At 40.4% G+C, this 57,671-nt stretch carries 46 protein-coding genes and 2 tRNA genes (2 of these 48 only partly in view); 34 read left to right on the top strand and 14 right to left on the bottom strand.

What is annotated here, in order from left to right:
* The 3 genes from D0T20_RS04110 to D0T20_RS04100 form a co-directional block, all read right to left on the bottom strand.
* Positions 1-630: the 5' portion of a DUF58 domain-containing protein gene (locus D0T20_RS04110; protein ID WP_116438463.1), read on the bottom strand. It extends 387 nt beyond the left edge of the window; 630 of the gene's 1,017 nt are visible here — the first part of the coding sequence; its start codon is at positions 628-630; its stop codon lies beyond the left edge, outside the window.
* Entirely contained in the window at positions 627-1,763 is a 1,137-nt protein-coding gene (locus tag D0T20_RS04105; RefSeq protein ID WP_016791921.1) for an AAA family ATPase, read from the bottom strand. Before D0T20_RS04105 ends, D0T20_RS04110 begins: the two co-directional genes overlap by 4 nt.
* Before the next feature lie 76 nt (positions 1,764-1,839).
* The gene (locus D0T20_RS04100) at positions 1,840-2,541 is read right to left on the bottom strand and encodes a uracil-DNA glycosylase (RefSeq protein ID WP_116438462.1); all 702 of its coding nucleotides are present in this window, start codon (positions 2,539-2,541) and stop codon (positions 1,840-1,842) included.
* A gap of 133 nt (positions 2,542-2,674) precedes the next feature.
* Here D0T20_RS04100 and D0T20_RS04095 point away from each other — a divergent pair, with 133 nt between their 5' ends.
* Entirely contained in the window at positions 2,675-3,355 is a 681-nt protein-coding gene (locus D0T20_RS04095) for a LytR C-terminal domain-containing protein (RefSeq protein ID WP_162862678.1), read from the top strand.
* A gap of 272 nt (positions 3,356-3,627) precedes the next feature.
* Positions 3,628-5,253, top strand: coding sequence for a chaperonin GroEL (gene groL, locus D0T20_RS04090; RefSeq protein WP_016791925.1), 1,626 nt, complete (start codon positions 3,628-3,630; stop codon positions 5,251-5,253).
* Between the two features lie 115 nt (positions 5,254-5,368).
* Here the strand turns inward: groL and D0T20_RS04085 are convergent, their stop codons facing one another.
* Positions 5,369-5,662 carry a WXG100 family type VII secretion target gene (locus tag D0T20_RS04085; protein ID WP_016791927.1) on the bottom strand — a complete coding sequence of 98 codons (294 nt, stop codon included), beginning with the start codon at positions 5,660-5,662 and terminating at the stop codon, positions 5,369-5,371.
* 140 nt (positions 5,663-5,802) lie between these two features.
* Between D0T20_RS04085 and D0T20_RS04080 the strand changes: the two genes are divergently transcribed.
* The 6 genes from D0T20_RS04080 to D0T20_RS04055 all read left to right on the top strand — a co-directional run bounded on the left by D0T20_RS04080 (position 5,803) and on the right by D0T20_RS04055 (position 13,806).
* The gene (locus D0T20_RS04080; protein WP_162862723.1) at positions 5,803-6,537 is read left to right on the top strand and encodes a TPM domain-containing protein; all 735 of its coding nucleotides are present in this window, start codon (positions 5,803-5,805) and stop codon (positions 6,535-6,537) included.
* A 60-nt stretch (positions 6,538-6,597) separates the two neighbouring features.
* Entirely contained in the window at positions 6,598-7,338 is a 741-nt protein-coding gene (locus D0T20_RS04075) for a response regulator transcription factor (protein WP_032812835.1), read from the top strand.
* A gap of 2 nt (positions 7,339-7,340) precedes the next feature.
* Positions 7,341-9,353, top strand: coding sequence for a sensor histidine kinase (locus tag D0T20_RS04070; RefSeq protein WP_116438460.1), 2,013 nt, complete (start codon positions 7,341-7,343; stop codon positions 9,351-9,353).
* A gap of 154 nt (positions 9,354-9,507) precedes the next feature.
* Entirely contained in the window at positions 9,508-9,897 is a 390-nt protein-coding gene (locus D0T20_RS04065) for a cold-shock protein (protein ID WP_016635790.1), read from the top strand.
* 18 nt (positions 9,898-9,915) lie between these two features.
* Positions 9,916-11,127 carry a DUF3027 domain-containing protein gene (locus D0T20_RS04060; RefSeq protein ID WP_016840213.1) on the top strand — a complete coding sequence of 404 codons (1,212 nt, stop codon included), beginning with the start codon at positions 9,916-9,918 and terminating at the stop codon, positions 11,125-11,127.
* A gap of 81 nt (positions 11,128-11,208) precedes the next feature.
* Positions 11,209-13,806: an ATP-dependent Clp protease ATP-binding subunit gene (locus tag D0T20_RS04055; protein ID WP_116438459.1), complete on the top strand. Its 2,598-nt coding sequence runs from the start codon at positions 11,209-11,211 to the stop codon at positions 13,804-13,806.
* A gap of 74 nt (positions 13,807-13,880) precedes the next feature.
* Here D0T20_RS04055 and D0T20_RS04050 read toward each other — a convergent pair whose 3' ends face one another.
* Entirely contained in the window at positions 13,881-16,637 is a 2,757-nt protein-coding gene (locus D0T20_RS04050) for a bifunctional lysylphosphatidylglycerol flippase/synthetase MprF (RefSeq protein ID WP_116438458.1), read from the bottom strand.
* A gap of 2 nt (positions 16,638-16,639) precedes the next feature.
* Positions 16,640-18,019: an alpha/beta hydrolase-fold protein gene (locus D0T20_RS04045; protein ID WP_116438457.1), complete on the bottom strand. Its 1,380-nt coding sequence runs from the start codon at positions 18,017-18,019 to the stop codon at positions 16,640-16,642.
* Between the two features lie 285 nt (positions 18,020-18,304).
* Between D0T20_RS04045 and D0T20_RS04040 the strand changes: the two genes are divergently transcribed.
* Complete coding sequence (locus D0T20_RS04040; protein ID WP_116438725.1) at positions 18,305-20,362, top strand: LTA synthase family protein; 2,058 nt, start codon at positions 18,305-18,307, stop codon at positions 20,360-20,362.
* On the opposite strand, the gene purD is transcribed toward D0T20_RS04040, so the two are convergent.
* The 6 genes from purD to purT all read right to left on the bottom strand — a co-directional run bounded on the left by purD (position 20,359) and on the right by purT (position 30,556).
* Positions 20,359-21,636: a phosphoribosylamine--glycine ligase gene (purD, locus tag D0T20_RS04035; protein WP_116438456.1), complete on the bottom strand. Its 1,278-nt coding sequence runs from the start codon at positions 21,634-21,636 to the stop codon at positions 20,359-20,361. The two genes, D0T20_RS04040 and purD, sit on opposite strands and share 4 nt — an antisense overlap.
* A 33-nt stretch (positions 21,637-21,669) precedes the next feature.
* Positions 21,670-22,704, bottom strand: coding sequence for a phosphoribosylformylglycinamidine cyclo-ligase (purM, locus tag D0T20_RS04030; RefSeq protein WP_116438455.1), 1,035 nt, complete (start codon positions 22,702-22,704; stop codon positions 21,670-21,672).
* Positions 22,705-22,766: 62 nt separating this feature from the next.
* Entirely contained in the window at positions 22,767-24,260 is a 1,494-nt protein-coding gene (gene purF / locus D0T20_RS04025; RefSeq protein WP_116438454.1) for an amidophosphoribosyltransferase, read from the bottom strand.
* Between the two features lie 69 nt (positions 24,261-24,329).
* Positions 24,330-28,103 carry a phosphoribosylformylglycinamidine synthase gene (locus tag D0T20_RS04020; RefSeq protein ID WP_116438453.1) on the bottom strand — a complete coding sequence of 1,258 codons (3,774 nt, stop codon included), beginning with the start codon at positions 28,101-28,103 and terminating at the stop codon, positions 24,330-24,332.
* 126 nt (positions 28,104-28,229) lie between these two features.
* Positions 28,230-29,012, bottom strand: coding sequence for a phosphoribosylaminoimidazolesuccinocarboxamide synthase (purC, locus tag D0T20_RS04015; RefSeq protein ID WP_016791951.1), 783 nt, complete (start codon positions 29,010-29,012; stop codon positions 28,230-28,232).
* Positions 29,013-29,182: 170 nt separating this feature from the next.
* The gene (gene purT, locus D0T20_RS04010; RefSeq protein ID WP_116438452.1) at positions 29,183-30,556 is read right to left on the bottom strand and encodes a formate-dependent phosphoribosylglycinamide formyltransferase; all 1,374 of its coding nucleotides are present in this window, start codon (positions 30,554-30,556) and stop codon (positions 29,183-29,185) included.
* Between the two features lie 132 nt (positions 30,557-30,688).
* Here purT and D0T20_RS04005 point away from each other — a divergent pair.
* The 7 genes from D0T20_RS04005 (at position 30,689) to D0T20_RS03975 (ending at position 37,533) form a co-directional block, all read left to right on the top strand.
* Positions 30,689-30,764 (top strand) — tRNA-His (locus D0T20_RS04005).
* A 255-nt stretch (positions 30,765-31,019) separates the two neighbouring features.
* Complete coding sequence (locus D0T20_RS04000) at positions 31,020-33,719, top strand: DNA translocase FtsK (protein ID WP_116438451.1); 2,700 nt, start codon at positions 31,020-31,022, stop codon at positions 33,717-33,719.
* Positions 33,720-33,819: 100 nt separating this feature from the next.
* A complete protein-coding gene (pgsA, locus tag D0T20_RS03995) occupies positions 33,820-34,434 on the top strand; it encodes a CDP-diacylglycerol--glycerol-3-phosphate 3-phosphatidyltransferase (RefSeq protein WP_032815680.1) in 615 nt (204 codons plus the stop codon).
* A gap of 4 nt (positions 34,435-34,438) precedes the next feature.
* Positions 34,439-35,179 carry a CinA family protein gene (locus D0T20_RS03990; RefSeq protein ID WP_116438450.1) on the top strand — a complete coding sequence of 247 codons (741 nt, stop codon included), beginning with the start codon at positions 34,439-34,441 and terminating at the stop codon, positions 35,177-35,179.
* Complete coding sequence (locus D0T20_RS03985; protein WP_004130765.1) at positions 35,166-35,399, top strand: DUF3046 domain-containing protein; 234 nt, start codon at positions 35,166-35,168, stop codon at positions 35,397-35,399. The genes D0T20_RS03990 and D0T20_RS03985 overlap by 14 nt, the downstream gene beginning before the upstream one ends.
* A 243-nt stretch (positions 35,400-35,642) precedes the next feature.
* Positions 35,643-36,800, top strand: a complete 1,158-nt coding sequence (gene recA, locus D0T20_RS03980; protein WP_116438449.1) for a recombinase RecA — start codon at positions 35,643-35,645, stop codon at positions 36,798-36,800.
* Between the two features lie 22 nt (positions 36,801-36,822).
* Positions 36,823-37,533: a regulatory protein RecX gene (locus D0T20_RS03975; protein WP_116438448.1), complete on the top strand. Its 711-nt coding sequence runs from the start codon at positions 36,823-36,825 to the stop codon at positions 37,531-37,533.
* Positions 37,534-37,544: 11 nt separating this feature from the next.
* Here the strand turns inward: D0T20_RS03975 and thrC are convergent, their stop codons facing one another.
* Entirely contained in the window at positions 37,545-39,062 is a 1,518-nt protein-coding gene (gene thrC / locus D0T20_RS03970; RefSeq protein ID WP_116438447.1) for a threonine synthase, read from the bottom strand.
* Positions 39,063-39,134: 72 nt separating this feature from the next.
* On the opposite strand from thrC, the gene D0T20_RS03965 reads away from it, so the two are divergent.
* From D0T20_RS03965 to D0T20_RS03895, 15 genes are all read left to right on the top strand, one after another.
* Positions 39,135-40,493 carry a glutamate-5-semialdehyde dehydrogenase gene (locus tag D0T20_RS03965; protein ID WP_116438446.1) on the top strand — a complete coding sequence of 453 codons (1,359 nt, stop codon included), beginning with the start codon at positions 39,135-39,137 and terminating at the stop codon, positions 40,491-40,493.
* 16 nt (positions 40,494-40,509) lie between these two features.
* The gene (locus D0T20_RS03960) at positions 40,510-41,106 is read left to right on the top strand and encodes a phosphoribosylglycinamide synthetase (protein WP_116438445.1); all 597 of its coding nucleotides are present in this window, start codon (positions 40,510-40,512) and stop codon (positions 41,104-41,106) included.
* 54 nt (positions 41,107-41,160) lie between these two features.
* Positions 41,161-41,940 (top strand): nicotinate-nucleotide adenylyltransferase, encoded by a 780-nt coding sequence (gene nadD / locus D0T20_RS03955; protein WP_018639219.1) that lies wholly within the window; start codon positions 41,161-41,163, stop codon positions 41,938-41,940.
* A gap of 147 nt (positions 41,941-42,087) precedes the next feature.
* Positions 42,088-43,110: a ribose-phosphate diphosphokinase gene (locus D0T20_RS03950; RefSeq protein ID WP_016635287.1), complete on the top strand. Its 1,023-nt coding sequence runs from the start codon at positions 42,088-42,090 to the stop codon at positions 43,108-43,110.
* A gap of 85 nt (positions 43,111-43,195) precedes the next feature.
* Positions 43,196-43,266 (top strand) — tRNA-Gln (locus D0T20_RS03945).
* Positions 43,267-43,400: 134 nt separating this feature from the next.
* Positions 43,401-44,051: a CDP-alcohol phosphatidyltransferase family protein gene (locus D0T20_RS03940; RefSeq protein WP_116438444.1), complete on the top strand. Its 651-nt coding sequence runs from the start codon at positions 43,401-43,403 to the stop codon at positions 44,049-44,051.
* 76 nt (positions 44,052-44,127) lie between these two features.
* The gene (locus tag D0T20_RS03935) at positions 44,128-44,886 is read left to right on the top strand and encodes a YebC/PmpR family DNA-binding transcriptional regulator (RefSeq protein WP_004113651.1); all 759 of its coding nucleotides are present in this window, start codon (positions 44,128-44,130) and stop codon (positions 44,884-44,886) included.
* A 6-nt stretch (positions 44,887-44,892) separates the two neighbouring features.
* A complete protein-coding gene (ruvC, locus tag D0T20_RS03930) occupies positions 44,893-45,474 on the top strand; it encodes a crossover junction endodeoxyribonuclease RuvC (RefSeq protein ID WP_004133171.1) in 582 nt (193 codons plus the stop codon).
* A gap of 60 nt (positions 45,475-45,534) precedes the next feature.
* Positions 45,535-46,173, top strand: a complete 639-nt coding sequence (ruvA, locus tag D0T20_RS03925; RefSeq protein ID WP_016635289.1) for a Holliday junction branch migration protein RuvA — start codon at positions 45,535-45,537, stop codon at positions 46,171-46,173.
* Positions 46,174-46,178: 5 nt separating this feature from the next.
* Positions 46,179-47,258, top strand: coding sequence for a Holliday junction branch migration DNA helicase RuvB (gene ruvB, locus D0T20_RS03920; RefSeq protein WP_016791976.1), 1,080 nt, complete (start codon positions 46,179-46,181; stop codon positions 47,256-47,258).
* A 68-nt stretch (positions 47,259-47,326) separates the two neighbouring features.
* Positions 47,327-47,752, top strand: a complete 426-nt coding sequence (yajC, locus tag D0T20_RS03915) for a preprotein translocase subunit YajC (RefSeq protein ID WP_116438443.1) — start codon at positions 47,327-47,329, stop codon at positions 47,750-47,752.
* A 17-nt stretch (positions 47,753-47,769) separates the two neighbouring features.
* Positions 47,770-48,351, top strand: a complete 582-nt coding sequence (locus D0T20_RS03910) for an adenine phosphoribosyltransferase (RefSeq protein WP_004130797.1) — start codon at positions 47,770-47,772, stop codon at positions 48,349-48,351.
* Positions 48,352-48,446: 95 nt separating this feature from the next.
* A complete protein-coding gene (locus tag D0T20_RS03905; RefSeq protein ID WP_116438442.1) occupies positions 48,447-49,775 on the top strand; it encodes a cell division protein PerM in 1,329 nt (442 codons plus the stop codon).
* A 71-nt stretch (positions 49,776-49,846) separates the two neighbouring features.
* Positions 49,847-51,487: a bifunctional phosphoribosylaminoimidazolecarboxamide formyltransferase/IMP cyclohydrolase gene (purH, locus tag D0T20_RS03900; protein ID WP_162862721.1), complete on the top strand. Its 1,641-nt coding sequence runs from the start codon at positions 49,847-49,849 to the stop codon at positions 51,485-51,487.
* A gap of 140 nt (positions 51,488-51,627) precedes the next feature.
* Positions 51,628-52,005, top strand: a complete 378-nt coding sequence (locus D0T20_RS03895; protein ID WP_116438440.1) for a DUF3017 domain-containing protein — start codon at positions 51,628-51,630, stop codon at positions 52,003-52,005.
* A gap of 15 nt (positions 52,006-52,020) precedes the next feature.
* On the opposite strand, the gene D0T20_RS03890 is transcribed toward D0T20_RS03895, so the two are convergent.
* Positions 52,021-52,968: an MIP/aquaporin family protein gene (locus D0T20_RS03890; protein ID WP_115757515.1), complete on the bottom strand. Its 948-nt coding sequence runs from the start codon at positions 52,966-52,968 to the stop codon at positions 52,021-52,023.
* Positions 52,969-53,206: 238 nt separating this feature from the next.
* On the opposite strand from D0T20_RS03890, the gene D0T20_RS03885 reads away from it, so the two are divergent.
* The 3 genes from D0T20_RS03885 to D0T20_RS03875 form a co-directional block, all read left to right on the top strand.
* Positions 53,207-53,980: a pseudouridine synthase gene (locus D0T20_RS03885; RefSeq protein ID WP_004133164.1), complete on the top strand. Its 774-nt coding sequence runs from the start codon at positions 53,207-53,209 to the stop codon at positions 53,978-53,980.
* The gene (gene der, locus D0T20_RS03880) at positions 53,977-56,184 is read left to right on the top strand and encodes a bifunctional cytidylate kinase/GTPase Der (protein ID WP_116438439.1); all 2,208 of its coding nucleotides are present in this window, start codon (positions 53,977-53,979) and stop codon (positions 56,182-56,184) included. Before D0T20_RS03885 ends, der begins: the two co-directional genes overlap by 4 nt.
* Before the next feature lie 95 nt (positions 56,185-56,279).
* Positions 56,280-57,671, top strand: the 5' portion of a protein-coding gene (locus D0T20_RS03875; protein WP_116438438.1) for a DEAD/DEAH box helicase. It continues 1,137 nt past the right edge of the window; the window shows 1,392 of its 2,529 coding nt (coding positions 1-1,392); it begins with the start codon at positions 56,280-56,282; the stop codon falls past the right edge of the window.

Here is a 57,671-nt window from a genome sequence, read left to right as displayed (position 1 = left end):
CAAACTATGTTTTTGTGTAATCGAATTAGCAAAATCAATAATTGAATTTGTGTTTCTAGTATTTTTGCGTGCTTTGCATAATGATATATCTAAGCTACGTTCAAAATCAGGAAGATTTCTACAAGACGGAATCCTTAAAATATTATCTCCATCAAACAAAGTGCAATCAAGCGAGTCATTGCGTTTTAAGCTTAAAGACGCAAAAAAGCATGCTGTGTTAGAAGCAATCTCATATAAGTACTCATTGCTTTTAGATGCGCAAGAAGCATTCATATTTACGCTAGAATCCACAAGAATCCAAGTTTTAGAAGAAGATTCGCGCTGCCTGGAAGAAACCATCGGCTCGCCAACTCTTGCGCTGGCTTTCCAATTAATCATTCTGGCTTCGTCTCCAGGCTGCCACGCGTGAACGTCTACTAAGTCGCCATTGCCAAATTTTTGACTAGAAGGATGTTCTCCTTCGAAAATGCTTAAAGATTTTTTTGCAAGTGGCAAATTTAGGCGATTGTCTAATATTTCGATTTTTCTTCTAACTTTTTTAGACGAATCGGAGCATAGCAAACTTCTTTTAGCATTATTAGTAAAAAAAGTTGGATGAGAATAAGCGTTAAGCAGTTTTGCAAAAATCATGGTGCAGGGACCGTCTTCACTATTGCATCAATAACTTGATCGCTAGTAATCGAATCCGCTAAAGCTTCAAAAGTCAAAAGAATCCTGTGTCTAAGAACTTCGTGAGCAAACTTTTTAACATCTTCTGGAATAACGTAATCTCTTCCAGAAAGCAAAGCTTGAGCTTGACCAATGCGAATCAAAGCAATAGAAGCTCTAGGGCTTGCTCCCATTCTAACTAGCGAAGAAATAGTTTTAAGAGGATGACTTCCTTGGCCTCTAGAAGTTGCAACAATATCTACAGCATACTTCATAACAGCTTCCGAAACATGCACTCGTTTAGCAGCTGCGCGCAAAAAAGTAACGTCTTGCAAACTTATTTTTTGACTATTAAGCGTTTGAGGATTAAAAACGTCGCTTCCTCTGTTTGTTAGAAGCTCCAACATGCTTACTTCTTCGCTAGGCGAAGGATAAGTCATAACTGCCTTCAGCATAAAACGATCCATTTGAGCTTCTGGAAGATTAAAAGTGCCTTCTTCTTCAATAGGATTTTGCGTAGCAATAACCATAAAAGGCTGAGGCAGATTAATGCGTTCTCCGCCGATTGTTGTTGCGCCTTCGGCCATTGCTTCTAGCATAGCGGATTGTGTTTTTGCGTTAGAACGATTGATTTCGTCTAGAAGAATCACGTTTGCGTGAATAGGGCCGATTTGTGTGGTAAATCTTTGAGAAGCAAAGTCAAAAACTTGTGTTCCAACTAAGTCTGCTGGCATTAAATCAGGAGTGCATTGAATTCGCTTAAAACTTCCAGACATGGCTGTTGCAAGAGTCTGCGCAGCAGTTGTTTTTGCAAGTCCTGGAACTGATTCAATAAGAATGTGGCCCCCAGCAATAAGCGTCAAAATAAGTGATTCTCTAAGTGAATCTTGGCCTACAAGCGTTTGCGTGAATCTGGAGCGAAGAATGGCAGCTATTTGCTGTGCTTTTTTAATGCTTTCGTTAGACACGCCTACAGATATTGGCTGATTTACTTCGTCTATTGTGCTAGAAGCAACGCCATTGGAAACGGGCGTGCGAGGTTGAGGTGGAAGAGTGAAAACACCAGTATTCGCGCTATTATTTTGACTATTTGGTTGTGGAGGGAATAATGCCATGCGTTTTATTTTAACCGATATGCGCTACCTTAGATTCTTTTAGTTTCTATTTTTGGCAAGTCTTTACTCGTTTTTTCTATAAACTCCAGTCAATTGGTGTTGCACCTAGAGATATTAATGCTTGATTTGCTCTAGAAAATGGCTTTGACCCAAAAAATCCTCTTGACGCAGAAAGTGGGCTTGGGTGAGGGGATTGAATAATTATTGCATTTGTAAGAAGTGGTGCTAGGCTTTGAGCGTTTCTGCCCCAAAGAATAGCCACAAGTGGAAGTGGTTTGCCATTAGCATCTTTACGATTATTTAATGCTGTTATTGCAGCATCTGTGATTTGTTCCCAGCCTTTTCCTTGATGACTATTAGCTTTTCCAGCTTCTACGCTAAGGCATCTGTTCAAAAGCATTACGCCTTGCTTGGTCCAAGGTGTTAAATCGCCATTTTTAGGCATTGGAACGTTTAAGTCACTAACTAATTCTTTGTAAATATTAGTCAGACTTTTAGGCAACGGTTTAACACGAGCATCTACACAAAAACTAAGACCAACGGGGTGGCCTGGAGTAGGGTATGGGTCTTGGCCAACAATAAGAACTTTTATTTGATTAAATGGAATAGTAAAAGCTCTAAGAATATTATGACTTTCTGGCAAAAATCGCCTTCCGCACGCCATCTCTTCGCGCAAGAAGTCTCCCATTTTGTGAATTTGCGGCTCAACTGGCTCAAGAGCATTTGCCCAATCAGGATCTATTAGCTCGTGCAAAGATTTTCTATGCTTAATATTCATGATTATCAACTCTAAAACAAGGGTGATAAATCCAAAATCAAATATAAAAATAAATAAATTTTTTACGCTTTGTGCGCGGCATTCGCTAATATGGATTCATATTGTTTAGATAGTTTTTAGAAGGGATGCAATTATGGCGCATAAGCAGAACGTGTCGTTTACGCCAGATGCTTTTGATAATCCACCAGAAGGCCCTGTTGGTGTTCATCGCGGAAATCGCGCTTGGTATGCTGTATTGCTCCCATATGTAGTAGTCATAGCTGTAGCTGTTATTTTAGGCGTTTTTGCGTGGGCCATTATGTCTGGAGAAATCAACAATATTCGTTTGCCTTGGAGTGCAAATCAGTCAACAATTGCTAAGTCTTCTAACGTTAAGAGCGGTAAGATTGATGAGCGAAAGAGCAAGTCTGACGATGCTGATGACGATTCAGACGAAGATAGAGATCCAGTAAAAGAAGATAAGTCAAACAAAACAGATAAAAATGGTAATAGCTCTAAGGATTCTAAAGACAATAATGCAAGCGACTCAAAAGCTTCTGAACAACCTATTAACAAGACTGTTCCAGTAAGAGTTGTTAACGCAACAAAGATTCAGGGTCATGCGGCTCAAGAAGCAGCAAAGCTTAAGCAAGCAGGCTATTCAAGTGTAGAAGCTGCAAATCCTTCTGGAAATGTTCCTGCTGATTCCGTTGTTTGGTATAAGGGAGACGAGAATCGATCTGCTGCTGAAGATATTGCTAAGACGCTTGGAATTAGCAATGTTGAGCCTGCAAATCAAATAGCAACTACTATTGTTGTTGTTTTGTGCAAGTAGAATTACGATTTTCTTATTTCGTAATAATTTTAACTAATAAATAATTGCTTAAGTAGCTAAGTAGAAAGTCACAATAAATGGCTTTTTACTTGGCTATTTTTGATTTTAGACTATAGATTTTTTCTATAGATTTTTGATTATAGTTGGCACTCGGGCACGTAGAGTGCTAATCTTCATTTAGCACTCAGTTTAACGGTTTAGTCAACAGCTGACGGTTGATTAGCTAAAAGAAGCATGAGTGAGTGTCCATAGTTAAGTTATGTGGAGGAATAATGGCAAAGATTATTGCCTATGAAGAGGATGCCCGCCAGGGTATGCTTGCTGGTCTTGATAAGCTTGCAAATACAGTAAAGGTCACTCTTGGACCAAAGGGTCGTAACGTAGTTCTAGATAAGTCTTACGGCGCTCCAACAATCACCAATGATGGCGTTTCAATCGCTAAAGAGATTGATCTTGAAGATCCATACGAGCGCATTGGTGCCGAATTAGTTAAGGAAGTTGCTAAGAAGACTGATGACGTTGCAGGCGACGGCACTACAACCGCTACCGTTTTGGCTCAGTCTTTGGTGCACGAAGGCTTAAAGAATGTTGTTGCAGGAAGCAATCCAATTGCTCTTCGCCGCGGCATTGAAAAAGCTTCCGAAGCAATTGTTAAGGAATTGCTTGCGTCTGCTAAAGACGTTGAAACAAAGGATCAAATCGCTGCTACTGCTACGATTTCTGCTGCCGACCCAGAAGTTGGCGAAAAGATTGCAGAAGCTCTAGATAAGGTTGGCCAGGACGGCGTTGTTACTGTTGAAGACAACAACAAGTTTGGTCTTGATTTGGACTTTACAGAAGGCATGCGCTTCGATAAGGGTTACATTTCCCCTTACTTTGTAACTAACGCAGAAGATCAGACTGCTGTTTTGGAAGACCCATACATCTTGCTCACTTCTGGCAAGGTTTCTAGCCAGCAAGACATTGTTCATGTTGCAGAACTTGTTATGAAGTCTGGTAAGCCATTGCTTATTATTGCGGAAGACGTTGATGGCGAAGCTTTGCCAACTCTTGTTCTTAACAAGATTCGTGGCACTTTCAACACTGTAGCTGTTAAGGCTCCAGGCTTTGGTGATCGTCGTAAGGCAATGTTGCAAGATATGGCAATTTTGACTGGCGCTCAGGTTGTTTCTGACGACCTTGGCTTAAAGCTTGATTCTATCGATGCATCTGTGTTTGGTCACGCATCTAAGGTGATTGTTTCTAAGGATGAAACAACTATCGTTTCTGGTGCTGGCTCTAAGGAAGATGTTGAGGCTCGTGTTGCTCAAATTCGCGGCGAAATTGAGAACACTGATTCCGATTACGATCGCGAAAAGCTTCAGGAGCGTCTTGCAAAGCTTGCTGGCGGCGTTGCTGTTATTAAGGTTGGTGCTGCTACAGAAGTAGAAGCCAAGGAGCGCAAGCATCGCATTGAAGACGCAGTGCGTAATGCTAAGGCTGCAATCGAAGAGGGCTTGCTTCCAGGTGGTGGCGTTGCTCTTGTTCAAGCTGCTGCAAAGGTTGAGAAGTCTCAAGAAATCGCAAATCTTAAGGGCGAAGAAGCTACGGGCGCTGCAATCGTGTTCCGCGCTGTAGAAGCTCCAATCAAGCAGATTGCTCAAAATAGCGGTGTTTCTGGAGATGTTGTTCTTAACAAGGTTCGCGAACTTCCAGAAGGCCAGGGCTTTAATGCTGCAACCAACGCTTACGAAGATTTGATGGCTGCTGGAGTTACCGACCCAGTTAAGGTAACTCGTTCTGCTCTACAGAATGCTGCTTCTATTGCTGGTTTGTTCTTAACAACCGAAGCTGTTGTTGCTAACAAGCCAGAAAAGCCAGCTGCAGCTCCAGCTGGCGGCGCAGAAATGGGCTACTAAATTAAATTAAGTTAACTCTTTGATTGAGTCTGTTTAGTTATTAAGCATGAGCGGTAAAGTTTTGGCTTTGCCGCTCATGTTTTTTGTAATTTGTTTTTGTTTTTGTGACTTTTGTTTAGTTCATTGCAAACAAGGAAGTTGCTTGTGTTTCTGTATCCATGTAAATGTTAGAAACATTTTGCATTGCTAATTGAATTGCCTCTAGAGATTGCTCCATTTGTTGGTGTGCTGCACGCCATTGCCCAGCGGTTGTTGCAAACTGAGTTGCAGCAGGGCCAGTCCACACGCTTTGTAATTGCTGTAGATTTGCGTACATTCCATTTGTTGCGTCTCTAATCGCGTTAATCGAAGATCCGACTGCTGCAGCAGATTGCTGAATTTGCTCTGAGTCTACTCTAAATTGTGCCATTTTTACTCCTTAATGTTTGTAAATGTTTTTATTTCCGTGTTCTCTAATGCTTGTATAGAATGTGCTTGTACAGAATGATGCGTCTAAAACTTAATTTTGCTCTTGTTTCTCGTAATCTAAAAACACGGTATTATGAATATATGCCATTAAGCGATTATGACAAAGATTTTTTTACTAATGTGGTTAAAGGCTTATGCACACTTATAATGCTTGCGTTTTTGAGCCAAATTGTTCTATTTTCAAGCACTGCTTTTGCTGAAGATGAATCTAAAAATGGTGATTTAGCAAATAAAAGTTCTAATAATTATGGCATTGTTGCTACTGATTCAATCACAGATACGGAAAATCTTCTAGGGGATTCCGTTGCAAAAGTTTCCGATATGATTGCTAGTATAAAAAAGCAAACTGGAGTGTCTGTACGTCTTCTTTATTTAGCGAATTTTAGTGGTAGTAAAGACCCGTCAAAGTGGGCTAGCGATTTATTAACAAGCACGAATCCACCTGCAAACACAGTTCTTCTAGCAGTTGCTACTCATGATGGGAAGCTTGTTGTTGCAGTTTCCCCTAATTCCGACGAATGGCTTAAAAGAAAAACAACAGTTGACTTATTGTCGGATGCAGCTTATAGACCATTAGTTAACGAGCAGGGTGCTGACTGGGCTAAGTCTGCGATTTTGCTTATGAAGCAGATTTCTAGAGCTAAAAAGACGTCGGTTACGCCTTCAACAAGTATTATTGCAACTATTGTTATGATTGTTGTGATTGCTGCATTGTTTGTAATTGTTGCGATTGTGCTTTATAGAAGAAATTATGTGCTAAAGCAAGTTAAACTGGGCTTTAGGAAAGCTAAGCGTAGGCACGCATCTAATAAATAAAATTATTTTTTCCAGGAAACACTCAGGAAACATTCAGCTTTATAAGTGATGCTAAACAGTATGGGTAAGAATGTAGAAGCATCTATTGTTGTGGTCGATGATGAACCTTCAATTCGTGAACTTTTGGTTGCATCGTTGCATTTTGCTGGATTTGACGTAGAAACCGCTGCTTCGGGATCGGAAGCAATCGAGGTTATAGAGCGCGTTCATCCAGATCTTATTGTTATGGACGTTATGTTGCCAGATATAGACGGTTTTACCGTTACAAGGCGAATACGCCAAAATGGTGTAGTAGTGCCGGTTCTGTTTCTTACAGCTAGAGATGATACTCAAGATAAGATTATGGGCTTAACAGTTGGCGGAGACGACTACGTTACAAAGCCTTTTAGCCTAGAAGAAGTAGTTGCTAGAATACGAGCGATTTTGCGCAGAACTCAAGAGCCAGAAGAAGACACCCCTGTTGTGCGCGTTGCAGATTTAGAGATTAATGAGGACTCGCACGATGTTTCTAGAGCTGGAGTTCCAATCGAGCTAAGTCCTACGGAATACAAGCTTTTGCATTACTTAATGGATAACGAAGGCAGAGTGTTGTCTAAAAGCCAGATTCTTAATCACGTTTGGCAATACGATTGGGGTGGAGACGCAGCAATCGTTGAATCCTATATTTCTTATCTTAGAAAGAAAATCGACGGTATTGAGATTAAGCATGACGACGGCTCTATAGAGAAAGTCGTTCCACTTATTGAAACTAAGCGCGGAATTGGTTACATGATTCGCGTACCAAAGGCAGGTCAAGCCTGATTATGAATAGTGGCAAGTCTGCGGAAGTCGCTATTTATAATCCCGAAGTCGCTAATGCAAATGCGGATTATAAAAGCAAAAACAATAATCCTAATAAAAAGCATAAAGCAGCAAAATGGATACGTAAACATCTAGATGCAATACCGTTAAGCACTCGATTAGTGGCATGTACGCTTGTAGTTTTAACTATTGCAGCATTTTGCATATCTTTGTCGATTAGGCAGCTAGTTGGAAGCTATTTGCTAGATAAAACCGATGCTCAGTTGGCAGATCAGGCTCAGCTTATTTACGACAATATTGATTTGCTTAGAAAAAAGGATTCAAAAGAGCCAACTGTTGGTCCAAACGATTACTTCTTGCAAATTCGAGATACTAATAACAAAATTATTACAACGCCTTTGGTTCCTCCGCTTAAAGGAGACGTTGTTTCTATGCCAACGCTGCCAGAAGATGGCGAAATTAACAGCGTTGTTATAAAAAGAAAGCCGTTTACATCTCCAGCTGTAGTTCATGGCGACCTTAAAAGCGTTGATGAAGCAACTGCAAAGGTTGCTCAGTCGCCGTGGCGCGTGTTAGTTCTTACATGGGGTAATCGCAGCGGCTACAGCTCCGAAATGCACGTTAGGGGTTACGTCTATATAGCGCTTTCTCTAAGCGATCAAATGGATACTCTAAACACTCTTACGCGCTATTGTTTAATGGTTAGTATAACTGTTATTTTGCTTGGTGCAGTTTTGTCTGCTTTGATTATTCAATCAACTCTTGTTCCGCTAAAAAGAATAGAAAAAACAGCTTCTAAAATTGCTTCTGGAGATTTAAGCAGACGAGTTCCTTCTGCTCCAGAAAACACGGAAGTTGGGTCTTTGGCAGCAAGCTTAAATTCAATGCTTTCTAGAATTGAGCAAGGCTTTAACGATCAAGAAGCAATGACAGAAAAAATGAAACGTTTTGTTTCAGATGCAAGTCACGAGCTTAGAACGCCTTTAGCTGCGATTCACGGTTATGCAGAATTGTATTACATGTGGAGAGGTGTTGCTGGTCAGCAAGATAAGGCAGATGATTCCATTGCTCACATTAAGGCTTCTAGCGAAAGAATGACAGAGCTTGTTGAAGATTTGCTTTCGCTAGCGCGATTTGATGAGGGGCGAGGAATAAATGTTTCTCAAACTGTTAACGTAACTCCTATTCTTAAGGATGCTGCTAATGACTTGCGCGCGCTTGATCAAGTTAGAGTTGTTCAGCAAGGAACATTGTATTTAGCAGACGACTTAAAGTTAATGGATTGCTCTAAGCCTACAAATTGCAATCTTGATAGAAAGTTTATTTTTACTCCAGGCTCGCTTCCTAACGTTACTATAAAGGGCGATGGAGCAAGGTTGCGTCAAGTTCTTACTAATATTGTTGGCAACATTCATCGTTATACTCCAAGTGATTCTCCTGTAGAAATCGGAATGGGAATTTTTAAAGCTTCGATTACTCCAGAAGCTTTGCAAAAAATGAGCTCTGTTTCTAAGTCTCTTAAGGATTTTTTGGAAGCTGCAGAAGTTAGCCAATCAACAGGTGCTGGCAGCTCTTACGTTGTTATAAGGGTTGTTGATCACGGTCCTGGAGTTCCAGAAGAATCGTTGCCTCATATTTTTGAGCGTTTCTATATTGCTGATCCTTCTAGAGCCAGGGAGAAGGGCGGTACAGGCTTAGGCATGTCTATTGCGCAATCTGTTGTTAAAGCTCATCGCGGTTTGATTTGCGCAACAACGTCTTGTGCGTATAGAACTAGTGAAGATAATTTTGCTACAGATATTTCTGCAGATATAACATTGAATGGAGATGAATCTTTGGATTCTAAGCCTCACGGTTTAACTCTTACAGTTGTATTGCCAAATGTTATTATTGACGATAGTAGCGATAGTAGTGATAGTAGCGATAGCGCAAACAAAGAAAATAATGTAGATAAATCAAATAAAATGCTTACAAGTGACTCTATTAGTGGTGTTGAAAATAACAAGACTGTTTAGACTGTTAGACTGTTTAGGTTGTAGGTTATTTAGATTATTTAGGTTGTTCTAGATTCATGCGCTACAATTAGAAAAGTGTGAATCTGTAGAGTTATGTGGATGTAGTAGAATTGATGATTCGCATAAAGTTTAGTGAATTTGAGTGAGGTGTGTTATGCCCAACGGGCGCGTTCGTTGGTATGATTCCCAAAAGGGATATGGCTTTATAGTGGATGAAGACGGCAAAGATGTATTTTTGCCTTCTTCTGCATTGCCATCGTCAATAAAAGAATTGCGTAAAGGTACGCGTGTGGAATTTTCTGTTGTAGAAGGACGCAAAGGCCCGCAAGCAATGGGACTTACACTCGTAGCTTCTGCTCCTTCGCTTGTAAAGGCTACAAGGCCAAAAGCAGAAGATATGGCTGCAATCGTAGAAGACCTTATTAAGCTTTTAGACTCTGCTGGCAACGGCTTACGTAGACGCCATTATCCATCTAGTGCAGAATCTAAAAAGCTCGCGCACTTGTTGCGTGCTGTAGCAGATAATTTTGACGTACAAGATTAATAGTTAACAGGATTTTTTATGGAAGATGAAGTAATAAATCCGCAGGAGCTTGCTTATGAAGTTGCTGTGGAAACTTCGGAGCGCAAAAACGCTGTAGGCGATTTTGTAGGCAAAATGGATCTTGGTAGCAATGTTACTGATTTCCGTTTTGCTTGCACTATGCTTGGCTATGAAGGCTGGCAATGGTCGGTAACGCTGTATCATGATGAAGATGCTGGTCGTTGGACTGTTAATGAATCTAGTCTTGCTCCAACTGAAGATTCATTACTTCCTCCTCCTTGGGTTCCTTGGAAAGATAGACTTAGGCCTACGGATCTTTCGGTTATGGATTCAATAGGCACTGCAGAAGATGACTCCAGGCTTGAAGATGGAGTTAAGCTTGATAGTGCTCAAGAAAATGATGCATCTGAAGACGGTTCGCAATGCGCTAAAGATAGTGAAAACAGTAATAACGACGCAAATAGCGAGAATAGCGAGAATAGCGAAAATATCGCGGATAGTTCAGATAGTTCGGATAGCAAAAGCGCATATAATACAGATAACGCGAGTGCAGATGATGAAAATCTTGAGAATGGGGAGTCAAAAGAAGATTTTGAAGATGCTGTTGAAACTTTCCGCTTAACTCGAAAAAGAGTTATGACTGCTCAGGCTATAGCTCAAACTGCAAAAAGATGGTATGCGGGTCAACATGGGCCAAAGTCGCTTTCTACTAAGATTGCAGATGGAAAAGCTTGCTCGTCATGTGGATTTATGATTCCTCTTGCAGGAAGTCTTGGAAACATGTTTGGAGTTTGCGCAAATATGTGGAGCCCAGACGATGGGCGAGTAGTTGCGCTTGATCATGGATGCGGAGAACATTCCGAAATAGCGCCTCCTGAGCCATCGCAGCTTTGGGTTCAATCAGAGCCTGCTTACGACGACTATCACATTGAGATTGTTCCTCAAACGCCTAGAGAAGAACGTGCAGATGTTGAGCTTATAGAAGAAGCGATTGAAGATAGCAAAGAAAATCGCAAGTCAAGGCGTAAGCGCGTTTTGGATGAAAATAATCAAGATAGTGAAGAGCATGATGACGATGGTTTGCACAATGAAGATGAAGATATTGCAAACAATAATAGTGGTTTGCAATATGAAGATAGTGAAGAATCCAAAGTCAGTGCGCAAATCGTAGATAGTACAGAATATGAAGATAATCTTGACTCAAATAATAATCCGCGCTCAAATGATTAGTCTCACGGATTCTATATAGGCATTGCTCTAGAGTCATGGCAACTCGTTACCATGGAACAAGGATAAAAACGGAAGGCAATTATGTTTGAACGGTTCACTGACCGCGCTCGGCGTGTTATTGTGCTAGCGCAAGAAGAAGCGCGCGCTCTTCAGCATAACTACATTGGTACTGAGCATATTCTTTTAGGCCTTATTAGAGAAGGTGAAGGAATAGCAGCAAAAGCTTTGAGTGCAAAAGGCGTAGATTTAGACGGTACTCGCAAACAAGTAAAAGAGATGATTGGAACGGGTACTGTTTCGCCTAATGGCCACATACCTTTTACTCCGCATGCTAAGCAAGTGCTTGAGCTTAGTTTGCGTGAAGCTTTGCAACTTGGTCATAGTTATATTGGTACTGAGCATATTCTTTTAGGCCTTATTAGAGAAGGCGAAGGCGTTGGAACGCAAGTGCTTATTAAAATGGAGGTTGATTTAGGCGATCTTCGTAGCACGGCAATGGATTTGATTCGTGGCAATTCTGGCATTCCAGCAGACGGTCAAGGTGCAGAACTTGCAAATGCTGGAGGAGTTCAAGATAAACGTAATCAGTCTGGTTCTGCTCTTTTAGATCAGTTTGGAAGAAATCTTACTAACGAAGCTCAACAAGGCAAGCTTGATCCTGTTATTGGACGCTCTAAAGAAATCGAGCGCGTTATGGTTGTGCTTTCTAGAAGAACAAAGAATAATCCTGTTCTTATTGGTGAGCCAGGCGTTGGTAAAACAGCTGTTGTAGAAGGTCTTGCGCAAAAGATTGTTGCTGGAGACGTTCCAGAAACGTTAAAGGGTAAGCAAGTTTATTCCCTCGATCTTGGCTCAATGGTTGCAGGCTCTCGTTACCGCGGCGATTTTGAAGAGCGCTTAAAGAAGGTGCTTAAAGAGATTAAGACTCGCGGAGATATTGTTCTATTTATTGACGAGATTCACACTATTGTTGGCGCTGGCGCTGCTGACGGTGCTTTGGGCGCTTCCGATATGCTTAAGCCTATGCTTGCGCGCGGCGAGATGCAAACGATTGGTGCTACAACTACAGATGAGTATAGAAAGTATATTGAAAAGGATGCGGCTTTGGAACGCAGATTCCAGCCTATTCAGGTTCAAGAGCCTTCTATTGCAGAAACAATCGAAATTCTAAAGGGCTTGCGTGCTCGCTACGAGAATCATCATCATGTAACTATTACGGATGGTGCTTTGCAATCTGCAGCCGAAATGTCTGCTCGATACATTCAAGATCGCAATTTGCCAGATAAGGCAATTGACTTGATTGACGAAGCTGGTGCTCGATTGCGAATTAAGCGCTTAACAGAGCCTTCAGAGCTTAAAGAACTTGATTCTAAGATTTCTAAGCTTTCCGATAAAAAAGACGAAGCTATTAAGAATCAAGATTTTGAAAAAGCTGCCGACTTGCGAGATGAGCAAGAGAAGCTTGAAGAAGATCGTAAGACTAAAGAGCAAGCTTGGCGCGAAGGCGAATCCAATGTGAATATGGTTGTAGACGAAGATGTTATTGCATCTGTTGTTTCTAATACAACTGGTATTCCTGTTGTTAAGCTCACGCAAGCAGAGTCTAAAAAGCTGCTTGGCATGGAAGCAGAACTTCATAAGCGCATTATTGGTCAAGATGAGGCTGTTTGTGCGCTTTCTCGTTCGATTCGTCGTGCTCGAGTGGGCTTGAAGGATCCAAAGCGTCCTGCTGGCTCGTTTATTTTTGCTGGCCCTACTGGTGTTGGTAAAACGGAGCTTGCTAAGACTTTGGCTCAGTTCCTGTTTGACGACGACGATGCGCTTATTCGCGTAGATATGTCGGAGTTTGCAGAAAAGTATGCAGCTTCGCGTCTTTTTGGTGCTCCTCCAGGCTATGTTGGCTACGAGGAAGGTGGCGAGCTTACGGAGAAGGTTCGTAGAAAGCCATTCTCTGTGGTTTTGTTCGACGAGATTGAGAAGGCACATCCAGATATTTTCAACACATTGTTGCAAGTTTTGGATGATGGCCACTTAACAGATGGTCAAGGCCGAAAAGTTGATTTTAAGAACACTATTATTATCTTGACTACGAATCTTGGTACTCGAGATATTGCTAAGGCAGCAAACACAGGATTTAGCCTTGGTAATAATGCGGATGCGTCTTATCAGCGTATGAAGGATCAAGTTAATTCCGAGCTTAAGCGTCAATTCCGCCCAGAGTTCCTTAACCGCTTAGACGATACTATTGTGTTCCGTCAGCTTACTGAGCCAGAGGTTCGTCAAATTGTTGACTTAGATGTTAAGCGTTTGAACGACCGCTTGTTTGAGCGTCATATGGCTTTGGATCTTACAGATGAAGCTAAGAATCTTCTTGCGCAAAAGGGCTTTGACCCACTTCTTGGAGCAAGGCCATTGCGTAGAGTTATTCAGCGAGATATTGAGGACGCTATTAGCGAGAAGATTTTGCTTGGCGATTTAACAGACGGAGAATGCGTTGAGGTGGATGCCGAAGGCGAAGGGTTGCTTGGAGAATTTATTTTCCGCGGTAAGAAGTTTGATTCCGCATGCAGCGACTCTAAGTCGGCAGAATCCACTGATTACAATGATTCTTCTGAATCAAGCGAATCAACTAAACCAGCCGAATCTGATTCCGCTTCTAAAGTCGAATCGGAGTCTTAGTTGCACAATTAAGATTTCGATTAAAATCTCTTAATAAACTTAATCTCCGTTAATATGCAAGCTTAGCACGCAAATTAACGGAGATTTTTTTGATTTGCGTCTTTCTTAAGTGTTTTTAGCATTTCTAAAATTTGCTTAGGATTAGTTTCTGGCAAATAGGAGCTTGTAACAGCTAGCGATATTTGCGCAAGCTTTGCAGAATCCAAGTAGCATATATACACAGGACTATTGGTTGGTTGGAACTTTTTCTTAAAGAAGTACAACGACTTAAATCCGTATGCTGGTTCCAAAATGTCGGACATCATCTCTAGAGCATGAACAATAATCTCGTTGGACTCATGGTGATTTACGCTATTTTGTGCATGTTCTACGCCATCATTATCATTATTTTCTATATCGTCATTGTTGTTAACAGTGTTCGCTTCACTTTGCAAAGAAGTTGAAGTACTAGAATCGTTTGAGTCGCAAATATCTGTTATTCCAGCAAGAGGAGCAGCAGAAAGACTCATAAATTCCACAGCAGATTCTGGATTCTCAAGTCCTTCATCTCTTAAGCGTTCCGCCATTCTTGCAATAAGCAATTCCATAATTCCATTAGGACTATCCGTACGGTGCCTCATAAAATCAAGAGTCCACCCTATTACGCGATTGTTGCTATAAGTAGGCATCCAGCTCGTAACGCCAAGAACCTTGCCATTATTGTCAATTGCATACAAAATTTTTACTCGAGGATCGTGCAATTCTTCTAATCCGCCAAGAGTAAACTTCATCTCTGGAAGAGATTTAAGCTCTGCCCACTCTTCCGAAATCTCAATAATCTGTTGTTGAATTTCCCACGGAGAATCGTTGTATGTGCTAAGAACATCTGTTATTCCATCGCGTTTTGCTTTGTTTATAGCGGTACGAATATCTTGCCACTTTTTGCCACGAGTTTGCCACTCTTTAGGGTAAACAAGCATATCGCTTCCAACTTTAATAGACATAAAACCAAGAGATTCTAGGTTTTTGCGGTCTTCCTCATGCACAGCGTAGAAAGCTGGAGACCAAGAGTTTTGCTCGCAAAGTTGAATAAACGCTTTCAAATCATTCTTATATTCTGATCTATCTCCAAAAGGCCCTGTTAATGTTAAAGCAATTCCGTACTTAAGCCTATATGCTATTGCGGAGCGTTCCGTGTTGGAGAACCAATAGTGATTGTCTGGCCAAGTAGTCATAAAGCTCATTGTGTCTCCGCCAAAATGAACTAATTGACTTGCTTTTTTACGATCTTCTTCGTTAATTGTAACTTTGTTCTTAAACCACATAAGGCAAACAACAAAAAGAACAATCCAAAGAAGAACTCCAACGCATTGAGTAATAGCAGAAGCAAGTGGAGTTAATGGCATAAGCATTGCGTTAGATCTTGTTCCAAATCCCATAGGCATCCAACGTCCTGGGAGGTCACGGAGTAAATGATGCAAATCTGCTGTAGGCTTAAACTCATTTGGAGCAATTAATCCAAAGCAAACATATCCTATTCCAGTAGAAAATAGTGCAAGAACAATTGCAACTAAGCCAATTCGTCTTTCAAACTTATCGCTATGATTTGGAAAATGCTTTATGTTTATAAACAATAGTATTGCGATTAATAGTGGAGGCAGAGCAGTGAGCATAAACGCTATAGAAGTTGCATTATTCTTGTGGAAAATCATAGCTTGCTTAGCTGCGATTAATGGCAAAATCGCAAAATACATAGTTGCATAAACTGCAGTAAGTCCATTAATTGTTATAGCTGCATAAGCTGCAAGCCTTCTTCCGCGTAAAAGCCCCCAAGCTATAATCATTAAAGTAACAATAGGCAAAAGAATACGAATCCAAAGACCGCCAATTGTTGCGTGTTGCAATCCAGAATGAAGCAAACAGCTGCTAGAACTATAATTCGATATGCATCTTGCAAGCCAAGGTTTTGTGCCCATTTGTGGAGACATAAACAAGCCAAGAGTTGTTAGTATTCCAGCGTGAGATCTTGAAGACAATGCAAGAACAGGGCCTAACGCCATAATAAGTTGCGCTATTGAAAAAAGACGCCTAATTTCGTAGTCTGTTCCATGCCACCAGCTTGCGCTTTTAGCAGTATTAGTTTTGTTGTTCTTGTTCATTGCATTGCCAATAATATGGCCACAAATCGCTGCAAAAATCGTGCAATAATCCCCAGGATTTCCACTATAAAGAAGCATTGCAGATGTTATTGAATAGCCCAAAACAAGCATTCGCCTACGCCACAATATTGATTCGCACGTTGCTGCAGACATAAACGCGCCAACAAAAAGCGTAAAAGGTGAAAGCCTAATTGGTATTCTAGTAATCCAATGCATATTGCGAATAATCGCAGAAAGATTACCAATTAGTGTTAGCCCTAGCAAAGTTCCAATAAGCGTGCTTGATACAGAAACAAAAAGCAAACGCATTTTTCCAATTCTTGTTTCTGCTAATCCGATTAAAACCAAAGAAAGAATAGCGTTAACAGCTAAAGACGGAAAACTGTTTACAAAGAAAAGCGAGTGGAACAGTTTAAGCAAAAGTTGAGGAACGTTTCTATGGCCAAAAAGGAATGGGGAGCCAATTTTTGGCTTATGGTACGAGAAAAATTGTGCAAGGGTAGCGTTTGTGCCGTAAGTGTAAATGTGCATTACGGTACGGAAAATCCAATGTACAAGGTTTATAAGCAAAAATACAAGCGTGATTTTTACTGCAAGAACTCGTTGAGACAGCCAGATTCTAACATCATTGCTTAGTATAGATAAATGATGTTTTGCTGTTGACTTGTGATTTTTTGATAAAAAGTTTGGCATGTTTATCGCCTCACCTTCTGATTAACAACCACTTGAATATTACTATAAGAGCTTAAATCTGGATCATGCTTTGCTATTCCAGCGTCTTTACAAAGATGATCAATAGCAACCTTTAATCCGCTTTGAACCGTATGCCAATCGTGGCCTGAGCCTTTAGAAATCATTGTTATAACGCTTATTCCAGCTTTGTGTGCTGCAATAGCAATAGTGGATTGATTTATTTGTGATTTTGGATCCCATGCTCCTGCTATTGAATAATAATTTTGATTTAATGGAGCGTTTTTTCTCATTACGTTTGCTGGAATATGCTTTTCGTATTCCTTGCGATTTCCGTTAAAATAGCGGTTTATTGTTTCGTTTTTATTCTTGTAAGTTGGCTCTAATTCTCCGCCAGCAGAATACATGTTTCCAAACAACTTTGGGTACGCTGGAACTATTTGAGTTGCACAAGTTCCACCTTGAGAAAATCCTCCCATAAGCCAAAGTGCTGGATTTGTGCTTGCAGGAAGATTTTTGCGAATCCAGCTAACAACATCTTTAGTCAGGTACGTTTGAGCGTTTCCATAAACTTTTGTGTTTGCGCAAAGTGAATTGTGTGTTGAAGTGCCATTCTGGTCTGGGGAAACAACAATCGGAGCTAAACCATTGTGCTTTTTAGCGTAAGCGTCTAAAGTATTCACTATTTCGCTTGCAGCAAATAGTCTATTAGGGCTTCCTGGCTGTCCAGAAAGAAGAACCATTACAGGAAGTTTTGGAGCAAATTTTGTTAGCGCAGCTGGAGGAAGATACACGTTTGCGATTCTCGCGCGGAAGTTTGATTGCGTTGCAGGAATTCTAACAGAGCGGCTAATGCCTTTAGACGGCATTTTAGGCAGCTTTTTCTGATCTGCGAGTCCGTTCCAATCTTTAATCTCCATAACTGCATTGTGTTTATTATGCTCTTCTAGCTTTGGGTAATTTCCTAATCCAAAAACAGATCCAATAGTCGTGTATTCTCCGTAAATCATGTTTACGCGAATCATTGTTGCTAAAACAAATAAGATAATTGAAAAAATGGCGAAAGCTCTTCTGTATCCCTTAGAAATTATTGCAGCGCTTAGAGCGAAGCCTACGGCAGCAAATCCTCCTGCAATCGAAAAAATCACAAGCCAGCCAAGACTTACGCCAAACACAAGAAAAACGTCGGATATTAGCCAAGTTATGAATCCAAAAATAATGGCGAATAAAAATGCTGAGCCTAGTTGAGTTAATAGTTTTGGAAGATACTTTGACTTTTTAGGTTTTGTAATTAAAAGAACAGCTAAGCATAATGCAGATATTGCGAATATGCTTATAGGTAGAGTACCGTGCATTAAGTTAATTGTGGCAATAAATTGCTTCATTCTTACTGTTCCTTAAAACCTCGCTAGATTGAAGATAACAAACACAACCTTTGCAAATATAGTATATAATCCTTAAAATTTTCTATATTTTGTCATCTATTATAATGATAAATGCTATAGAACACCTTACAATACGTCAAAAGTATGAATATGCATAGTTTTATACGGTTGTTTGGTATGACGATAGTGATACTTAAGATGTATGTGTAGACTAATACGTACACGATATGCGTTAAGAACGTAATAAATGTAATATGCATTAAATATTGGGCATTAAACATGGGCATGAATCAGAAGGGTGCAAAATTGCCATTAAGCAATTCTCTTACAATTTTTAAGCAATTTGAGCGTTTTAAGATTAGGTTTGCTCATTGGTCGTATTACGCTCTGTTTGTTGCTTTCTGCGCAATAATGGTTATGATTGTGCAGCTTTCTGTACAGCGTTCTGGTCGAGTGGAAATGACTTCATCACTTTCGGCAAGCGCTTGGAATATAATCTCAAAAATGTGGCTTAAGCTTAATTTTGTTTTTGTGCTTAATCTTCTTATTCTTGCGTTGATTTATGGTATTTTGCTAATAATCATAAATCGTTTTTGGATTACGTCTGCTATTTTGATTAGCGCATCTATAATTGTTTCTGTTATTGAATATATGAAAGTGAATGTTCGATACGAAACTATTCTTCCAGCTGACTTAAACTTTTTAAAAAGTAATACTGGAAATATCGCATCTTTTCTTCCAGACAACGCAAATGCTGTTATTTTTAGCTCTATTGTTGCTGTTCTAATAACTTGGGTTATTGCGCTTTTATTGCATGTTTTAGATGTTAATCATGGAAAAATCGTTATTATTTCAAATTTAAGAACTTCGATTTTGGTTCGTGTTGTAACTTTAATAGCATTATTAGCGACTTTTGGATGGTATATTTGCACAGTTGGAACTGTTGATTCTAGCGCAAACAATTTTGCTAAGTTTATGGGAGACACGCCATCAATGTGGGACTCCGTTTACGACGCTCAAAGAAACGGCACATTAGTGGCATTTTTAAGGCAAGTAAACCCAAAGGTTATGGATAAGCCTGCGGATTACAATGAGCGAACTATGAGCGCTTTGCTAGAAAAATACAATAATGAAGCAAAGAAAATAAACGCTTCTAGAAAGTCGAAAATCTCCGATAATACTGTTGTTTATGTGCTTTCGGAATCATTCTCTAATCCAATAAGAGTTCCTGGATTGCAATTAAATAAGAATCCAATGCCATTTATAAGCTCTTTGAAAGAGAAAACAGATAGCGGTTTAATGCTTTCTTCTGGCTACGGCGGAGGAACTGCAAATCTTGAATATATGTCTCTTACGGGATTGAGCATGGTGAACTTTAACTCATCTCTTACAAGCCCATATCAGCAGCTTGTTCCAAATTCTTCTTGGACTCCTACGATTAATCAATATTGGGGTAGTGAAGCAAATTCCATAGCATTCCACCCGTATGAGCCGAGCATGTACTTGCGCTCAACAAACTATAAGAAGTTTGGTTTTAGTAAGTTCTACTCGCTAGAATCTCCTAATGTTATTGCGCACAAAAATATGCTTGATAAATCGCCTTATGTTTGCGACGAGTCTGCGTATAAAAGTGCGTTTGAAAAAATCGCCTCTAGTAAAAATAATCAATTTGTGCAAATAGTCACAATGCAAAATCATATGCCATTTAGGAATTGGTATAAGAACAATGATTTTAAGGCTAGTGCAAAGCCTGGCTCGCCAAAGATTGGAAGCTCGGAAATATCTTCGATTGAAACATACGCTAAGGGAGTGAGTTACACAGATAAAGCAACTCAAGAGTTCTTAAATGACTTGGATTCTATAGATAAGCCAGTGACTGTTGTGTTTTATGGAGATCATCTTCCTGGAATATATAGTACTGCCAGCGATGATGAGAATAACTCTCTTGATTTGCATCTAACTGATTACTTTATTTGGTCAAATAAAAAAGCAAGAGAAAATAATAAAGCTCCAAACAAAATTAGGGACTATTATTCTTCTCCAAACTTCTTTATATCGCAAGTGGCGTCTCACACAAATTCTAAAGTTTCGCCATATCTTGCATTCCTTACAAGATTGCACGAAAAGATTAGTGCAATGGAGCCTCCTGTAGTAAATAAGATTCAGGGGTGGGATAGAATTCCGCAAGGCCAGCCAATTTACTTGAATCCAAGCGGAAAGCCAATGATTGCTAGTAGTATGAACAAAGAAACTAAACAATTATTGCATGATTACCGTTTGATTCAATACGATATTACAGCTGGAAAGCATTATCTTAAAAACACAAACTTTCTTGGTTTTTAATTTTTCAATGCTTTAAGTGCTTTAGTTGCAATGTCGTGCCTATAAAACATGTTAGAAAGATTAAGATTGTCTAATATGCTATAGGCTTTTGATTGAGCATCTTTAACATCTTTGCCATTCACTTGCAAAAGTGCCACTCTTCCAGAAGACGTTACAAGATTATTGTTTTCGTCTAATTTAACACCAGAATAGTAAACATTTTGATCTGCGCTATTAAGAGTGATTTGTGGCAGAGGTGTTCCTGTAACAAGCTTTCCAGGGTATCCTTTGCTTGCTAACACAACGCCAAGAGTTACGCCATTTTTAATCCAAGTAAATGCTGGTTCTTTGCCATGCAAAATGTTAAAAATAGCTTCGCCAAAGTCGCTAGTAAGTCTTGGAAGAACAACCTCTGTTTCTGGGTCTCCAAAGCGAGCGTTAAATTCTATGACTTTTGCGCCTTGCTCTGTGTTAATCAATCCAGCGTACAAAACTCCTGTAAAAGGCATGCCTTCGCTTGCAAGAGCTTGCAAAGTTGGGCTCACGATTTTATCAATCGCTTGTTTTACAACTTCATCGCTGATTTGTGGAACAGGGCTATAAGCTCCCATTCCGCCTGTGTTTGGGCCAGTATCGCCATCATGAGCGCGTTTGTGGTCTTGAGAAATTGGCATAACCCAAAAATCTGTTCCGTTAGCAAAACTCATTAATGAGAATTCTTCGCCTTCTAAAAACTCTTCTATAACTACTTTTGCTCCAGCTTTGCCAAAACGATGGTCTACAAAAATATCGTCTAAAGCTGCGAGCGCCTCATCAACGCTAGTGGCAACTGTTACGCCTTTTCCAGCAGCCAAGCCGTCTGCTTTAATAACAATAGGAGCGCCTTGATTTTTAACGTACTCAATCGCTGGTTCTAGCTCGCTAAATGTTTGGTAGGCGGCTGTTGGAATATTATGCCTTTGCATAAGTTGCTTTGCAAAATCCTTAGATCCTTCAATTTGAGCAGCCGCTTTGTTTGGGCCAAATGCTGGGATTCCATTAGCTTCAAAATCGTCAACAATGCCATTCATAAGAGGCACTTCGGGGCCAATAAAAGCAAAGTCGTAGTTGTTGCTCTTAACAAATTCGATTAAAGCGTTGTGATCCGATTCGCTAATGTTTTCAATTTTGATTCCGCTTTTAATCATGCCTGGGTTTCCAGGAGCAACTGTGACTTCGCTAACGCTTTTACTTGCTAAAAATGCAACTGCGATTGCGTGTTCTCGTGCGCCTGAGCCTACAACTAAAACTTTCATCTTTAATCCTTTATTACTTTAAGATTTTGTGAATTATAACAACTCAACTGCAACGTTTTCGCGTTCAATCATTTTGCCAATAACATACGCTTGTTCATTATTGTTTTTAAGGATTTGCATAGCTTCATCGGCTTTATTTGCATCAATTGCTAATACCATTCCGATTCCCATGTTAAAAACGTTGAACATTTCTGAGTGGTCTACTTTACCCGACTTTTCAATAAGTTTGAAAATTGCAGGAACTTGCCACTTTTTTGTGTCGATTTGTGCTGCAAGATTATTTGCAAACATTCTTGGAATGTTTTCTATAAATCCGCCGCCTGTAATATGAGCTACGCCTTTAATAAGATGATTAGCAAAAAGCGGTTTTAATGCTTTAACGTAGATTTTTGTAGGCTCTAAAAGAACTTCGCCAATAGATTTGCCACACAATTCTTCTGGTTTACTATTTACGTTGTAATTAGCTACATCAAAAAGTGCTTTTCTAACAAGTGAGAATCCGTTTGAGTGCACTCCCGAAGATACAAGTCCTATAAGAGTGTCTCCAGCTTGTATTTTGCTTCCGTCAACAATGTTTTCTCTTTCTGCAACTCCTACAGCAAATCCCGCAAGATCGTACTCGCTTTGATCGTACATTCCTGGCATTTCTGCAGTCTCTCCGCCAATTAATGCTGCTTCTGATTGCACGCATCCGTTTGCAACGCCAGAAACAACTTGCTCAAGTATTTCTGGATTGTTTTTTCCGCAAGCAATGTAATCAAGGAAGAACAGAGGCTGTGCTCCTTGAGCTGCAATATCGTTTACACACATAGCAACGCAATCAATGCCAATCGTATTATGCTTTTGCATCATTTGCGCAATCATAAGCTTTGTGCCAACTCCGTCTGTTCCAGAAATTAGCACTGGGTCTTTGTATCCAAGGCTTGCTAAATCAAACAGGCCGCCAAAACCGCCAATTCCGCCCATAACGCCTGGTCTTTTTGTGCGATTTACGTGGGATTTTATTCTTCGCACAACCTCGTAGCCAGCTTCTACGCTAACGCCAGCTTGTTCATATGCGTTTGGCATTTAAGAATCCTTTCGTGTTTGTTTTAAGTGTTTTAAGTGTTTAGTCGAAGTTTAGTCGTAGTTTAATCGCAGTTTTTAGTCGCAAAATTGTATTTACTATTCTTTTTAATATTCTCTAAAACTTCCTTGTCTTCTTTAGAAAGCGAAGCTAAGAATTCATCTCGGTAGTCATCTAAAGCAGTAGGGTAGTCGCCATTAAAATACGCTACGCATAATCCTCCGTACGGAGCAGGCTTATTTAACCCAATAGACTCAACAAGACCGTCTAAAGATAAGAACGCTAAAGAGTCAGCGCCAATATACTCGCGAATTTGCTCAACAGAATGCTTAGCTGCAATAAGCTCTTTAGTTGTTTGAATATCGATTCCGTAGAAGCACGGGTATTTAAGAGGAGGCGAAGAGATTCGCATATGAACCTCTTTAGCGCCAGCTTCTCTAAGAAGACGAACAATCCTCTTAGACGTGGTTCCGCGAACGATTGAATCGTCAATAACAATTACGCGCTTTCCCTTAACAACACCTCTAACAGCCGAAAGCTTCATGCGAACGCCTTGCTCTCTAAGCTCTTGCGTTGGCTGAATAAAAGTGCGCGCAACGTATTGATTTTTAATCAAACCCATCTCGTTAGGGATTCCGCTTGTTTCGGCATATCCTGCAGCTGCAGAAAGCGAAGAATTAGGCACTCCAATCACCATATCTGCGTCTACAGGAGACTCTTTAGCTAGGCGTGCTCCCATGCGCTTTCGCGCAGAATGAACATTAATGCCGTAAATATTAGAATCTGGGCGAGCAAAATAGATAAACTCCATTGAGCAAACAGCGTGCTGAATATTCTTTGCATAACGCTCAATCTTGTATCCATCATTATTAATAACGATTATTTCGCCAGGCTCAATGTCTCTAATAAACTCCGCGCTAACAATATCTAAAGCGCAAGTTTCCGATGCAAGAACGTAAGCACCATTACTCATTCTTCCTAGACTAAGAGGCCTAAAACCATTAGGATCCGTTGCTCCAATAAGCGCGTCTTCTGTAAGAAGTAAGTATGCAAAACCGCCATGAACAGTTAACAGCGCATCTTTAAGCTTATCCATAAATGAAGTTTTGTTCGACCTTTTAATAATATGCATCAAAACTTCTGTGTCGGAGTTAGAGTGGAAAATCGCTCCGCAATCTTCTAGCTTATTTCTAAGAGTTGTGCAATTAGTAAGATTGCCATTATGCCCTAAAGCAACATCTCCATCATGGAAAGAAAACAGAAAAGGTTGAATGTTCTCAACACTTCCAGATCCAGCAGTCGCGTAACGAACGTGTCCAATCGCGCTGTTTCCAGTAAGATGCTTCATAATGTCTTCGTTTGCAAAAACTTGCGTTAAAAGACCTAAGTTTCTGTATCCTTTAAGATGTCCATTATCGTTGGCAACTATTCCAGCACCTTCTTGGCCTCTATGTTGCAATGCGTGCAATCCAAAGTAGGTAAGTCTTGCGGCATCGGAATGACCCCACACTCCAAAAACGCCACATTCTTCGTGAACTCCTTCAAGCTCAGCAGACATTCGCACCCCCTATATTTTCAAAATCGCAATAAATATTTTGATTAGAATAATTAAACACAAAATCCCCAATCATGACGTAAAGTATTCAACGCCAGCACTAAAAATGTTTTGTGTTCTAAAATCTGGAATATTTACGTACAAACCGTTACCGCTGCGCTCGCAATGACCCATTTTCCCGAATACTCTTCCATCTGGGCTAGTGATTCCTTCTACAGCCATAAGCGATCCATTTGGATTTACTTTAAGGTTCATACTTGGAACGCCATTGCTATCAACATATTGCGTTGCAATTTGGCCGTTTTGTATAAGAGTATCCATAACTTCTGGTAATGCTACGAATCGACCTTCTCCATGAGATATTGCAACACTATGAACATCGCCAACTTTGCAATTTGAAAGCCAAGGAGAAAGATTAGATGCAACGCGAGTTCTAACAATCTTGCTTTGATGCCTTCCAATAGTGTTAAACGTTAAAGTTGGGCATTCTGCATCCATTGGAACAATATCTCCAAATGGAACAAGACCTAGCTTAATAAGAGCCTGGAAGCCGTTGCAAATACCAAGCATTAAGCCATCGCGATTGTTTAGCAAATCGCGAACAGAGTCGCTAACGGCAGGGTTTCTAAAGAATGCAGCTATAAACTTTGCAGAACCGTCTGGCTCGTCGCCTCCAGAGAAGCCGCCAGGAATCATAACAATTTGGCTTTTATTAATCTCTTTAACAAGCTCTTTTGCGGATTCTACAACATCATCAGCGCTTAAATTATTGATTATAAGCGTTTTGCATTCTGCTCCAGCTTTTTCAAACGCTGCTTGAGTGTCGTATTCGCAATTGTTTCCAGGGAAAACTGGAATGATTACGCGCGGCTTGCTCAATGGCGTTCTTCTGCTAGATTTCATATGATTTCTAACAGGCTTTCGATTAGTGGAATTTATTTCGCGAACTGCGCTTCCTTTACCTCTATATGGGAAAATGCTCTCTAGAGGACTTTCCCAATCTTCCTGTAAATCATCTAAACTAATAATTTCGTTGCAAGCATAAAGCTTAAATTCATTGCACGTTTGTCCAATAACTTCAACGTTTACAAGATTTTTGCTAACCTTGTTTGCAAAATCATCAACGTTAAAATCTTCATCCACTTCTACAAAGAAAGTTCCATATCTAGACTTAAACAAGTCGTCTGTTTTAACAGAGTCGTTAAGTTTTAATCCAATATGGTTGCCTAAAGTCATCTTAAACAAGCTTTCTGCACTAGCTCCAAAACCTGGAGTGCTAATTGCTAGCGCGCGCTTGCTTGAAGTAAGATTTTCAACAATCCTAATCGCCTCTAAGAAGCTTTGAGCGTTAGGTGTAATGCCGTCTTCTTTATACGTAGGTAGTATTCTTAGGATTTTACTATTGGTTTTTTTGAATTCTGGCGAAACAGCATTTCGCGCGTCTCCTGTGGAAACAGCAAACGATATAAGAGTTGGAGGAACGTCAAGATTTTCAAAGCTTCCGCTCATAGAGTCTTTACCGCCAATCGCGCCAACGCCAAAATCAATTTGCGCGCTTAAAGCGCCAAGAACTGCTGCAGTAGGCTTTCCCCATCTTTCTGGAACATTTTGCGGTTTGCCAAAATATTCTTGAAGGCTTAAATAAGCGTTTTCGATTGTAAAACCGCTTGCTACAAGCTTTGCTAAAGATTCTACAACCGATATGTACGCTCCCGTAAATTGGTTCTTTTCCATAATGTATGGGTTAAATCCCCAAGACATTGCAGAAGCGGTGTTTGTTTCGCCAAACACTGGGAATTTTGCGACCATTGCTTGTGCTGGAGTGAGCTGACGGCGGCCGCCAAATGGCATAAGAACGGTTGCGGCTCCAATAGTGGAGTCAAACATTTCGCTAAGGCCTTTGTTTGAGCAAACGTTTATGTTAGAAACAAGATTTTTAATGCGCTCAGCTAAAGACTTTCCAGAGTAAACTCCACTTTCGTCTTGCCATTTTGTAGCATAATTTTTGCCATTTTCAACGTAAATATCTTGTGTTTTTGGAGCGCCATTAGAAGCTAGGAATTCGCGGCTTAGATCAACAATTGTTTTTCCTCGCCAAGTCATTTTCATTCTAGCTTCTTTTGTAACTGTAGCTACAATTTGCGCTTCCAAATTTTCTTGACGCGCGTAGCTCAAAAATTCGTCTGCATCGCTTGCAGAAACATCAACTGCCATGCGCTCTTGAGATTCAGAAATCGCAAGCTCCGTGCCATCAAGGCCTTCGTATTTTTTAGACACCTTGTCTAAGTTAATAATCAAGCCATCTGCGATTTCTCCAGTTGCAACGCTTACGCCACCAGCGCCAAAATCGTTGCAACGCTTAATAAGACGGCATGCGTCTTTGCGTCTAAAAAGTCTTTGCAACTTGCGTTCAATAGGTGCATTTCCTTTTTGAACTTCTGCTCCGCACTCTTCAATGCTGTCTGCGTCTTGCGCTTTAGAAGCACCTGTTGCTCCGCCAATTCCGTCTCTTCCAGTTCTGCCGCCTAGAAGAATAATCACATCTCCTTGCTCAGGTGTTTCTCTTCTAACGTGGTCTGCTGGGGTAGCTGCCACAACCGCTCCAACTTCCATTCGTTTGGCAACATATCCTGGGTGGTAAAGCTCGTGTACTTCGCCTGTTGCTAATCCAATTTGATTTCCGTAAGACGAGTAGCCTGCAGCTGCAGAAGTTACGATTTTTCGTTGAGATAGTTTTCCTTCTAAAGTTTCGCTAATAGGAGTTCTAGGGTCGGCTGCTCCAGTTACGCGCATTGCTTGATATACGTAGGAGCGTCCCGAAAGAGGGTCTCGAATGCAACCGCCAATGCAAGTTGCAGCGCCGCCAAAGGGTTCGATTTCTGTAGGATGATTATGCGTTTCGTTTTTGAACAAAAACAGCCAGTCTTCATCGTGCCCATTAACGTCAACTTTTACTTTTACTGTGCACGCGTTGATTTCTTCGGATTCGTCTAAGTTTTTAAGCTTTCCTGTATGCTTTAAATATTTTGCGCCAATAGTTGCCATGTCCATAAGGCAAATCGGCTTATTTGTGCGCTTAAGCTCTTCTCGTAGTTTAAGATAACGATTAAATGCATCTTTTACTTGCTCGTCATCTATTTGAACGTTTTCAAAATGCGTTCCAAAAGTAGTATGGCGGCAATGGTCGGACCAATACGTGTCTATTACTTTTATTTCTGTAATAGTTGGATTGCGATTTTCGCTTCTAAAATAGTCTTGGCAGAATTTAGCATCAGCCAAGTCCATTGCTAGCGCGCGATCTTCAATGAATTTTTGCAAGCCGTTGGAATCTAAATCGTTAAATCCGTCTAATACTTCTACGTTTGCTGGAACAATTGCCTCACTCTTAAGCGTATCGACACTATCTAGCGATGCTTCGCGAGCTTCTACTGGATTAATAACGTAGTGTTTAATTGAGTCAATATCTTCTTTAGACAAATTGCCATTAAAAGCAAGAATTTGAGCAGTTCTAACTTTAGGGCATTCTCCCTGACTAATCATTTGTACGCATTCGCTTGCGGATTGCGCGCGCTGATCAAACTGGCCAGGAAGGAACTCTATAGCAACAACATGCTCATTTGTGCTAATAGGCAAGTAGTCGTAAGTGTTGTCTACTGTAGGCTCGCTAAGAACCGTTTTAACAGCAGTGTTAAAAAGATCTTTAGATATTCCTTCTACATCATACCTGTTGATTATGCGCGTGGATTTTAGAGAATCAATACCAAGAATTTCTTTAAGCTCGTGATTAAGATGTTGGGCTTTTATATCGAAACCAGATCGTTTTTCAACATAAACGCGAAATACCACGGTGAACCTGCCTTGCAATTGTAGTTTTGGCTATTTGTGTTTGGCTATTTTTGTTTGCTTGTTTGTTTATTTATTTGTTTAAGAACGCGCGTGGCTCGCACCTAAAAGATGCGAGCCACATTAAAATTATTGTTCAGCGCAATCGTTTGGATTGACTTCGTCGAAGTTTACTCCTTCGCTTTGCGCAAGAGATTTAAGCCTCGAGAATATTTCTTCGTAGGCTGGAATTATGTCTCCTAAATCGCGTCTGAACAAGTCTTTATCTAAATGACTTACTTCAGAGCCATTCGTATTGCGCTTATCCCAAAGTCGGCATGTATCTGGCGTTATCTCGTCTGCAAGAAGAATGTTTCCTTGTGCGTCTATGCCTTCTTCAATCTTAAAGTCAACGAGTTGAACGTCGATTTTGTTGAAAATATCCAAAAGTGCATTGTTTACAGCGTGAGCTTGCTTTGTGATTTCTGCCATTTCGCTTTCGCTAGCAAGACCTAAAGCTACAACGCCTTCTGGGTTAATAAAAGGATCGCCAAGATCGTCTGACTTTACACAAAACTCCAAAAGAGGCTTTTTTAGTGCAGTTCCTTCTTTAACGGCATATCGTTTTGCAAAAGAACCAGCAGCTGTGTTTCGCATTATTATTTCTAGCGGAAACATCTTCATGCGCTTTACAAGTTGTTCGGTATCTGAAATTCTGCCAAGAAAATGGCTTTTAACTCCACGAGCTTTAAGAAGATTGAACAGTAGAGAAGTGATTTGATTATTTAAGCTTCCTTTTCCAGCAATTTGAGCCTTTTTAAGACCATTGCCAGCTGTAGCTTGATTCATGTATTGAACCCACAGAACGTTATCGTTACTCGTGGCATACAATTTCTTTGCTTTACCTTCATACAACTTGTCAAGTTTTTCCATTGACGTGCCTCTCCGTTGTATCCATGGCTGAGTGTTGCAAACCATCATTATTTGAAGGTTTATTCAACCGCCAGCAAGATTAGACTAACAATTGTTACCTACATTTTATTTGTATTATTTTTTGATTTTTTGTCTAATAAAAGTAGTAAAAACCTTGACTTTTCAGCGTTCTACGATGGCAGTTCTACTGTGTGTAATTTGCTTGCAATGCGTGTCGCACAAGATTTTGCGTCATTTACGCTGTTCGATACTGTCAAAATAACACCCATTCGTCTTGAGCCGTGAACTTCTGGTTTTCCAAAAATTCGTATATCGCATCTTGTGCAATCTTCTTCATCTAATGCTTGCGCAAGATTTGTAAATCCTACAGCACCGTTTCCTTGCACAACAAGTGCGTGGCTTAATGCAACTTTGTTATCTTTTAAGCAAAGAGCAGTATGCTTTTGTGTGATTGGAACACCTAAAATGGCTAAAACATGCAAAGCAAACTCGCTATAATATTGCGAAATCATTGTTACCATGCCAGTATCGTGCGGTCTAGGGGATAGTTCGTTAAAAAGTAAATCTCCATTCTTAAGAACAAAGAGTTCAACTCCATAAATGCCCCAGCATGTTTCGCCGTTCTCTTTTGCTATTTTGCTTAAACCTTCTACGGCTTGTTTTGCAATATTTTGAGCTGATTTTCTAACATTTTCTGGTATGTTTGCTGGTTGCCATGATTGCCTGTAGTCGCCGTTTTCTTGGCATTGTGCAATAGGTTCGCATGTTGTTATTCCAGCGCTTGAGCACACTGTTAAAACCGTTAATTCGTAGTCTAAAGGAGCAAGTGATTCTACGATTACGCGAGATATATCTTCATTATTTTCACTATCTTCACTCTGCAAGTTTTGTGTTTTATGCTTAGATCTTCTTCCATTTTGTGCTTCTATCCAAGCATCTTCAAGATTTTTAGGATCTTTTACAATAGATTGACCATGACCAGAAGAACTCATAATTGGTTTTACTACGCATGGATACCCTACGATTTTTGCTCCTTCTTCTAACTCTTTGTAGCTTGAAGCAAAACAATATGGTGTAGTAGGCAAACCAATTTTTTCGTGGGCGATTTTTCGCAAAGCTTCGCGATCCATTGCAATCGAAGTGATACTAGAGCTTGGAACAACTTGAATTTTTTTGTTTTTAACAACGTCTTTTAATACTTCGGTTGATATTGCTTCAACTTCTGGGATTATTATGTTCGGGTTTATGTTGTTTATTAGTTCTTGCAATTTTTTAGAATCGCTCATATCTAAAACGCGATTTTCTTGCGCAACTTGCATTGCTGGAGCATTTGCATAGCTATCTGCAGCACATACTTTAATACCAAGTCTTATAAGCTCTATAGCGATTTCTTTTCCAAGCTCTCCAGATCCTAAAAGAAGTGCTGTAGTTGTGTGTGATGCTGAATTTAGAATGCCAAAAGTGCGATTGTTTTCAACGCTTTTCCAATGTTCTGCTTGCTCGTTGAGCATGCTGGTTGCATTTGATTTTTGCAAAAAACTCATAGTCTTATTGTGTCATTAAGTAACGTCGTATTTTGTGCGACGCGCCGAAAATCGCAAGGGTAGCGCAAATTAGAAAAATCGTGTATAGTATTCCTCTGTTGTGCGATTCCCGAAGGGTTTCGCGCTGTAATGGTGGCTATAGCTCAGTCGGTAGAGCATCTGATTGTGGTTCAGAAGGTCGCGCGTTCAAGCCGCGTTAGCCACCCCACTTAATCGGCTGCTTCACAGCCGATTTTTTTTTACTCTGTATGGCTTTCTGTTTTGTCTTGTTTTTGTGTTCAAACACGTTTATTTTGTTAGCACGCTTTGGAGTAGAATAAGTAAAGCTATTAATTTGATAATATTGATTGGATAATTTTAAGTAATTCGGTTGGTGTTTGTACTTAATGTGAATGATTGCTGGCGATTAGCTTGCTAGTTGTTAGCGGTTTTTGTACGCGCATTTTATGGAGGAGCGATTTATATGCCAAACAATGGTGGTAAGCAGTCTAAAGCGCAGACTAATGAGCCATTTTGGGAGTCTGCTCTGCTTTTTGTTCCGCGTGTTATTGGCAAAGCAGTTCGCTCGCTTTTTGGAGTTGGGCAATACGATGAGGCATACCGTAGAGATGGATTGTGCTTTGTAATGCTTATTCTTGCTGTTCTTTTTTGCGCATCTGAATGGTTTAGAGTTAGCGGATTCTTAGGCGTTGCTTTGCACTCTTTATCTTCCGCGATTTTTGGCATTATGAGCGTTGTTTTGCCAGTGTGGCTTAGTGCGGTTGCTATTAGGCTTATGCGAAATAGTGGTGCTAAATCTGGAAATCCTCGTGTTATAGGTGGTTTTGTTCTTCTTCTATGGTCAATTTGCTCAATTTTAGACATTTTGATTGCAAGCAAAAATCAAGAATTTAATATAGATGATTTGCAGAAATCTGGCGGATTATTAGGATTCTTCTTAGGTTCTCCTTTGGCCTGGGGATTATCTAGGATTTTTGCTCTTACAATTTTTGTTATTATTGCAATTTTTGCTATTTTAATGATTCTTAAATTACATGTTGAAGATGTGACTCAATTTGTTTCATCTATTTTCTCTAAAAAGTCAAAGAATAATCAAGACTTAGAGAATACAGATGATGAAAATTCGAGTAATGGCAGCGATGATCTTGAGTTTGCAGAAGGCGTTCCAACTCATGATTCTAGTGAATCGGAAAAGTCGCGTAAAGATTTGCACAATTCAATAATCTCTAAAATTTTTAATTCTATGTTCGGCTCTAAAAAGAAGGATAGTAATAGCGAACTTTTAGATGCGTATGCTGGAGATGATGCTTTTCTTAGCGCTTCTTCTAAGCCAAGTCAAGATGGTTACTCTATTGAAGACTACGGCTCTAAATCGGACCCGCAAGAAGATCAGAATCAAAGTAATCATCCGCGTGTTGTTGCTTCTAATGGTGTTTCTAATGGCACTTATGGCGCTAATTCTTTGCCGTCTTCTGGTCAAATGTATATTGACGAATTTCCAAAAGCGCCAATTAGTGGCGAATCGCAATATAGCAATGATCCATGGAGTAAAATGCCTGGTCAGCAGTTGGATCAATATAGGTCATCGCAAGAAAATGATGAAGATAGTGTGGGCAACGCCAATAATGCAAACGATTCTAACGATTCTTCAAGTGAGTACAGCGAAGAGCCGTACAGATTGCCAGATTTGAACATTCTTGTTCACGGAAAACCGCACGCAACTAGAACTCCTGCAAATGATCGCGTAATTCGTGCGCTAACTTCTACGTTTGAACAGTTTGAAGTAGATGCAAAGGTTATTGGCTTTTTAAGAGGGCCTTCTGTTACTCAATACGAAGTTGAGCTGGGGCCTGGAGTAAAAGTTGAAAAAGTCACAAATCTTCAAAAAAATATTGCGTACGCTGTAGCAAGCACAGATGTGCGTATTTTGTCTCCAATTCCAGGAAAGTCTGCGATTGGTATAGAGATTCCAAACGTAGATCGAGAGATTGTAAACCTTGGAGATGTTTTAAGGTCAGATAAAGCTCGCCAGGATTCAAATCCTATGCTCACTGGAGTTGGTAAAGACGTTGAGGGTCATTTTGTAACTGCTGCTCTAGATAAAATGCCGCATTTGCTTGTTGCTGGTGCTACTGGTTCTGGAAAGTCAAGCTTTATAAACTCTATGCTAACTTCGATTATTATGCGTGCTACTCCAGAGCAGGTTCGCATGATTTTGGTGGATCCAAAGCGAGTAGAGCTTTCTGCGTATGCTGGAATTCCTCATTTGTTAACTCCTATTATTACGAATCCTAAGAAGGCTGCTCAAGCTCTTGAATGGGTTGTTAAAGAGATGGATGCGCGCTATGATGACTTGCAATTCTTTGGTTTCCGCCATGTAAAAGACTTCAACAAGGCTGTGCGCGAAGGCAAGGTTCATGCGCCAAAAGGCTCCGAGAGAAAAGTTGCGCCATACCCGTATTTGCTTGTTGTTGTAGACGAGATGGCTGATTTGATGATGGTTGCAAAAAACGATGTTGAAAGTTCTATTCAGCGAATCACGCAGCTTGCTCGTGCTGCAGGTGTGCATCTGGTTCTTGCGACTCAACGCCCTTCTGTTGATGTTGTAACTGGCTTGATTAAGGCGAATATTCCGTCTCGACTGGCTTTTGCTACATCTTCTGCTACGGATTCTAGGGTTATTCTAGACACTGTTGGTGCGGAAACTTTGATTGGTCAAGGAGATGCTTTGTTCCTTCCAATGGGCGCTGCTAAGCCTCAACGTGTACAAGGATCTTGGGTTAGCGAATCAGAGATTCGTAAAGCTGTAGAATATGTTAGAACTCAGCGAAAGCCAAAATATAGGGAAGACATTGAGCAAATGGCTGCAAAAGCAGATGAACAGGCTCAAGTGCAAGCTAAAACAACAGATATTGGCGACGATATGGATGAGCTCCTTCAAGCTGCCGAGCTTGTTGTTGGTGCACAATTTGGATCTACGTCTATGCTTCAACGAAAGCTTCGTGTTGGATTCTCTAAGGCAGGTAGGCTTATGGATTTGCTTGAGTCGCGTGGCGTTGTTGGGCCTTCGGAAGGCTCTAAAGCGCGTGAAGTTCTTGTTCAGCCGCAAGATTTGCCTAAAGTCTTAGCTTTTATTAAAGGTGAGTCTGATTCTTTGAATTAAGAATAATTAAGTATTGTAAAAGCATTGCTAAAGCATTGTTTTTAATTAAGTTTTGCGTTTGCTATACCATGTTTGTGTAGCGGTTATGGAGGTATTAACGATGTTGCAAAATGGTAAGTCTAAGTTGCTAGAAGGTTGGAATTGTGCTCCAAATATTGTGACTTACATAAGAATAGCTCTTTCTGTTGTATTCATCGTTTTGTATCTTATTTCTGGACCTTGGGGCTATGCTTCTACTTCGGTTCGCTGGGCTGCATTTGCAATGTTTATAATCGCAGCTTCAACAGATAAATTAGACGGTTGGATGGCAAGAAAATATAATCAAGTTACAGAGCTTGGAAAACTCTTAGATCCTATTGCCGATAAGCTTTTAATACTTTCTGCTCTTATTATTGCTTCTGCTTTTGGCGAGCTTTATTGGTGGATTACTCTACTGTTTATTCTTAGAGAAATAGGCATTACGGTTTTGCGTTTTTACGTTATAGATAAAGGCGGAAAAGTTATTGCAGCATCTTGGGCTGGAAAGTATAAGACGCTTTCTCAATCTGTTGGAATTTCAATGTTGCTTGCGCCTATTGTTCCAATATTTTGCGCTTACAATGTTTCTGTTTGGGTTGTGTGCTATTACTCGCTTTGCTACGGTTTTATAGGCATTGCTCTTGGTTTTGCGCTCTATTCTGGATTCCTTTACGTGCGCGGTGCATTTAAGCGATAGTAAAATGTGTGACGATTTGGCAAGCGTTTTTGCAAACGATTCTACAGACGATTTTGCAAGCAAAATTCTCGATTTTTGTGTGAATAATTCTTTGCATATTTCTTGTGCAGAATCTTTAACGGGAGGACTTCTTGCGGATTCGTTTGTAAATATTCCTGGAGCCTCAAAGGTTTTTCTTGGATCGGCTGTTACTTACGATATTCGCGAAAAATCTAAGATTCTTGGCGTGGATTGCGATTTGCTTAAAACTTGCGGTGCTGTAGAGCCTAGCGTTGCAAAACAAATGGCGTTTGGTTGCGCAAGATTGTATAGCGGCGCAAAGTGGCAATATGATTGCACGGATTCTAGTAAAGATGTTGATAGTGCAGATTTTCCTGTTATTGGATTGTCTACTACTGGCGTTGCAGGGCCTGGTCCCGATGGCTTAAAACCGCAAGGATTGGCTTACGTTGGAATTTTTATTCCAAATGTTGCTTCAAAGCGCTGTTCTTCGCTTGATTTTGATTTAGTTTCGCTAAAAATTAACAATATTAAAGATCGTGTTTTTGAGTGTAAATGTGGCAAAATAAGCAATCTTTCTTTAAGTAGATGTTCTACTTATTCAGTTGATCACGGTTTTACGCTTTGCGCTCAACTAAATATTTCTGGAGATAGAAAAGACGTTCGTATTGGTGTTGTTAGTGCGCTAATTAAGATTTTTTATTCTCTTATTTTTGAAGATTGGATTTTTTATGCGCGAACGTGAATTTTGGGAGCTTCTTGAAGAAGTTTTCGGTAGAGAATTTGGTAGGAGTATTGCTAAAGACCAAGAGTTGCAAAAGCTTGATGGTATGAGCGCGCGCGAGGCGATTGATGCTGGCGTGGAGCCTAGAATTGTTTGGAATGTTTTATGTGATCACATGAATATTCCAGATAATAAAAGGTGGGGCAAAGATCATAATGCTCCGCCACTTCCAGCAAAATAAGGGTTATTTTATTTTTTATTTTGATTGCGTGTATGTGTTTTTGTTGGAATTTCAAGCCAACACGCATATCGAACAAATGTTCGTTTATGGTGTATAATATTTAATTGTTGGTCTTCTTGCAGCGTGTAAGTGCCTATTGGTTATTGGAAAATAGCCTTTAACCACATTGCTCTAAAACGCTTGCACGGGCATCATGTATTGAGTATGGTCATCAATACATCGGCATGCGAAAGGAGTAATAATATGGCACAACAAACAAAAAAGGGTGCTGTGGATCGTCTTATTGATGCCGACAAGGCAGATCCACGTAGAAAAGCAGCGCTAGAGATGGCTCTTGCAAATGTTGAAAAACAATATGGCAAAGGTTCTGCAATGCGATTAGGAGATAAGCCACTGCAAGACGTTGAGGTTATTCCTACTGGTTCTTTAGCTCTAGACATGGCTTTGGGAATTGGTGGCGTTCCTCGTGGGCGCATTGTAGAGGTTTATGGTCCTGAATCTTCTGGTAAAACAACGTTAGCTTTGCACATTGTTGCTAATGCTCAAAAGAATGGCGGAGTTGCAGCGTTTATTGATGCTGAGCATGCGTTAGATCCAGTTTATGCGCGTAAATTAGGTGTAGATACAGATTCTCTTATTGTTTCTCAGCCAGATAATGGTGAGCAAGCTTTAGAGATTGCGGATATGCTTATTCGATCTGGCGCTTTAGATGTTATAGTTGTTGATTCTGTAGCAGCGCTTGTTCCAAAAGCCGAAATTGACGGAGACATGGGAGATAGCCATGTTGGCTTGCAAGCTCGCTTAATGAGTCAGGCTTTAAGAAAGATGACAGGAGCTTTGTCTCAAGCTGGAACAACAGCAATCTTTATTAATCAGCTTCGAGAAAAAATCGGTGTGTTCTTTGGTAGTCCAGAAACAACTACAGGTGGTAAAGCTCTTAAATTCTATTCGTCTGTTCGAATGGATATTAGGCGTGTTTCTACCATTAAAAACGGGGAAGAAGCTGTTGGAAATCGAACTAAAGTAAAGATTGTTAAGAATAAAATGGCTCCTCCTTTCAAAACAGCTGAATTTGATGTTCTTTATGGAGAAGGAATATCTACTGAAGGCTCTGTAATTGATATGGCTGTACAGTGTGACGTTATTAAAAAGTCTGGTTCTTGGTTTACGTATGAGGGTGAACAGCTTGGTCAAGGTAGAGAAAACGTGCGTCAATTCCTTAAAGATAATCCTGCTATTACGGAAGAAATTAGCGATAAAGTGAAAGTCGCTTTTGGACTAATGAAGCCAGAAGATCAATTTGTTGAAGTAGAAGATGAAGACGATAGCAAAAAAGCAAAGTCGAATTCTAATGCAGAAAATAAGTCAGATGCTTCTAGTAAAGATTCCAAGAATAAATAGTGATAGGTGAGAAGACTAATAGATGATTAGTGTTGAGAGTTTTCTTCGCAATCATAAGCCCGTAGACGCTTCTGTTTTTAACAAAAATGATGTTAAAAACAAGAATGTGTGTGCACAAGATGATTGTAGTTTAGAAGTTGTTAATTCACATTATTCAGAGAATAGTGTTGAAATAGGTGATTGCGAAGAAGACTCATGCCATTCGTCTTATAGATTGCAAAAGTATAACTCTTTTAATAATAAAGCTGTTAAAAAAGTAGACTCTAAAAAAGCATGCGACTTTGATAGTTGCAAAGAGTGTGCTTTAAGAATGTTAGATTATGCTGCAAGATCTTCAAACGACTTAAAAAATAGGCTTATAGATAAGGGCTACAGAGAGAATATTGTTGAATCTGTAATAATTCGTTTAGAAGATTTGCACTTGATTGACGATGAACAATATGCTCAATCTGTTATACGCTCATGCTCAAGTAGAACATTAGGAGAACGTGCAACTCGCATGGAGTTGCAAAAAAAGGGAGTTGCTTCTGCAATAATAACCTCATCTTTGCAAGATGCTAGAGAAAACGGTGTTTTTGAACAAAGCGCATGGAGTTTAGGTAAAAAGGTAGCACAGCGAACAAAAAATCTAGAACCAGATGTTAGAAGGCGAAGATTCTTCTCTGCAGGAGCTAGAAAAGGTCACGATTTAAGCACGTTAAACGAAGTATATTATGCTCTGTTTAAGTCTTAAACTATTAGGACTTAGCAGATTTCGTTAGCGCACTTAAGAACGTAATCTGGCATATCTTCAACGTTAATAACATCGTTGAATCTAGCTGTTTTATTCTTAAGTTCGCTAAGCATTTTAGGAGCGTTTGTAGAAGTTTTTCTTTCTAGCAAATCCATGCAAGCAAAATCATCTAATCCTTCAACATTTAAGCCTAAAGATTCGCAAACAACTCTAGGGAACTTATACGGGCTTGCAGTGCTTAAAAGAACGCGAGGAACGCTAGAATCATGAGGAATATGGCTCATAACAAAGTATCCGCAAGCAGTATGTGGGTCAATAACATAATTATGCTTATTCCAGCATTCTTTTATGGAATCGCGAATTTGATCCTCGTTTGCCCAGCCGCATCCAAAAAGTTCTCGAATTTTAGAAAGCACGTCTTCTGGTACTTCAAAAGCTCCCCATTGTTGCAAATCATTCATAAGCATTTGCAAAAGTCGCGTATCTTTATTGCACATGTAGTAAAGCATGCGTTCCAAATTAGAAGAAACAAGAATATCCATAGAAGGCGCAACCGTTTGATGGAAAGGTCGAATCTTGTTATATGTTCCGCTAACCAAAAAGTCAAACAAAACATTGTTGCTATTGCTTGCAACAATCAAGTGCTTTACAGGAAGGCCAAGCATTTTTGCATAATATCCAGCAAGAATATTGCCAAAATTGCCACTTGGAACGCAAAATTCTACTTCGTCTCCAAGCTTTATAGATCCGCGTTCAACAAGCTTAGAATAAGCGTAGAAGTAGTAAACAACTTGAGGAATAAGTCTGCCTATATTAATCGAATTAGCAGAAGAAAGCAAAGCATTATTGTTGTTCTTAATCGATTCATTAATTGAGTCGTTAGTAAAGATTTGCTTAACGCTGCTTTGAGTGTCGTCAAAATTACCTCTAACAGCGCAAACTTTTACGTTGCTTCCGCTTTGAGTTGTCATTTGCAATTCTTGAATTTTACTTACTTTACCTTCTGGGTAAAAAGTAACCATAGAAGTGCCTTCAACGTTTGCAAAGCCAGCTAGAGCAGCTTTGCCTGTATCTCCCGAAGTAGCTGTAAGAATCATAACGTTTTGGCTAGAGTCAGAAGCATTTTTTGAGCAACGAATAAATTGTGGCAAAATTTGCAAAGCAACATCTTTAAAAGCGCAAGTAGGGCCGTGGAAAAGCTCTAAAACAAAATCATTGTTAGTGCCAAGCTGCTTTAATGGAGTAACTTCGCAATCTTCCCATTGATCTCCATAAGCATTTTCAACGCACTCATCAAGCTCGCTAGAAGTAAAATCTGGAAGGAGGATTTGAAGAACATCTTTAGCGATTTGCTTATAAGATTTTCCAACAATATTAGAAATATTGTAGCGAGTTTCACCAAGGCAATCCGTAACAAACAGGCCACCGTCTTCAGCTATGCCCCTACGAATAGCTTGCTTCGAAGTGTAGGTTTTAGAGTTAGACCTAGTGCTATGAAACATAACTGCATTCGTAGTGTTTTCTGCCATGATTCCTCCATTTGTGTCAATTGCTATACATAATACCCGAAGCGTTGGAGCCTAAGCACTGCTATTGCTAATATGTTCAATATGATTAATCTCAATACAAAGTTTGACGAAACGCATAATAGTGAGCAAGTCAATAGTTCTAAAGAGCATGGGGACTCTACAGATTCTATTGTTTTTTCTAGAGCAGATGATGCGCGAATCGCACAAAGAGAATTTGCTAAAGCTAATGCCACTTTTAAGAACAATCTTTTAAATGCTATTGCTGATTCTCTTGAAAATAACGCAGAATTTATTGAAAAAGCAAACAAGCAAGACTTAGAAACAGCTCAAAAAAATGGTATGGATGCTGGAAAACTAGACAGACTTGTGTTTAATAAAGAAAGAATAGTTAAATCAGCTCAAAGTGTTAGAAAAATAGCACAATTGCAAGATCCTGTTGGTCAAATTGTTCGAGGATACACGCTGGAAAATGGTATTAGACTTTCTCAAGTAAGAGTACCAATCGGCGTAATGGGAATGATTTACGAAGCTAGACCAAATGTAACTGTTGACGTTGCATCTTTGTGCGTAAAATCTTCAAATGCTGTAATTTTAAGAGGCGGAAGTGCAGCCGAATGCACAAATCGCGCAACTGTTAGTGTGTTAAAGCAAGTCTTAAAAGATTTTGGTGTAAGTGAAAATCTTATAGAATCCGTTGATGATTTAGGCAGAAGCGGCGCAACGTCAATGATGCACGCTCATGGTCATATTGACGTTCTTGTTCCTAGAGGAAGCGCAAATCTAATCGCGGCAGTTGTTAAGGAATCAACAGTCCCAGTCATAGAAACTGGTGCTGGAAACGTTCATATTTATGTAGATAAAACAGCAAACTTTAGTCAAGCAATTCCGATTATTATAAACGCAAAAACGCAACGAGTCGGAGTTTGTAATGCTGCAGAAAAATTACTTGTAGATCGAAGCATTGCTAAAGATTTTCTTCCAAAAGTCGCAAGTGAATTAGCGAATCGTAATGTTTTAATTCATGCTGATGAAGAATCATACAATATTTTATCATCCGCAAACATAAGTGGTATTAAACTAGAGCATGCAAATAATGAAGATTGGTCTACAGAATACTTGTCTTTGCAAATCGGAGTAAAAGTTGTAGATGGTGTTAAAGATGCCATTAATCATATTTCAAAATATTCAACGGGTCACACGGAAACGATTATTGCGCAAGACTACTTAACGATTAATGAGTTTGTTTCGTCAATAGACAGCGCGGTTGTTATGGTAAATGCTTCAACAAGGTTTACAGACGGCGGCGAATTTGGTTTTGGAGCGGAGCTTGGAATTTCCACTCAAAAGTTGCATGCAAGAGGGCCAATGGGCTTAGTAGAGATGACAACTACAAAGTGGATTGGCTACGGGCAAGGACAAATAAGGGCTTAAGAGTAAGGTTAAGAATATGCCTGATACATCACAATCACAATCGTCTAAAATTGCTAAAAATCAATCAAACGAGGATTTAAGCCTATCTATAAGCTTATCTAACGGTGTAGGTGCTTCTAATGTGCTTGATGCTTTAGATGTTGCAGCAGAAAGATTGTCTATTGTTCGTTACGTGTTTTTAGTTCAAATAGAAGATGGGATTGCTTCTGCAAGTCAAAGGTCTTCTCTTGAGTATGCTGACGCTGTTTTAATGGGTTGGCCAGATAGAGATAATCGAGATGTTGTTACGCCAGAAAATAGCGAAACAATAGATGAAGTTAATAAGAATTTGCAAAAAATGGAAAGCAATATAGCTGAATTTAGTAAGCTTGAGCGCGCTAGTCTTATAGACAATATGAGCGAAGTTCTTGTAGAGATTACGGAGTGTGTTGCAAACATTAGAGGTGTTTTCCAGCCTGATTTTGCTCTTCCAACGTTTGAAGAAATTAAGCGCGTTGTTCAAGATGAGTGGAATGAAGAAATGGGGAACATTAATCCAGACAAAGCAAATGTTGCTTCCAGCGTAATTGATGAAGTTAAAGCAGATGATGCGGCAGATGCAGCTAACGCATAATGCATATAACGCATCAAATGTGGCTAATTTAAAATAAAATGGGATTTTGTTTAAATGAGTGATTCATCTACAGAACGCAGAATGTCGGATTTGTTCCAAGGTTCTTTTGACCAAAGTCAAGCTAGTGTGCCAGTTTCGGCAAATTCTTCTAGGCTTAAGCACTCTGCAAGAGGAAATGTTCATCAACACCCGCGCATAGGAATTATGGGTGGCACTTTTGATCCGATTCATAATGGCCACTTGGTGGCAGCTTCCGAAGTTGCGTGGGTTTATGATTTAGACGAAGTTATTTTTGTTCCTACTGGAAAGCCTGTTTTTAAGCTAGACAAGAAAGTCACAAATGCAGAAGACCGATATTTGATGACTGTAATCGCAACAGCTTCAAATCCAAAATTTACAGTTTCTAGAGTGGATATTGATAGGCCTGGTGTTACTTACACAATCGACACGCTTCGCGACATTCGCGCACAACACCCAGACGCGGAGCTTTTCTTTATTACTGGAGCAGACGCTATTGCAGAGATTATGCAATGGAAAAATGCTAGAGAATTATGGAGTTTGGCTAGATTTGTTGCTGTAACGCGTCCAGGGTATGCAAGTCCAGAAAAGTTTACACAAATTGAGGCTCGCTCTGCATCTTACGATTCTTGCGACGATATGATTAATTGTCACAATCATCGTTTTCCAGTTGACATATTGGAGATTCCAGCGTTGGCGATTTCTTCAACAGATGTTCGCAAGCGTGCAGAGCATGGGGAGCCAGTTTGGTATTTGGTTCCAGACGGCGTTGTTCAATACATTGTTAAACACGGTTTATACATACGCGATTTGTAATGATTTGTAATGTTTTTGTAAGGATTTGCAACTGTTTGCAAGCATTTGTTATGTATGAAACGGCTTAATTGTTATAGTCTGCGCAAATAGATAGTATTGAACTCAGTCCGATTTTTGTGGACTGTTAGCGAACTAGCGTTTGGAGATATGGTGAGCATCGTCCTTGAAGGAAAGCCAGATAAAAACCTTGTTCTCGTAACTGGTCGCGCGCATCCTAAGCTTGCTAAAGATGTTGCGAATCAGCTTGGTATAGAAGTATTGGAAACAACGGCATACGATTTTGCTAATGGCGAGATGTATGTTCGTTACACTCAGTCTGTGCGAGGAACAGACGTGTTTGTGTTGCAAAGTCATAGTGACCCTGTTAATAAGTCCATTATGGAACAGTTAATTATGATTGATGCATTAAAGCGCGCGTCTGCTCGTTCTATTACCGCTGTGTGCCCGTTGCTTGGATATTCTAGACAAGATAAAAAGCATCGCGGTCGTGAGCCTATTTCTTGCCGCTTGATGTTTGATTTACTTAAAACAGCAGGCGCAGATCGCATTATGAGCGTTGATTTGCATGCTGCACAATCGCAAGGATTCTTTGATGGTCCTGTAGATCATTTGATTGCTATGCCAGTTTTGGTGGACTATGTAAGGGATCGCTTTAGCGAAGATTTAGGCAATGTTACCGTTGTTTCGCCAGATGCAGGGCGAATTCGTGTTGCAGAACAGTGGGCGCAAAGATTGGGCGGAGGTCCATTGGCTTTTGTTCATAAGACTAGAGATATTACGCGTCCAAATCAAGCTGTTGCAAACCGTGTAGTTGGTGATGTTGCTGGTCGCGATTGCGTTATGGTAGACGATTTAATCGATACTGCTGGAACGATCGCAGGTGCTTGCAATGTTCTTAAAGACGCTGGAGCGAAGTCTGTAACTGTTGTTGCAACGCACGGCGTTCTTTCGGGTCCTGCAGTTGAGCGATTAAAGAATTGTGGCGCTAGAGAAGTTGTATTAACAGATACTGTTCCAATTCCACAAGAAAAGCGTTGGGATGGGTTGACGGTTCTTTCGATTGCTCCACTTTTGGCAAGCGCGATTAAAGCTGTGTTTGAAGATGGGTCTGTTGCAAAGCTGTTTGATACATACCCAGAGCACCACGGAAAAGGGTTTTTGTTTGCATAAATTTGCATAAATCCTATTTCGCCACGCCAAGCTTGACGATTTTGATTGTTGTGGCATAATAGTGACTTGGCGGTTTTTCCGCCGTTCCCTCATGGTGTAATGGCAGCACACGGGTCTTTGGAACCCTTTGTCTTGGTTCGAATCCAGGTGAGGGAGCTAGAATTAGCGCCGCTTAGTTTTAAGCGGCGTTTTTGTTAACGCGGTGATGGGTTTAGAAGTGATTTGTGTTTGAATACTCGTGTTTGAGCGCTGTGTTTGAATACTGTGCTTGAATCGAAGAAAGGCTTAATATGTTGGAATCTTTAAGAAGCGGATTCAAACGTGTTATTTTGCCAATCGCAAAGCTTCTTGTTAAATTTGGATGTAGCGCTAACAGTGTTACGATTTTTGGCACTATTGCGCTTGTTGCAACTTCTGTTTTTATTTCTATAAGCGGCCAGCTTTTTATTGGCACTATTTTGCTTACGATTTTTGTTCTTGCAGACGCTTTAGATGGCTCTGTTGCTGCTTTAACAAACAAGAATGGTGGCACTAAATTTGGCGCATTTTTAGATTCAACTCTAGATAGAATTGCAGATTGGTCGCTTTTTGCTTGTGTTAGCATTTGTTTATATCGCGCAAATAATCTAAACATTTGCTTATATTTGCCATTTTATGTGAATAATTTTTTGAGATATTGCGGATTAGTGTGCTCGCTAGTATCTATGATGTTTGCTTTTGTAACATCATATGCGAGAGCAAGAGGTGAGTCTGTTGGAGTAGACGCTAAAAAAGGATTGATTACTCGCGCCGATAGAGTTGCCATAATTCTAGTTTCAATGGGATTAAGCGGATTAACGGGTTGGCTATTGTGGCTTTGCTTGGCAATGATTATTCTTTGCATTGGTGGAGCTATAACTGTTTTTCAGCGCATTTTTGAAGTTAAAAATTTGCTTAAATAAATTCAATTTGGTGATTTGTCGCTAAAGCGCATTAAAATCATCACGTTTACGTAACCGTACACTTTTTAGGAGTATCATGTCAGGTCATTCCAAGTGGGCGACCACAAAGCACAAGAAGGCCGCTATCGACGCAAAGCGCGGCAAGCTTTTCGCCAAGCTTATTAAGAATATTGAAATCGCAGCTCGTCTTGGTGGTGGAGACCCAGATGGTAACCCAACTTTGTACGATGCAATCGTTAAAGCCAAGAAAGCTTCTATGCCAGCAGACAACATTAAGCGTGCTGTTAAGCGTGGCTCTGGAGAAGAAGCAGGCGGCGCAAACTACGAAGAGATTGTTTACGAAGGCTATGCTCCTGCAGGCGTTGGCTTGATTATTGAGTGCCTTACAGATAATCGTAATCGCGCTGCAGCAGATGTTCGTTCCACTCTTACAAAGGGCAATGGCTCTTTGGCTACAAGTGGTTCTGTGAGCTTTAACTTTGAGCGCAAGGGCTTGATTGAAGTTCCTAGCGAAGGCGTTGACTATAGCAAGCTTTTTGATATTGCTGCAGAAGCAGGTGCTGAAGACGTTGCAGACGATGGAGACGTGTATTCCGTATACACGGATTCTAGCGATTTGGTAACTGTTCGTAAGGCTTTGCAAGATGCTGGTTTTGACTACGATTCTGCAGAAATCGTTATGCATCCAAATAACGAGGTTGAGTTGAGCTTTGAAGATGCTCAAAAGGTGTCTCGCTTGATTGACAATCTCGATGATTTGGACGATGTTCAAAATATTTATAGCAACTGGACTGCTTCGGATGAAGTTATGGCTCAGCTTGAGGAAGCAGAATAGTTTCCAATGATGATTTTGGGCGTTGACCCCGGGCTTACTCGCTGCGGGGTCGGCGTGATTGAAGCCGGCGTTTCTCGTCGGCTTTCTTTTATTCACGTCGATGTTTTAAGAAGCAATCCAAAAACTTCTCAAGATTTAAGATTGCTAGAAATTTACAATGGTCTTGTGGAAAAAATCGAGAGGTTTTCGCCAGATGTTGTTTCGATTGAGCGCGTGTTTGCTCAAGAAAATCGAAATACGGTGCTTGGAACTGCTCAAGTTGCAGGAATCGCTATGCTTGTTGCAGCTCAAAGGGGTATTCCTGTTGCTTTACACACTCCAACGGAGGTTAAACTTGCTGTTGCAGGCAGTGGCAGTGCTGGCAAAGAGCAAGTAGAGCGCATGGTTGCGCGTCTTTTGAATCTTAATGTTTTACCAACTCCTGCAGATGCTGCAGATGCTTTAGCTCAAGCTATTTGCCATGCTCTTAGGCCTGCAGGCGCATTGCAAGGAGGAGAGCGAGAGCAGCATTTAACAGATGCTCAAAGAAAGTGGGCTGAGTCTTTGCGTGCGGCGCGCGGATCAAGTTCTGTCGGGCGAGGTATGTAGGATGTCTATAGAACAGATGTTCTATAGACTGTAGGGATTTATTTTGAAAGGTGAGCGCTGATGATCGGTATGCTTAATGGCGTAGTGGAATCTATCGATTCGCGTTGTGCGCTTGTCTGTGTTTGTGGCGTTGGCTACGAGGTATATATGCCTTCGTCAGATTTATCATCTTTGCGCGAAGGTCAAGAAGTTAGAGTTTATACGTCTTTGCAAGTTAGTCAAGATGCTATTACGCTCTATGGTTTTACAAGTATGGCTGCAAAGCGTATTTTTCTTCAAATTCAACAAAAAGTTAGTGGAGTGGGTCCTAAAGTAGCTCTTTCTTTGCTTTCAACATTAAGCGTAGATCGTTTGATTAAGGCTATTGCGGATTCAGATGTTTCTGCTCTTTCTTCCGCTCCTGGGTTGGGAAAAAAGGGTGCACAAAAAATTATCCTCGAGCTTAAAGGCTCTATTGACGTGTCTTTATTAGCACAAGATAGCATGGATAAAAATGTAAACAAGAATATAAGCGATTTTATTGATTCTTCTATGCAAAAAGTTGTTGTTGGATTGATGTCTTTAGGCTGGAAGCAGTTTGATGCTCAAAAAGCAGTGGAAAGCGTTTGTAAACAAGAGCATATTTCTTTGCCAATTAGAGATGAAGATATGCCAACAGTTTTGCGCATGGCTTTGTCTTCGCTGGATAGAGGCAGGTGAGGATTATGAGTTTTGGCGAGAAAATCAACAGCGAGAAAATCAACAACGTGCAATCTGTTAATACTGGCGTATCAGAAGATTCATTAAGAATAGTATCTTCTAGTGCTATAGAAAACGAGCAAATTAGTGATGAGGAGTTACGTCCTCATGCTCTGGATGGTTTTATTGGTCAGCCTTTATTAAAAGCGCAATTGCAACTTTTTTTGGATGCTGCAAGATTGCGTAATGTTCCTCCCGATCATATGCTTCTTGCGGGTCCTCCTGGTCTTGGAAAAACAACTTTAGCAATGATTGTTGCTAACGAATTAGGTGTTTCTATTCGAGTTACTTCTGGCCCTGCTATTCAACATGCTGGGGATTTAGCATCAATTTTAAGCTCTCTAGATACAGGTGAAGTGTTGTTTATTGATGAGATTCATCGACTTCCTCGCGCTGCAGAAGAGTTGCTTTATATCGCTATGGAAGATTTTCGAGTAGACGTTATGGTTGGAAAAGGGCCTGGAGCGTCTTCTATACCGCTTACTTTGCCTCATTTTACGGTTGTTGGCGCAACTACTAGAGAAGGCATGCTTCCTTCTCCGCTTCGTGCGCGTTTCGGCTTTACCGCTCACTTGGATTTTTATCCTCACGAAGAGCTAGAGAAGCTTATTGAGCGTTCTTCCGCACTTTTAGGCGTAAATCTTGCAGGCCAAGCGGCAAAAGAGCTTGCTTTGCGCTCTAGGGGAACTCCTAGAATTGCAAACAGACTTTTGAGGCGTGTTAGAGATTGGGCAGTAGTACATAATCTTAAAGAAGTAAATCGCGAGTCTGTAATCGAAGCTTTATCTTTGTATCAAATAGATACTCAAGGCCTTGATCGTTTAGATATTGCTGTTCTAAAAGCTATTGTGGTTCAATTTAATGGTGGTCCTGTAGGGCTTAATAACTTGGCTGCAATGGTTGGAGAAGAGTCGGAAACTGTGGAAACTGTTTGTGAACCATATTTGGTTCGAGAAGGCTTTCTTGTTAGAACACCTAAAGGCAGAGTTGCAACTGAAAAAGCTTGGCAACATTTAGGTCTTAAAGCGCCCGATAATGTCAGATAGATAACATAAAATAGTTGATTTGGACGGTGTTTTGCCGTCTTAGGGTTGGATAACTTAAGGAGTTTATTGTGCCCCAATTCTTTCAACAGTATGGCATGCTTATTGTTCTTGTAATTGCCATGGTTGGTATCATGTGGTTCCAATCTCGTAACATGAAAAAGCGCCAAACTGAATTGCGTTCTTTCCATGATTCGTTAAAGCCTGGCGTTGAGGTTATAACCATTGGCGGAATTATTGGTAAAGTTGTTAGCGTTGATGCAGATCACGAAGAGATTGTTTTAGATTCAGAAGGTAGTCTGCTTCGCGTATCTTTCCGTGCTGTTAACAGGGTTTACGTTCGCGTAGATTTTAATAGCTACGATAAAGAAGATAGTGCCGAAGGCGCTAATAATGCAAATAGCGCAGAAGATAACGAATCGCAAGAATCGCAAGAATCCAATGAATCTAACGAGGTTCAAGAATCTAGCGAATCTAATGAAAATAAAGAAAACTAGAATAGAACGCTAGGATTATGACAACAACTGATATTACGGTAAAGCCTCTAAAGAATGTTAGTAGTGAAGATGCTAATTATTTAGCATCTCTTGTTCGCACAATTCCAGGATTCCCTAATCCAAAGATTGTTTTTCGCGATTTTCTACCAGTATTTGCAGATGCTCGTGGTATGAACATTCTTATTGAGTCACTTGTTGATTCTTTGCCAGTTTCTAAAGATTCTTTTGATTTAGTTGCAGGTCTTGAAGCTCGTGGATTCTTATTTGGCCCAGTATTAGCTGCACGCTTAAATAAGGGTTTTGTTGCCGTAAGAAAAGCAGGGAAGTTGCCGCCAGAAGTTATTAGTGAATCGTATTCTCTTGAATATGGAGAAGCTAAAATCGAGATTGAAAAAGACTCGATTAAACCTGGCCAGCGTGTTCTTATTGTTGATGATTTGATTGCAACAGGAGGAACCGCAAAAGCTGCTGCAAGGCTTGTTGAAAGATCCGAAGGTGTTGTTGCTGGATTCTGCTTTGTAATGGAGCTAACGGGCATTAACGGAATGAGCGACTTGCAATCCTATAAGTGCTCTAGCTTAATGAAAATGCCGGCTTAAACACAGCAAATAATAGTTTTAGGAAAAGCGTTAAATACATAGATAATCCAAAATAATCCAAGTCTAAACTTTAAGAACGTAGGGGAGAAACAATTTTGAAAAAACTAAAATCTTCTCTTATTAGCGTTTTGATGGGTTTAGCTATTCCAGCAATAGCTATTTTTGTTTTTGCTCTTATTGTTGGGTTGTTTATGTCTTTAACGCTTTTAGTAATTTCGATTGAAGAAGGAACTGGTAATCTTTCTGATTCATCAATGTCTTTAACATGGGCCGTACTTCTTTTTGCACAAGGTGTTGGTCTTGGTTTTGACGATTTTGTTCTTACGATTATTCCTCTTGGATTAACAATTCTTTTAGTTTCATCTCTTGCAATTGCAATGAGAAAGCTAAAAGGCGGTCAATTAGCCAATTCAATAGGATTATTTGTTTGGGTTTTTGCAAATTATGTAATATCCCAAAATACTAATATTGAGTTGTTGGATTCTTTGCCAATAATATTGCTAAAAAGTGTTTGTGTGTATATTTTGGCTATGATGATTGCTGTTTTTCCATATTCTTCTACGTTTGCACAAATAAAACAAAAGTTGGCAAAGCATTTTTCTGAGCGAATAATTAAATGCGCAAAAATCTGTTTTTATTGCTCTGTAAGTGTTTTAGTTATTTACGCAATTGTTGCACTTTTAACAATCATCTTTTGGTGTGTAGTTGGTTCAAGCAACGTTGAGATTGCATTTTCTAAGCTAGGAATGCAAATCGGTTCTAGGATTTTAACATCTATTGCCTGTTTAGTGTGGTTGCCGAATATTGCACTATGGGCATTATCTTGGATTTCTGGAGCAGGATTCAACATTGGAGATATTGCAAGCTTTAGTATTTTTTCTGTTAGCAAAAAATCGTTACCACCTATTCCACTTTTTGCAATATTTCCAGATGCTATAAAAGATTCATTCTATAGAACAGCTTCGGTTAGTATATTGTTTGTTTTGTGCGCTATTTTGGCATCGTTTATAATTTTGTACTCAAAGTTGTGCAACCTTAGAATCATATTTGATAACAATAAAGTAGACTGGAAGAAAACAGCTTTTGCATTTGTTCAATCTGCAATAGTTCTAGTAGCGTCTTGCATGGCAATAATACTTGTTATGAGTGTATTGCTTCTATTTGCGAATGGTAGTTTGGGAAGATTTAGATTAGCACATGTTGGAGTTAATGTAAGTAGAAGTCTTCGTTCCTTAGGCCATTTAACAATATACGGTTTTGGCTTTGCTTGGCTTGTTATTCTTTTTGTTTGCGCAATAATAGTTGGTATTCGACTTTTAAGCAATAAAATTTTATCCGAAAATCAACCTTTGCTTGAGAGCAAAACTGAAACTAGTAATCTTGAGTCAACTAGAACAGTCAGCTCAAAAGCTAATAAAAAATAAATCCTCATCCAACACAAGGAGGAAGACCGGTGCAACAGATACATGAGCAAGAACAAAATGCAGATGTGCTGATAACCACAGGTAAAAGGTCAATAAAGCGAGTACTGGTTTCAGTATTTTGCAAAGAAGGACTAGAAACGCTGGCAGATGCTTTTAGAAAGTGTGGAACTCAAGTTGTTTCAACTGGTTCAACTGCTTCAAAGCTTCAAGAATTGGGTGTAAGCGTTACGCAAGTGTCGGATGTAACAGGATTCCCAGAAAGTTTGGATGGTAGAGTTAAAACACTCGATCCACATATTCACGCTGGAATCCTAGCAGATATGAGCAATTCGGATCACGTAAAGCAGCTTAAAGATTTGAATATTGAGCCATTCGATGCTGTAGTTGTAAACTTGTATCCTTTTGTGAACACAGTTATGAGCGGCGCTAAAAACGACGCCATTATTGAAAAAATCGATATTGGTGGACCTTCAATGATTCGAGCAGCTGCTAAAAATCATAAGTCTGTAGCTGTTATTACAGATCCTGCAGATTACAAATTGCTTGCTAATCGAATTGCTTCTGGCGAAGGCTTTAGTTTGCAAGAGCGCGAATACTTAGCGCATAAAGCATTCGAGCATACAGCCGCTTACGATGCTGCAATATGCCAATGGACTAATAGTGCTTGGCCAATGCCACAAAGCATGATAGAAAACACAGATAACAATGATGATTCGCTTGATAAAACAAGCAAAGATTCGTTACTTCCATGTGACTACACGCGAACATGGACTCTTGAACGTAAGCTTAGGTATGGAGAGAATCCACATCAATATGCTGGGCTTTATCTTGATCCGTTGCATAATGGCGGTTTAGCTCAAGCTGAGCTTCTTGGTGGAAAGCCAATGAGTTACAACAATTATGTTGATGCGGATGCAGCATGGCGTGCAGTTTGGGATTTTGCTCCGCAAATTGCCGTTGCTGTTTGCAAACACAATAATCCTTGCGGCTTAGCAATAGGTGCAACAGCTGCAGAGGCTCATGCGAAGGCTCACGCTTGCGATCCTGTAAGCGCATACGGTGGAGTGATTGCTTGCAATTCAACTGTTACTCTAGAAATGGCACAAAGTGTGCGTCCAATTTTTACAGAAGTAATTATTGCTCCAGACTACGAGCCTGAGGCTTTGGAGTTATTGCGCACTAAGAAGAAGAATTTGCGAATATTAAAGGTTGCAAATCCGCCTGTTTTAGGTTTGCAAGTGCATCCTATTGACGGCGGAGCGTTGGTGCAAAGTGCAGATAAGATTGATGATTTTGGAGATAATCCACAAAATTGGACTCTTGTTTCTGGAAACCCAGCGAACGAAGAAACCTTAAAAGACTTAGAGTTTGCATGGCGTTCTCTTAGGTGCGTAAAGTCTAATGCCATTTTGCTTGCGCATGATTTAGCAACTGTTGGAATCGGAATGGGTCAAGTTAATCGCGTGGATTCTTGCCATCTTGCAGTTGAAAGAGCAAATACTTTGGCAGATGGATTAGAACGTGCTAAAGGCTCTGTTGCAGCATCCGACGCATTCTTCCCGTTTGCTGATGGTCCGCAAATCTTGATAGAAGCAGGTGTAAGCGCAATAGTTCAACCTGGAGGGTCTATTAGAGATGAGGAAGTGTTTGAAGCTGCGCGCGCGGCTGGCGTAACAATGTACACTACTGGAACGAGGCACTTCTTCCACTAAAAATCAATCGCTATTTGCAAATTAGTATTTCTGTAAATAGCTGATTAGTCAGTTAGATTAGCTCGATTAATCATATTAACGTAAAAAGCCTTGGATTGTATTTAATATACTTTCCAAGGCTTTTTATGTATTATACAAGTATGACAATTAGACAGAAGAATCAAGATAGCGAATTAAAATTTGATCATAAAGATGAATTATTGCACGATGCGAATAGCAATGCGAATAGCAACTCAAACAATCATATCTACGTTTCGGAAGTAAAAGAAGGTAAGCCATACGCGCAATGGATTGTATCAATAATCGTATGCGTGTGCGCTGTATTAGCTTTTATAGGAAAAATAATGGCTGCCACAGTTATTATTTCTGCAACAGCCATCATTCTTGGAATAATACGCTTAATTTTCTCTCAACGAAGCCCTTGGAAAGTTAGATCCGTTGCCTTTGACTCTTTTCTAAGCATTGCACTAGGACTTGGTTTGCTAATAACGTATTTTTCTATTTTTGTTTTTATGTAACCTATTTTGTTTTAACTATTTGTCTTCGTTATAAAATGGGTTAACTTCTTTATTCTCGCTATTTTCTGATTCTTCGTTAGATGCTGAAGTGTTTTTGGAAGAATCATCCAAGCTTAAATCGCCAAAATTATTAGATTCTTTAGCACTGATTGAGTCTTTTGAAGAAGAACGAACAAGCTTGCTAATAAGCATAATGAATCCAACAAGAGCTGCTGCAAAAACAGGAGCAATCCAAAATACCCAAAGTTGGCTTAATGGCGAAGCAGCTAATTTCTTAGACTGTGCAAGAATGGCAATACCCGTAGAGCGAGCAGGATTAAGACCCGATCCAGTAATTTGGTAGGTAATAAAAGCACCAACAGAGTATGCAATACCCATGTGTGCTGCATACGTGCATTTAGCACTACCATCTTCGCGCGTATACGTCATTGCTGTTGCAACAATAATAAGAACTGCAATAATCTCAACGATTAATGCGGAGATAACGCCAAAAGAAGCATTAACGCTTTTTAGCTGATTTGCAGAGATAGAAGCGCTTTCAAAACCGTTTACAACAGGAGCAAACCATGTTTTTTCTGGAACCATTTTAGTTTGAGGAAGAATAAAAACAGTTATTGAAGCAGCAACGAGTGCGCCAAGAACTTGCGCAATAATGTATAAAATTCCAGAGATATAAGAAGTTCTTCCAGTAAGCATAGAAGCGATTGTTACTGCTGGATTAACGTGACCTCCAGAAACCTTAGCTGCTATACTGATTGCTGCTGCGTAAGCTAAGCCTGTTCCTGCAGCAATCAAAAGAACATTCACGCCGTACATTGCTGTTACAACAGAAGAGAATGTGTAAATAGTAAATATTGCAAAAACGCTTGCAATAAATTCAGCAAAAATCCTAAAAATAAGAGGTGCAGGAGCAGATGCTTTTTGCTCATCATTTGAACATTTATTTTGCAAAGTGTTGTTCATAACAATTCCTTACGTTAATGTGTACGTGTTGTGTTGTTTTTATGTTGTTTTGTTATTTGCAACACAACCAAACGTTTGCTATAGTATCACGGCTATGCCATACGCTAGTATAGAAAAACGTGGCAATTTGCTGTGAGTATTAAAAAATGATTAAAAATTATTAAAAAATACGCAAAAATGGCCATAAATAAAACATCAATAAGATTAAATTAATACAATAGGTCACGTTGGGAGAACGATGCCAAACGCATATTCCCGCGCCAATCAGGCGCATTCAAATGACAAAAATGCCGTTCGACTGCAAAAGCTACTTGCTGAAGCGGGATTTGGTTCAAGACGCAAATGTGAGGAGATTATTCTCGATGGGCGTGTTGAAGTAGATGATGAGCTTGTAACAACACTCGGAACTCGAGTAGATCCAAGTAAGCAAAAAATTCGCGTAGACGGATCCAGAGTAAAGTTCAATCACAAGCTTGTAACGCTTGCGCTTAATAAGCCAAAGCGAGTTTTGAGCGCAATGGATGATCCAAAAGGTCGCTTTACTTTAAGAGATATTGTTGGAGACAAATACGAGCGAATTTTCCACATGGGTCGCTTGGACTACGATTCGGAAGGTCTTATTTTAATGACCAACGATGGCGAGCTAAGCCAGCATGTTATGCACCCAAAGTACGAAGTTGAAAAAACGTATATTGCAACTGTTGAAGGCAAAATCAACGGAATGGTTTGCCGCAGGCTAGTTTCGCAAGGAGTAAATCTGGAAGACGGCTGGATCAAGCTAGACAGATGCGCAATAATCGATCAGAATCACGATGCAACAATCGTAAAAGTTGTTTTGCACTCTGGCAAAAATCGCATTGTGCGTAGGATTTTTGGAGCTGTTGGCTTCCCAGTAAAGCGTCTTGTTCGTACGCAAATCGGCCCTATTAAGTTGGGCGACTTAAAAGCTGGGTCTTATCGCGTGCTTTCGCAAGTAGAAGTGCGCTCGCTTTCTAAGGAGGTTGGCCTGTGATTTGTGTAGCAATTGATGGACCAGCAGGAGTTGGCAAGTCTTCTACTTCTCGCGCTTTAGCACAATACTACGGTTTTGCGTATTTAGATACGGGTGCAATGTATAGAGCTGCTGCTTGGTGGTGCCTAAAGCAAGGAATTGATTTAAGCACTCAGCTTGAATTAGACGAAGAAGGAAATCCAACAAATTCGGCAGATGCAGAACGCTTTAATCAAATTGTTGAAGCTGTTGGAGCATTGTTTACGGAAGATCATGCTGAATTTAGCGTTGATCCAAAAAATCCTGTAGTCGTAATTGATAGTGAAGATATTAGCGAAGAATTGCGTTCCAGCGAAGTTTCTTCGCGCGTGTCTACGGTTTCTTCGATTCCTGCAGTTCGACGCATGCTTATTGCTGCACAACGCGCATATATTGCAGCGCAGTCATCTGAGGATTCTTTCTCTAGCGGAGAAGGCATAGTTGCAGAAGGCCGCGATATTACTACTGTTGTGGCTCCTAATGCGCAAGTTCGAGTGCTTCTTACTGCGCGCGAAGAAGTGCGCCAAGCTCGCAGAAACAAGCAAGATATTGCGCAAGAAAATTCGCAAAATAGCGAATCTAAGAATAATGAATCTTTAGAAGAAGACGATATTCGCGATCGAGACGCTAAAGATTCTAAAGTTACTCATTTTCTTAAAGCTGCAGACGGTGTTACAACTCTAGATAATTCTGATTTGACTTTTGAGCAGACTCTTGACGCGCTTGTAGAGATGGTTGACGATGCAATTGAGCAAGATGAGTACGACCGTTATGCTGCAAATCTTGAAGGCTACGATCTTGACGATGAAGACCGTGCGCTTCTTAGTGGAGATTTAGCAGGCGAAGATGAGTCGAAAGATACAAAAGCTGTTGGAGTAATTGCCGTTATAGGCCGACCAAACGTTGGAAAATCAACGCTTGTAAACCGTATCTTGGGTCACAGAGTTGCTGTTGTAGAAGATACTCCAGGCGTTACTAGAGATCGCGTAAGCTACGATGCTGAGTGGGCTGGAACCAACTTCAAGCTTGTTGATACTGGCGGCTGGGAAGCAGATGTTGAAGGCATTGATTCTTCGATTGCTCAGCAAGCGCAAGTAGCAGTGCGTTTAAGCGATGCTGTGATTTTCTTAGTAGACGGTCAAGTTGGTTTAACAGCTACCGACGAGCGTATTGTTTCAATGCTTCGCGCTGCTGGTAAGCCTATTACTTTGGCAGTTAACAAGGTTGACGACGCTAGAAGTGAGTATTTAACTGCAGAGTTTTGGAAGCTTGGAATGGGAGAGCCTTACGGGATTTCCGCAATGCACGGCAGAGGCGTTGGAGATTTGCTTGACGCGGCTCTTGCATCTTTAAAGAAAGCGAATAAGACTTCTGGATTCTTAACTCCGCAAGGTCTTCGCAGAGTTGCTTTGGTAGGTCGTCCAAACGTTGGTAAGTCTTCGCTTTTGAACCATTTGGCTCACGAAGAACGCTCTGTTGTAAACGACTTGGCTGGAACTACTCGAGACCCTGTTGATGAGGTTGTGCGAGTTGATGGAGAGGATTGGCTGTTTATTGACACTGCTGGTATTAAGCGCAGACAGCACAAGCTTACGGGCGCCGAATACTATTCTTCACTACGTACGCAAGCTGCGATTGAGCGTTCGGAACTTGCTTTGATTCTTTTTGATTCTTCTCAGCCTATTGCAGAGCAGGATCTAAAAGTTATGAGCCAGGCAGTAGATGCAGGTCGCGCAATCGTACTTGTGTTTAACAAGTGGGATTTGATGGACGAATTTTCCAGGCAGCGCATGGAACGCTTGTGGAAAACTGAGTTTGAGCGCGTTACTTGGGCTGAACGCGTTAATCTTTCTGCAAAAACGGGATGGCATACTAACCGTCTTGCGCGCGCTATGCGAACAGCCTTAGAAAACTGGGATAAGCGCATTCCTACAGGCAAGCTTAACGCTTTCTTAGGCCGTATTCAGTCTGCTCATCCACATCCTTTGCGAGGTGGAAAGCAAGCGCGAATCTTATTTGCAACGCAAGCTTCTACGCGCCCTCCGCGTTTTGTAATATTTGCAACTGGCTTCTTAGAGCACGGCTACCGTCGCTTTATTGAGCGTTCTCTTCGAGAAGAGTTTGGATTTGAGGGAACTCCTATTCAAATCTCTGTAAAAGTACGAGATAAGAAGAAGCGTAAGTAAAGTCGCAGGTTAAGCACAAATAAATTGCAAATAAATCTGCGGTTAAAGTTGTGGTTAAAGTTGCGATTAAAGCGTAAGTAAAGTAGGAGCGGAATATGGCTGGATTAGGCGAGTTAGCTCTTGATTTGCATCATGCTAGCGAAGACGAAATTTTTCAAGCATTTGTTGATTGGGTTAAGACTAACAAGCATGTAGATTTGTGGCCGCATCAAGAAGAGTCGGTTATGGATTTGCTTGCAGGAGACCACGTAGTCTTAAACACTCCAACAGGTTCTGGAAAATCGCTAGTAGCGCTCGGCATGCATTTTGCAGCACTTGCCACTGGCAGACGCTCCTACTACACTGCGCCAATCAAAGCACTTGTATCCGAAAAATTCTTCGATTTAGTTGCGATTTTTGGGCGAGACAACGTAGGTATGATTACTGGCGACTCGCATATTAACGCGGACGCTCCAATAATCTGCTGCACGGCGGAAATCTTAGCAAATCAAGCTCTGCGCGAAGGAGCAAACGCAAAAGTCGATTGCGTTGCAATGGACGAATTCCACTACTATGGAGACCCAGAGCGCGGTTGGGCTTGGCAGGTTCCGCTACTTACTCTTGCAAACACGCAATTTTTGCTTATGAGTGCAACTCTTGGAGACGTAACGGATATTGCGGAACGCTTAGAAAGATCAACAAATCGTAGTGTTGATATTATTGCTAACGCTCCAAGACCAATTCCACTAGAATACGAGTACACAGATAAGCCGCTTGCAACAACTGTAGAACTATTATTTAACAAGGGTTTAACGCCAATCTACGTAGTTCATTTTTCGCAAGACGCAGCTCTAGAAACAGCTCAAGCGCTTGCAAGCACGGGGGTTTCTAGCAAAGATCAGCGAGATAAAATTGCGCAAGCAATTAAAGGCACTAAATTTACTACAGGATTCGGCAAAATCTTGCAAAGGCTGCTGCGCACAGGAGTTGGCGTACATCATGCTGGTATGCTTCCGCGCTACCGCAGGCTTGTTGAACAGCTTGCACAACAGGGGTTGCTGCCAGTTATTTGCGGAACAGACACTCTTGGCGTTGGTATTAACGTGCCGATTCACTCTGTTGTGCTTACAGCTCTTACAAAATTTGACGGGAACCGTAGTCGAAAGCTTCGCGCTCGCGAGTTTCACCAAATTGCAGGTCGCGCAGGCAGAATGGGGTTTGATACCGAAGGCTTAGTGGTTAGCGAGGCTCCAGAGTTCGAGATTGAGAATGCGCGCGCTGTTGCAAAAGCTGGAAACGATCCTAAAAAGCTTAAAAAAGTTAAGCGTAAGAAGGCTCCAGAAGGATTTGTTGTTTGGAGTGAGCAAACGTTTACTAAGCTTATTGAAAGCGCTCCCGAAACTTTGAATCCGCATATGGTTGTAACTCACTCAATGATTTTGAACGAAGTTACGCAAGGCGGGGATGCTAGAGCACGCGTTGAAAAACTTATTGGAGATAGTGCGCAA

This window comes from Gardnerella piotii (assembly GCF_003397585.1).
Lineage (GTDB): Bacteria > Actinomycetota > Actinomycetes > Actinomycetales > Bifidobacteriaceae > Bifidobacterium > Bifidobacterium piotii.
This window is presented reverse-complemented; position numbering and strand designations above follow the sequence as displayed.

What these genes read in the sequence shown, in the direction of transcription:
- D0T20_RS03990 (WP_116438450.1), top strand. Translation starts at nt 34,439, where the DNA reads ATGTGTGACGATTTGGCAAGCGTTTTTGCAAACGATTCTACAGACGAT.
- D0T20_RS03950 (WP_016635287.1), top strand. Translation starts at nt 42,088, where the DNA reads ATGGTGAGCATCGTCCTTGAAGGAAAGCCAGATAAAAACCTTGTTCTC.
- pgsA (WP_032815680.1), top strand. Translation starts at nt 33,820, where the DNA reads ATGTTGCAAAATGGTAAGTCTAAGTTGCTAGAAGGTTGGAATTGTGCT.
- D0T20_RS04040 (WP_116438725.1), top strand. Translation starts at nt 18,305, where the DNA reads ATGAATCAGAAGGGTGCAAAATTGCCATTAAGCAATTCTCTTACAATT.
- D0T20_RS04050 (WP_116438458.1), bottom strand. Translation starts at nt 16,637, where the DNA reads ATGCCAAACTTTTTATCAAAAAATCACAAGTCAACAGCAAAACATCAT.
- D0T20_RS03965 (WP_116438446.1), top strand. Translation starts at nt 39,135, where the DNA reads ATGTTCAATATGATTAATCTCAATACAAAGTTTGACGAAACGCATAAT.
- ruvA (WP_016635289.1), top strand. Translation starts at nt 45,535, where the DNA reads ATGATCGGTATGCTTAATGGCGTAGTGGAATCTATCGATTCGCGTTGT.
- D0T20_RS04085 (WP_016791927.1), bottom strand. Translation starts at nt 5,662, where the DNA reads ATGGCACAATTTAGAGTAGACTCAGAGCAAATTCAGCAATCTGCTGCA.
- ruvB (WP_016791976.1), top strand. Translation starts at nt 46,179, where the DNA reads ATGAGTTTTGGCGAGAAAATCAACAGCGAGAAAATCAACAACGTGCAA.
- purT (WP_116438452.1), bottom strand. Translation starts at nt 30,556, where the DNA reads ATGAGTTTTTTGCAAAAATCAAATGCAACCAGCATGCTCAACGAGCAA.
- purF (WP_116438454.1), bottom strand. Translation starts at nt 24,260, where the DNA reads ATGTCTGCTGAGCTTGAAGGAGTTCACGAAGAATGTGGCGTTTTTGGA.
- D0T20_RS03985 (WP_004130765.1), top strand. Translation starts at nt 35,166, where the DNA reads ATGCGCGAACGTGAATTTTGGGAGCTTCTTGAAGAAGTTTTCGGTAGA.
- D0T20_RS04105 (WP_016791921.1), bottom strand. Translation starts at nt 1,763, where the DNA reads ATGGCATTATTCCCTCCACAACCAAATAGTCAAAATAATAGCGCGAAT.
- D0T20_RS04060 (WP_016840213.1), top strand. Translation starts at nt 9,916, where the DNA reads ATGGAAGATGAAGTAATAAATCCGCAGGAGCTTGCTTATGAAGTTGCT.
- groL (WP_016791925.1), top strand. Translation starts at nt 3,628, where the DNA reads ATGGCAAAGATTATTGCCTATGAAGAGGATGCCCGCCAGGGTATGCTT.
- D0T20_RS04065 (WP_016635790.1), top strand. Translation starts at nt 9,508, where the DNA reads ATGCCCAACGGGCGCGTTCGTTGGTATGATTCCCAAAAGGGATATGGC.
- D0T20_RS04100 (WP_116438462.1), bottom strand. Translation starts at nt 2,541, where the DNA reads ATGAATATTAAGCATAGAAAATCTTTGCACGAGCTAATAGATCCTGAT.
- D0T20_RS03885 (WP_004133164.1), top strand. Translation starts at nt 53,207, where the DNA reads ATGCCAAACGCATATTCCCGCGCCAATCAGGCGCATTCAAATGACAAA.
- D0T20_RS03960 (WP_116438445.1), top strand. Translation starts at nt 40,510, where the DNA reads ATGCCTGATACATCACAATCACAATCGTCTAAAATTGCTAAAAATCAA.
- D0T20_RS03940 (WP_116438444.1), top strand. Translation starts at nt 43,401, where the DNA reads ATGTTGGAATCTTTAAGAAGCGGATTCAAACGTGTTATTTTGCCAATC.
- thrC (WP_116438447.1), bottom strand. Translation starts at nt 39,062, where the DNA reads ATGGCAGAAAACACTACGAATGCAGTTATGTTTCATAGCACTAGGTCT.
- purC (WP_016791951.1), bottom strand. Translation starts at nt 29,012, where the DNA reads ATGGAAAAACTTGACAAGTTGTATGAAGGTAAAGCAAAGAAATTGTAT.
- D0T20_RS04045 (WP_116438457.1), bottom strand. Translation starts at nt 18,019, where the DNA reads ATGAAGCAATTTATTGCCACAATTAACTTAATGCACGGTACTCTACCT.
- D0T20_RS03935 (WP_004113651.1), top strand. Translation starts at nt 44,128, where the DNA reads ATGTCAGGTCATTCCAAGTGGGCGACCACAAAGCACAAGAAGGCCGCT.
- D0T20_RS04095 (WP_162862678.1), top strand. Translation starts at nt 2,675, where the DNA reads ATGGCGCATAAGCAGAACGTGTCGTTTACGCCAGATGCTTTTGATAAT.
- nadD (WP_018639219.1), top strand. Translation starts at nt 41,161, where the DNA reads ATGAGTGATTCATCTACAGAACGCAGAATGTCGGATTTGTTCCAAGGT.
- D0T20_RS04070 (WP_116438460.1), top strand. Translation starts at nt 7,341, where the DNA reads ATGAATAGTGGCAAGTCTGCGGAAGTCGCTATTTATAATCCCGAAGTC.
- ruvC (WP_004133171.1), top strand. Translation starts at nt 44,893, where the DNA reads ATGATGATTTTGGGCGTTGACCCCGGGCTTACTCGCTGCGGGGTCGGC.
- purM (WP_116438455.1), bottom strand. Translation starts at nt 22,704, where the DNA reads ATGCCAAACGCATATGAACAAGCTGGCGTTAGCGTAGAAGCTGGCTAC.
- D0T20_RS04080 (WP_162862723.1), top strand. Translation starts at nt 5,803, where the DNA reads ATGCCATTAAGCGATTATGACAAAGATTTTTTTACTAATGTGGTTAAA.
- D0T20_RS04000 (WP_116438451.1), top strand. Translation starts at nt 31,020, where the DNA reads ATGCCAAACAATGGTGGTAAGCAGTCTAAAGCGCAGACTAATGAGCCA.
- purD (WP_116438456.1), bottom strand. Translation starts at nt 21,636, where the DNA reads ATGAAAGTTTTAGTTGTAGGCTCAGGCGCACGAGAACACGCAATCGCA.
- D0T20_RS04055 (WP_116438459.1), top strand. Translation starts at nt 11,209, where the DNA reads ATGTTTGAACGGTTCACTGACCGCGCTCGGCGTGTTATTGTGCTAGCG.
- D0T20_RS03975 (WP_116438448.1), top strand. Translation starts at nt 36,823, where the DNA reads ATGATTAGTGTTGAGAGTTTTCTTCGCAATCATAAGCCCGTAGACGCT.
- D0T20_RS03910 (WP_004130797.1), top strand. Translation starts at nt 47,770, where the DNA reads ATGACAACAACTGATATTACGGTAAAGCCTCTAAAGAATGTTAGTAGT.
- recA (WP_116438449.1), top strand. Translation starts at nt 35,643, where the DNA reads ATGGCACAACAAACAAAAAAGGGTGCTGTGGATCGTCTTATTGATGCC.
- D0T20_RS04075 (WP_032812835.1), top strand. Translation starts at nt 6,598, where the DNA reads ATGGGTAAGAATGTAGAAGCATCTATTGTTGTGGTCGATGATGAACCT.
- D0T20_RS03890 (WP_115757515.1), bottom strand. Translation starts at nt 52,968, where the DNA reads ATGAACAACACTTTGCAAAATAAATGTTCAAATGATGAGCAAAAAGCA.
- D0T20_RS03895 (WP_116438440.1), top strand. Translation starts at nt 51,628, where the DNA reads ATGACAATTAGACAGAAGAATCAAGATAGCGAATTAAAATTTGATCAT.